The organism is Amycolatopsis sacchari (genome assembly GCF_900114035.1).
In the GTDB taxonomy this organism is placed as follows: domain Bacteria; phylum Actinomycetota; class Actinomycetes; order Mycobacteriales; family Pseudonocardiaceae; genus Amycolatopsis_E; species Amycolatopsis_E sacchari.
In genome coordinates this window covers 1-54,522 of the sequence record NZ_FORP01000032.1, presented here as the reverse complement: position 1 = coordinate 54,522, position 54,522 = coordinate 1, and the positions used below count along the sequence as shown (strand labels likewise).

Annotated in this window: 59 protein-coding genes and 1 pseudogene; 26 read left to right on the top strand and 34 right to left on the bottom strand. The window is 71.3% G+C overall.

The window, feature by feature from the left end; genetic code table 11:
• Positions 1–24: 24 nt before the first annotated feature.
• Entirely contained in the window at positions 25–411 is a 387-nt protein-coding gene (locus BMZ92_RS32925; RefSeq protein ID WP_091515773.1) for a class I SAM-dependent methyltransferase, read from the bottom strand.
• Between the two features lie 110 nt (positions 412–521).
• Between BMZ92_RS32925 and BMZ92_RS32920 the strand changes: the two genes are divergently transcribed.
• The gene (locus BMZ92_RS32920; protein WP_091515771.1) at positions 522–938 is read left to right on the top strand and encodes an MmcQ/YjbR family DNA-binding protein; all 417 of its coding nucleotides are present in this window, start codon (positions 522–524) and stop codon (positions 936–938) included.
• 26 nt (positions 939–964) lie between these two features.
• On the opposite strand, the gene BMZ92_RS32915 is transcribed toward BMZ92_RS32920, so the two are convergent.
• From BMZ92_RS32915 to BMZ92_RS32905, 4 genes are all read right to left on the bottom strand, one after another.
• Complete coding sequence (locus BMZ92_RS32915; RefSeq protein ID WP_091515769.1) at positions 965–1,546, bottom strand: DinB family protein; 582 nt, start codon at positions 1,544–1,546, stop codon at positions 965–967.
• Between the two features lie 34 nt (positions 1,547–1,580).
• The gene (locus tag BMZ92_RS37680; RefSeq protein ID WP_177228974.1) at positions 1,581–1,937 is read right to left on the bottom strand and encodes a hypothetical protein; all 357 of its coding nucleotides are present in this window, start codon (positions 1,935–1,937) and stop codon (positions 1,581–1,583) included.
• Between the two features lie 169 nt (positions 1,938–2,106).
• Positions 2,107–2,355 carry a glycosyltransferase 87 family protein gene (locus BMZ92_RS37675; protein ID WP_177228973.1) on the bottom strand — a complete coding sequence of 83 codons (249 nt, stop codon included), beginning with the start codon at positions 2,353–2,355 and terminating at the stop codon, positions 2,107–2,109.
• Positions 2,352–3,578 carry a response regulator transcription factor gene (locus BMZ92_RS32905; RefSeq protein ID WP_091515766.1) on the bottom strand — a complete coding sequence of 409 codons (1,227 nt, stop codon included), beginning with the start codon at positions 3,576–3,578 and terminating at the stop codon, positions 2,352–2,354. The genes BMZ92_RS37675 and BMZ92_RS32905 overlap by 4 nt, the downstream gene beginning before the upstream one ends.
• Before the next feature lie 252 nt (positions 3,579–3,830).
• On the opposite strand from BMZ92_RS32905, the gene BMZ92_RS32900 reads away from it, so the two are divergent.
• Genes BMZ92_RS32900 through BMZ92_RS32890 form a run of 3 tightly spaced genes read left to right on the top strand, consistent with a single transcriptional unit; the run spans position 3,831 to position 8,867 of the window.
• Positions 3,831–4,766 (top strand): ABC transporter ATP-binding protein, encoded by a 936-nt coding sequence (locus tag BMZ92_RS32900; protein ID WP_091515765.1) that lies wholly within the window; start codon positions 3,831–3,833, stop codon positions 4,764–4,766.
• Complete coding sequence (locus tag BMZ92_RS32895; RefSeq protein WP_091515762.1) at positions 4,763–6,112, top strand: ABC transporter permease; 1,350 nt, start codon at positions 4,763–4,765, stop codon at positions 6,110–6,112. The genes BMZ92_RS32900 and BMZ92_RS32895 overlap by 4 nt, the downstream gene beginning before the upstream one ends.
• Positions 6,113–6,116: 4 nt before the next feature.
• Positions 6,117–8,867, top strand: a complete 2,751-nt coding sequence (locus BMZ92_RS32890) for an alkaline phosphatase family protein (RefSeq protein ID WP_091515761.1) — start codon at positions 6,117–6,119, stop codon at positions 8,865–8,867.
• A 293-nt stretch (positions 8,868–9,160) separates the two neighbouring features.
• Here BMZ92_RS32890 and BMZ92_RS32885 read toward each other — a convergent pair whose 3' ends face one another.
• The 3 genes from BMZ92_RS32885 to BMZ92_RS32875 form a co-directional block, all read right to left on the bottom strand.
• Entirely contained in the window at positions 9,161–10,003 is an 843-nt protein-coding gene (locus BMZ92_RS32885; protein ID WP_143250001.1) for a hypothetical protein, read from the bottom strand.
• A gap of 104 nt (positions 10,004–10,107) precedes the next feature.
• Positions 10,108–10,809 carry a trimeric intracellular cation channel family protein gene (locus BMZ92_RS32880; RefSeq protein WP_091515757.1) on the bottom strand — a complete coding sequence of 234 codons (702 nt, stop codon included), beginning with the start codon at positions 10,807–10,809 and terminating at the stop codon, positions 10,108–10,110.
• Positions 10,810–10,849: 40 nt separating this feature from the next.
• Positions 10,850–11,458 carry a TetR/AcrR family transcriptional regulator gene (locus BMZ92_RS32875; protein WP_091515754.1) on the bottom strand — a complete coding sequence of 203 codons (609 nt, stop codon included), beginning with the start codon at positions 11,456–11,458 and terminating at the stop codon, positions 10,850–10,852.
• 84 nt (positions 11,459–11,542) lie between these two features.
• On the opposite strand from BMZ92_RS32875, the gene BMZ92_RS37670 reads away from it, so the two are divergent.
• Both BMZ92_RS37670 and BMZ92_RS32870 read left to right on the top strand, forming a co-directional pair.
• A complete protein-coding gene (locus BMZ92_RS37670) occupies positions 11,543–11,692 on the top strand; it encodes a hypothetical protein (RefSeq protein ID WP_177228978.1) in 150 nt (49 codons plus the stop codon).
• Positions 11,689–12,489, top strand: coding sequence for an alpha/beta fold hydrolase (locus BMZ92_RS32870; protein ID WP_218153597.1), 801 nt, complete (start codon positions 11,689–11,691; stop codon positions 12,487–12,489). The genes BMZ92_RS37670 and BMZ92_RS32870 overlap by 4 nt, the downstream gene beginning before the upstream one ends.
• Positions 12,490–12,587: 98 nt before the next feature.
• Here BMZ92_RS32870 and BMZ92_RS32865 read toward each other — a convergent pair whose 3' ends face one another.
• From BMZ92_RS32865 to BMZ92_RS32855, 3 genes are all read right to left on the bottom strand, one after another.
• Positions 12,588–13,241: a TetR/AcrR family transcriptional regulator gene (locus tag BMZ92_RS32865; protein ID WP_177228977.1), complete on the bottom strand. Its 654-nt coding sequence runs from the start codon at positions 13,239–13,241 to the stop codon at positions 12,588–12,590.
• 63 nt (positions 13,242–13,304) lie between these two features.
• Positions 13,305–14,687, bottom strand: coding sequence for an MFS transporter (locus BMZ92_RS32860; protein ID WP_091515751.1), 1,383 nt, complete (start codon positions 14,685–14,687; stop codon positions 13,305–13,307).
• A 97-nt stretch (positions 14,688–14,784) separates the two neighbouring features.
• Complete coding sequence (locus BMZ92_RS32855) at positions 14,785–15,696, bottom strand: dihydrodipicolinate synthase family protein (protein WP_091515748.1); 912 nt, start codon at positions 15,694–15,696, stop codon at positions 14,785–14,787.
• Between the two features lie 119 nt (positions 15,697–15,815).
• On the opposite strand from BMZ92_RS32855, the gene BMZ92_RS32850 reads away from it, so the two are divergent.
• Both BMZ92_RS32850 and BMZ92_RS32845 read left to right on the top strand, forming a co-directional pair.
• Complete coding sequence (locus BMZ92_RS32850; protein ID WP_091515746.1) at positions 15,816–16,796, top strand: LacI family DNA-binding transcriptional regulator; 981 nt, start codon at positions 15,816–15,818, stop codon at positions 16,794–16,796.
• An 88-nt stretch (positions 16,797–16,884) separates the two neighbouring features.
• Positions 16,885–18,111, top strand: coding sequence for an FAD-dependent oxidoreductase (locus tag BMZ92_RS32845; protein ID WP_091515743.1), 1,227 nt, complete (start codon positions 16,885–16,887; stop codon positions 18,109–18,111).
• A gap of 9 nt (positions 18,112–18,120) precedes the next feature.
• Here BMZ92_RS32845 and BMZ92_RS32840 read toward each other — a convergent pair whose 3' ends face one another.
• Complete coding sequence (locus tag BMZ92_RS32840; RefSeq protein WP_091515740.1) at positions 18,121–20,295, bottom strand: 2Fe-2S iron-sulfur cluster-binding protein; 2,175 nt, start codon at positions 20,293–20,295, stop codon at positions 18,121–18,123.
• 176 nt (positions 20,296–20,471) lie between these two features.
• On the opposite strand from BMZ92_RS32840, the gene BMZ92_RS32835 reads away from it, so the two are divergent.
• Together BMZ92_RS32835 and BMZ92_RS32830 are read left to right on the top strand one after the other, a co-directional pair.
• The gene (locus BMZ92_RS32835; RefSeq protein WP_091515738.1) at positions 20,472–21,095 is read left to right on the top strand and encodes a TetR/AcrR family transcriptional regulator; all 624 of its coding nucleotides are present in this window, start codon (positions 20,472–20,474) and stop codon (positions 21,093–21,095) included.
• Positions 21,096–21,126: 31 nt separating this feature from the next.
• Positions 21,127–21,924, top strand: a complete 798-nt coding sequence (locus BMZ92_RS32830) for an IclR family transcriptional regulator (RefSeq protein WP_091515735.1) — start codon at positions 21,127–21,129, stop codon at positions 21,922–21,924.
• Positions 21,925–21,954: 30 nt separating this feature from the next.
• Here the strand turns inward: BMZ92_RS32830 and BMZ92_RS32825 are convergent, their stop codons facing one another.
• Genes BMZ92_RS32825 through BMZ92_RS32795 form a run of 7 tightly spaced genes read right to left on the bottom strand, consistent with a single transcriptional unit; the run spans position 21,955 to position 28,296 of the window.
• A complete protein-coding gene (locus BMZ92_RS32825; RefSeq protein ID WP_091515734.1) occupies positions 21,955–22,779 on the bottom strand; it encodes a fumarylacetoacetate hydrolase family protein in 825 nt (274 codons plus the stop codon).
• A 3-nt stretch (positions 22,780–22,782) separates the two neighbouring features.
• A complete protein-coding gene (locus BMZ92_RS32820) occupies positions 22,783–23,712 on the bottom strand; it encodes a VOC family protein (RefSeq protein WP_091515731.1) in 930 nt (309 codons plus the stop codon).
• A gap of 22 nt (positions 23,713–23,734) precedes the next feature.
• Positions 23,735–25,312 carry a bifunctional 3-(3-hydroxy-phenyl)propionate/3-hydroxycinnamic acid hydroxylase gene (locus BMZ92_RS32815; protein ID WP_245783400.1) on the bottom strand — a complete coding sequence of 526 codons (1,578 nt, stop codon included), beginning with the start codon at positions 25,310–25,312 and terminating at the stop codon, positions 23,735–23,737.
• The gene (locus tag BMZ92_RS32810) at positions 25,309–25,689 is read right to left on the bottom strand and encodes an antibiotic biosynthesis monooxygenase family protein (RefSeq protein ID WP_091515729.1); all 381 of its coding nucleotides are present in this window, start codon (positions 25,687–25,689) and stop codon (positions 25,309–25,311) included. The genes BMZ92_RS32815 and BMZ92_RS32810 overlap by 4 nt, the downstream gene beginning before the upstream one ends.
• Positions 25,690–25,746: 57 nt before the next feature.
• Positions 25,747–26,925: a cytochrome P450 gene (locus BMZ92_RS32805; protein ID WP_091515727.1), complete on the bottom strand. Its 1,179-nt coding sequence runs from the start codon at positions 26,923–26,925 to the stop codon at positions 25,747–25,749.
• A gap of 10 nt (positions 26,926–26,935) precedes the next feature.
• Positions 26,936–28,075: an NAD(P)/FAD-dependent oxidoreductase gene (locus BMZ92_RS32800; RefSeq protein WP_177228976.1), complete on the bottom strand. Its 1,140-nt coding sequence runs from the start codon at positions 28,073–28,075 to the stop codon at positions 26,936–26,938.
• Complete coding sequence (locus BMZ92_RS32795; RefSeq protein WP_091515802.1) at positions 28,072–28,296, bottom strand: ferredoxin; 225 nt, start codon at positions 28,294–28,296, stop codon at positions 28,072–28,074. Before BMZ92_RS32795 ends, BMZ92_RS32800 begins: the two co-directional genes overlap by 4 nt.
• Positions 28,297–28,501: 205 nt before the next feature.
• On the opposite strand from BMZ92_RS32795, the gene BMZ92_RS32790 reads away from it, so the two are divergent.
• Entirely contained in the window at positions 28,502–29,494 is a 993-nt protein-coding gene (locus BMZ92_RS32790) for a hypothetical protein (protein ID WP_091515721.1), read from the top strand.
• Complete coding sequence (locus BMZ92_RS32785; protein ID WP_091515719.1) at positions 29,491–30,588, top strand: alcohol dehydrogenase catalytic domain-containing protein; 1,098 nt, start codon at positions 29,491–29,493, stop codon at positions 30,586–30,588. The genes BMZ92_RS32790 and BMZ92_RS32785 overlap by 4 nt, the downstream gene beginning before the upstream one ends.
• 40 nt (positions 30,589–30,628) lie before the next feature.
• Here BMZ92_RS32785 and BMZ92_RS32780 read toward each other — a convergent pair whose 3' ends face one another.
• Genes BMZ92_RS32780 through BMZ92_RS32740 form a run of 9 tightly spaced genes read right to left on the bottom strand, consistent with a single transcriptional unit; the run spans position 30,629 to position 37,451 of the window.
• Positions 30,629–31,927: an MFS transporter gene (locus tag BMZ92_RS32780; protein ID WP_091515717.1), complete on the bottom strand. Its 1,299-nt coding sequence runs from the start codon at positions 31,925–31,927 to the stop codon at positions 30,629–30,631.
• Positions 31,928–31,961: 34 nt separating this feature from the next.
• Positions 31,962–32,654: a class II aldolase/adducin family protein gene (locus BMZ92_RS32775; protein ID WP_091515715.1), complete on the bottom strand. Its 693-nt coding sequence runs from the start codon at positions 32,652–32,654 to the stop codon at positions 31,962–31,964.
• Between the two features lie 30 nt (positions 32,655–32,684).
• Positions 32,685–33,032: a ferredoxin family protein gene (locus BMZ92_RS32770; protein WP_091515713.1), complete on the bottom strand. Its 348-nt coding sequence runs from the start codon at positions 33,030–33,032 to the stop codon at positions 32,685–32,687.
• An 18-nt stretch (positions 33,033–33,050) separates the two neighbouring features.
• Complete coding sequence (locus tag BMZ92_RS32765; protein ID WP_091515710.1) at positions 33,051–34,070, bottom strand: NAD(P)/FAD-dependent oxidoreductase; 1,020 nt, start codon at positions 34,068–34,070, stop codon at positions 33,051–33,053.
• A complete protein-coding gene (locus tag BMZ92_RS32760; RefSeq protein WP_091515708.1) occupies positions 34,067–34,813 on the bottom strand; it encodes a dienelactone hydrolase family protein in 747 nt (248 codons plus the stop codon). Before BMZ92_RS32760 ends, BMZ92_RS32765 begins: the two co-directional genes overlap by 4 nt.
• 19 nt (positions 34,814–34,832) lie before the next feature.
• A complete protein-coding gene (locus tag BMZ92_RS32755) occupies positions 34,833–35,837 on the bottom strand; it encodes a TAXI family TRAP transporter solute-binding subunit (RefSeq protein ID WP_091515706.1) in 1,005 nt (334 codons plus the stop codon).
• The gene (locus BMZ92_RS32750; protein WP_091515703.1) at positions 35,834–36,112 is read right to left on the bottom strand and encodes a hypothetical protein; all 279 of its coding nucleotides are present in this window, start codon (positions 36,110–36,112) and stop codon (positions 35,834–35,836) included. Before BMZ92_RS32750 ends, BMZ92_RS32755 begins: the two co-directional genes overlap by 4 nt.
• Before the next feature lie 47 nt (positions 36,113–36,159).
• On the bottom strand, positions 36,160–36,723 hold the full coding sequence (locus BMZ92_RS32745; protein WP_091515701.1) for a cupin domain-containing protein: 564 nt from the start codon (positions 36,721–36,723) through the stop codon (positions 36,160–36,162).
• Positions 36,720–37,451, bottom strand: a complete 732-nt coding sequence (locus tag BMZ92_RS32740; protein WP_091515699.1) for a hypothetical protein — start codon at positions 37,449–37,451, stop codon at positions 36,720–36,722. The genes BMZ92_RS32745 and BMZ92_RS32740 overlap by 4 nt, the downstream gene beginning before the upstream one ends.
• 116 nt (positions 37,452–37,567) lie before the next feature.
• On the opposite strand from BMZ92_RS32740, the gene BMZ92_RS32735 reads away from it, so the two are divergent.
• Positions 37,568–38,065 carry a MarR family winged helix-turn-helix transcriptional regulator gene (locus tag BMZ92_RS32735; protein WP_218153596.1) on the top strand — a complete coding sequence of 166 codons (498 nt, stop codon included), beginning with the start codon at positions 37,568–37,570 and terminating at the stop codon, positions 38,063–38,065.
• Between the two features lie 212 nt (positions 38,066–38,277).
• On the opposite strand, the gene BMZ92_RS32730 is transcribed toward BMZ92_RS32735, so the two are convergent.
• The 5 genes from BMZ92_RS32730 to BMZ92_RS32715 are packed head-to-tail and all read right to left on the bottom strand — an operon-like array spanning position 38,278 to position 41,939.
• A complete protein-coding gene (locus tag BMZ92_RS32730) occupies positions 38,278–39,198 on the bottom strand; it encodes a VOC family protein (protein WP_091515695.1) in 921 nt (306 codons plus the stop codon).
• A gap of 1 nt (position 39,199) precedes the next feature.
• A complete protein-coding gene (locus BMZ92_RS32725) occupies positions 39,200–40,057 on the bottom strand; it encodes a fumarylacetoacetate hydrolase family protein (RefSeq protein WP_091515693.1) in 858 nt (285 codons plus the stop codon).
• Positions 40,054–40,179 (bottom strand): hypothetical protein, encoded by a 126-nt coding sequence (locus BMZ92_RS38635; protein ID WP_281245244.1) that lies wholly within the window; start codon positions 40,177–40,179, stop codon positions 40,054–40,056. Before BMZ92_RS38635 ends, BMZ92_RS32725 begins: the two co-directional genes overlap by 4 nt.
• Before the next feature lies 1 nt (position 40,180).
• Positions 40,181–41,389, bottom strand: a complete 1,209-nt coding sequence (locus BMZ92_RS32720) for an acyl-CoA dehydrogenase family protein (RefSeq protein WP_091515690.1) — start codon at positions 41,387–41,389, stop codon at positions 40,181–40,183.
• 31 nt (positions 41,390–41,420) lie between these two features.
• The gene (locus BMZ92_RS32715; RefSeq protein WP_091515687.1) at positions 41,421–41,939 is read right to left on the bottom strand and encodes a flavin reductase family protein; all 519 of its coding nucleotides are present in this window, start codon (positions 41,937–41,939) and stop codon (positions 41,421–41,423) included.
• Between the two features lie 144 nt (positions 41,940–42,083).
• On the opposite strand from BMZ92_RS32715, the gene BMZ92_RS32710 reads away from it, so the two are divergent.
• Positions 42,084–42,836, top strand: coding sequence for a FadR/GntR family transcriptional regulator (locus BMZ92_RS32710; protein WP_091515685.1), 753 nt, complete (start codon positions 42,084–42,086; stop codon positions 42,834–42,836).
• Here BMZ92_RS32710 and BMZ92_RS32705 read toward each other — a convergent pair whose 3' ends face one another.
• Positions 42,837–43,574: an IclR family transcriptional regulator gene (locus tag BMZ92_RS32705; RefSeq protein ID WP_091515683.1), complete on the bottom strand. Its 738-nt coding sequence runs from the start codon at positions 43,572–43,574 to the stop codon at positions 42,837–42,839.
• 76 nt (positions 43,575–43,650) lie between these two features.
• Between BMZ92_RS32705 and BMZ92_RS32700 the strand changes: the two genes are divergently transcribed.
• The 12 genes and pseudogenes from BMZ92_RS32700 to BMZ92_RS32650 form a co-directional block, all read left to right on the top strand.
• Positions 43,651–44,727 (top strand): cupin domain-containing protein, encoded by a 1,077-nt coding sequence (locus tag BMZ92_RS32700; RefSeq protein WP_091515679.1) that lies wholly within the window; start codon positions 43,651–43,653, stop codon positions 44,725–44,727.
• Positions 44,724–45,557, top strand: coding sequence for a fumarylacetoacetate hydrolase family protein (locus BMZ92_RS32695; protein WP_091515676.1), 834 nt, complete (start codon positions 44,724–44,726; stop codon positions 45,555–45,557). The genes BMZ92_RS32700 and BMZ92_RS32695 overlap by 4 nt, the downstream gene beginning before the upstream one ends.
• Positions 45,544–46,131, top strand: coding sequence for a maleylpyruvate isomerase family mycothiol-dependent enzyme (locus BMZ92_RS32690; RefSeq protein WP_245783399.1), 588 nt, complete (start codon positions 45,544–45,546; stop codon positions 46,129–46,131). The genes BMZ92_RS32695 and BMZ92_RS32690 overlap by 14 nt, the downstream gene beginning before the upstream one ends.
• Positions 46,132–46,142: 11 nt before the next feature.
• The gene (locus BMZ92_RS32685) at positions 46,143–47,315 is read left to right on the top strand and encodes an FAD-dependent monooxygenase (protein WP_091515673.1); all 1,173 of its coding nucleotides are present in this window, start codon (positions 46,143–46,145) and stop codon (positions 47,313–47,315) included.
• A pseudogene (locus BMZ92_RS38910) lies at positions 47,204–47,644 on the top strand (MmyB family transcriptional regulator); the annotation flags it as partial. The gene BMZ92_RS32685 and the pseudogene BMZ92_RS38910, both read left to right, overlap by 112 nt.
• 226 nt (positions 47,645–47,870) lie before the next feature.
• Positions 47,871–48,353, top strand: a complete 483-nt coding sequence (locus tag BMZ92_RS32680; protein ID WP_091515672.1) for an MFS transporter — start codon at positions 47,871–47,873, stop codon at positions 48,351–48,353.
• 90 nt (positions 48,354–48,443) lie between these two features.
• A complete protein-coding gene (locus tag BMZ92_RS32675) occupies positions 48,444–49,394 on the top strand; it encodes an NADP-dependent oxidoreductase (protein ID WP_143250000.1) in 951 nt (316 codons plus the stop codon).
• A gap of 132 nt (positions 49,395–49,526) precedes the next feature.
• Positions 49,527–51,098: a cytochrome bc1 complex cytochrome b subunit gene (gene qcrB, locus BMZ92_RS32670; RefSeq protein ID WP_091515667.1), complete on the top strand. Its 1,572-nt coding sequence runs from the start codon at positions 49,527–49,529 to the stop codon at positions 51,096–51,098.
• Positions 51,099–51,199: 101 nt separating this feature from the next.
• Complete coding sequence (locus BMZ92_RS32665) at positions 51,200–51,529, top strand: hypothetical protein (protein WP_091515664.1); 330 nt, start codon at positions 51,200–51,202, stop codon at positions 51,527–51,529.
• A gap of 56 nt (positions 51,530–51,585) precedes the next feature.
• Positions 51,586–52,065, top strand: a complete 480-nt coding sequence (locus BMZ92_RS32660; protein ID WP_091515662.1) for a hypothetical protein — start codon at positions 51,586–51,588, stop codon at positions 52,063–52,065.
• An 11-nt stretch (positions 52,066–52,076) separates the two neighbouring features.
• Complete coding sequence (locus tag BMZ92_RS32655; protein WP_091515798.1) at positions 52,077–53,423, top strand: NAD(P)/FAD-dependent oxidoreductase; 1,347 nt, start codon at positions 52,077–52,079, stop codon at positions 53,421–53,423.
• The coding region (locus BMZ92_RS32650; RefSeq protein ID WP_177228975.1) for a cbb3-type cytochrome c oxidase subunit I at positions 53,420–54,522 on the top strand (1,103 nt) is incomplete at its 3' end. The genes BMZ92_RS32655 and BMZ92_RS32650, both read left to right, overlap by 4 nt.

Sequence of the window (54,522 nt, the reverse complement as noted above, 5' to 3'; positions counted from 1 at the left end):
CCCCGGGCGCGTGTATTTCCCCCGTTATCCCGGAATGCGTTTCCCGATCGGCGAGCACGCAGAGCAAGAAAGTGCAGACCGGGCGTCGAAATAGCCGTCCGGAAAACTTTCGAGGCGCTGATCGGTCAATTCCGGGTAGCGGACGCCCGGCCGCGCGGAGTTCCGTTCGGTGAGTTCGATCATGTCGGCGGAAATGTCGCAGCCGACGACCTCGCAGGAGAAGTGGTCGGCGATGTGTGAGGCGACCAGGCCGGGGCCGCGCCCGTAGTCGAGCACCGGACTGCGTGTGCGGGCATCGAAACCCAGGTGCCGGAACAGTTCGGGGTAGGCGACGCGCCACTCCAGCGGGTTCCCCAGTGCGGCGTAAACGCTCGCTTCGCTGCGCGAATTCCACCACGACACCTTTGTCATCCAGGCCTCCCCAAGAACGTTTTCACCGGGTTTCCGGTGAACCGATCTGAAGCCATCTCGCAGATGGGCCGGTCGAGGCGCGTCGCGGGAGGGCGATCTAGACTCGCGCGATGGGGACCGGCAGGAGAGCCCGCGTGCAGGACGTGCACGACCTGGCGATGGGGATGCCGCACGTGGAGCGCGTCCCCGGCTCGCAGGGCAGGCCCGTCTACCAGGTCGGGCGCCGGTCCTTCGTGTTCTTCCGCAACCCGCGGCCGGACGCGGTGGATCCGGAGACCGGCGAGCGCTACGACGACGTGATCGTGTTCTGGGTCGGGTCCGAGGCGGACAAGGAAGCCCTGGTCGCCGACGAGCGGACCCCGTTCTTCACCACGCCCCACTTCGACGGGCACCCCTCGGTCCTGCTGCGGGAATCGCGCATCGGCGAGCTCAGCTACGACGAGCTGGCCGAGATCGTGCAGGACGCGTGGCTGGCCCGGGCGTCACCGAGGAGGGCCCAGGCCTGGCTCGAGGCACACGGCCTTTAGTCCACAAAGGACGCCCGTGTCGGCGTTCACCGCCCGGCGGCTGCTTTCGCGGCTCGCTCGACCTCCGCGCGCCGTGCTGCCCAGAAGGCCGCGTCGCGTTGCGTGTTCGGGTAGCCGGCCGCGACTCCCGTCGCGCCGTCGAGCTGTTCGCGCAGGATGTCGGCGTGCCCGGCGTGCCTGCTGGTTTCGGTGAGCATGTGGACCAGGACGTTGAACAGCAGGACGTCCGGGCGTGGCCACCAGGGCACGTGGCCCGGCGCGTCGAGGGCGAGTTCGGTGATCGTCGCGTCGGAGTGCTCCCACACGCGCCGGTAGCGCTCGGTGATCTCCTCGCGCGTCTCGTGCTCGCTCGCCCACAGGTCCCTACCGCGTGCCCCGGTGTCGTCCCACCGGGGGAGGGGTTCGGGGAAAGGACGGCCGAAGACCTCGCCGAAGTACCGGGACTCCCACACCGAAAGGTGCTTGACCAGGCCGAGGAGGTTGGTTCCCGTCGAGGTCAGCGGGCGGCGGATGTCGTACTCGCCGAGCCCGTCGAGCTTCCAGAGCATCGTCTCGCGGATCTCTCGCAGATCACCGTGCAGGTACTCTTTCGCGAAGTCGTCGATCACGGGGCACGAGCCTGGCACGCGCCGGCTGCCGGGCTCAACCCGCGCCCGGGTCCTCCGTGCTCACAGGGCTGTCGCTGCCGGACGGCGGGTTCGCCGAGGACGCTTGGGCGGCCACCAGCGCGGACACGACGGCGACGACACCGGTCAGCACGTAGGCGTTGCCGATCCAGTGCTGGTCCGGGGGCCACTCCTGCCCGGGCCGGTCGAAGGAAGGCAGGTGGCGAAAGGGCGCGAGCACGAACACCGCACCCACCGCGGCCAGCAGGGCGGGGGCGATCCACACCCAGTGGTGCGACCACGAGATGGGGGAGACCAGCACGGCGGCGGTGGCGTTGAGCAGGAGCGCCACCACCGGGTGGGCGCGGCGCACGGTGACCGCGACAGCCGCCACGACGGCGCCGGAGATCCCGAGCCAGGGCGCCGTCGTGAGGCCCGGCGCGGGCCCGAAGCGGGCCAGGGTGGCCAGGACGGTCTGGTTGGTGCGGAACGTGGAACCGCTGAGACCGGAGGCGCCCGCGAGGCCGCCGAGCCAGTAACGCCGACGCGTCCGGGGCCACGAGTCAGGAAAGCCCGGTCACTCCCGCGAACGTGGCGATCGCGGTGCCCAGCGCCCGGTGGTCGCGGCGGACCAGGAAGAACAGCAGGAACGCCAACGGGGTCAGCTTGATCGCGGCCGCCAGTCCGACTCCGGTCCCGCGCGCCCGGCGGCGCGCCAGCAGCACGTCGGCGGTGACCAGGCCCATCAGGAGCAGGTTGACCTGCCCGAAGTCGAACGTGCTGTGCACGGGTTCGAGCCACACCAGTGTCACCGCGGCAGGGCGGGATCGTCCGGCTGTCCCCGTTCGCGCTGCCCGGTGTGGTGGCCGGGGAGCGGCGGGGCATCGGAGGCGTTGTCCGGCCGCAGGGCGGTCAGGATCTCCTGGGGTGAGGTGAGCAGGTGCGGGTGGTGGTCGAGGAGGAGTTGCTGGGCGGCGGTGAGCTGGTGCACGGCGACCGTCCACTCGACCTTCACGATGAGCAGGGCGCCCACCCGGATCACCGCGTCCTTGGTCGTGTGCAGTGCGGCGAGCACCGGCCCGAGGTTCTGCATCATCGTCGCGGTGACGGTGGCGTCCTGGGCGAGCACGAGACGCGAGTCGAGCACGTGCGCGGCGGCGGCCGCGGCTTCCCGGCCGGGGCGGGAGGTGGCGGCGGCGCGTGTCCTGGCGCGCATCCGCCGGAACCACGAGCCCCGCACGGGGTCGTCCCGGTCGGCGATTTCGGCCCCGGCCAGGTCGAGCAGGTCCTCGACAGCGGCCTGGACCCGTTCGTGGCCGGATTCGTCGCCCAGGTAGATCGTGACCGGGAACGTCGTCCCAACCTCGCCCACGGTCTCCGCGGGCGGAGTGGCCTGGAGCCGGTACCCGACCCCGCGCACGCTTTCGATCCGCGCCGGCGGACCGAGCTTCGTGCGGAGCCGGGCGATCACGGCGTCCAGGGCGGGGCCGTCGAACTGGCCGTGCAGCCGTTCCTCCAGAGCGGCGCGCGGCACCACCTGGTCCTGGCTTGCCATCAGCGCTTCGAGAACGGCGAATTCGGTGGAGGTGAGGGTGAGCGGAACACCGTCGCGGTGCACCTGGTACCGGGCCAGGTCGAGTTCGAGGCTCCCGGCTCGCAGCACGTCCGGCGCGAGGAGCGCCGCGCGGCGGCTCAGGCCGTGCAGCCTCGCGACCAGCTCACCGGGGTCGAACGGTTTGACCAGGTAGTCGTACTCTTCGGGGGACCGCAGGACATCCAGGCCGACCGCCTGCCCCTCGACGAGGAACAGCACCGGCATCGGCCACCCCGCCGCCCACCGGGTCCGCACGTGGTCCAGCGCGTCACCGCCGGGCAGGAAACGCTCGACCACGACGCAGTCGTAGCTCCCGGCGGCCAGCGCCCGGTCGGCCTCCGGCAGGTCGGCGGCGGTGTCCACGTCGATTCCCCTGCGGCGCAGCGCATCCGCCAGGGTCAGGCGGAGTTCGTCATCGTCCTCGACGACCAGGACCCGCATCCGCAACACCTCACCTCACGCCGGGCGGAGTCCCATCATCCACCACGTCGGGCGCCGGTGATCACCCTGCCGCAGGCGGCGGTCGAAAATCCCTGTTGCGGCCGCTTTTTCCGGTTCTCAGCAAGTGCTTGAACGGCGTAAAGCGAGGTGACAGCCGGAAGCCGCCCGCCGTTCCGCGAACGTTCACCGACTGCCCCTCCCCGCATCACTTGCTGTGCCTAAGTTCCTGACAGCTCGAGAAGAGAGGGGCTCATGGACACGACCTCAGCGGTCCGGGCGCGCGGGATCGGCAAGTGGTTCGGGGAGGTCATCGCCCTCGACGGGGTCGACCTCGACGTGGCGCCGGGGCAGATCCACGGGCTGGTCGGCCCCAACGGCGCCGGCAAGACCACCCTGCTGGGCCTGCTGCTGGGCCTGGCCGTCCCCGACGAGGGCGGCCTCGAAGTGCTGGGCACCCCGGTCGGGCGCGCGCTCGCGGTGCCCGAGGGGGTCGCCGGTTTCGTCGACGGCCCCGGCCTCTACCCCTCCCTCACGGCGAGGCAGAACCTCGCCGCACTGGCCGCGTTGCGCGGGACCGGGACGGACGCGATCGACGACGTGCTCGAACAGGTCGGGCTCACCGACGTGGCGGCCGACCGGGTCCGCGGCTTCTCCCTCGGCATGCGCCAGCGGCTCGGGCTCGCGGCGGCGCTGCTGACCCGTCCCCGGCTGCTCGTGCTCGACGAGCCGGCCAACGGCCTGGACCCGGCGGGCAAGAAGCACGTCCACGGGGTGCTCACCCGGCTGGCCGCCGACGGCGCGACCGTCGTGCTGTCCAGCCACCGCATGGACGACCTCGAAGCGCTGTGCTCGGAGGTCACCATCCTCGCCACCGGCCGCGTCGTGTTCTCCGGTCCGCTGAGCAAGCTGTCGACCGAGAACCGCGAGCTCGACTACCGGCTGCGCACCTCCGACCCGGAGGCCGCCCGGGAGCTGGTCGCCGGAGCACCCGGCGTCCGGCTCCTCGACGAGCCCGGGGCGCGGCAGGACGGCGACGTGCTCGTGGTGCGCACGCTCGTGCCCGCGCTCGACGAGCTGGTCGCGCGGCTCGTGCGGGCCGGCATCGGGGTGCGCGAGCTCGCCCCCGTGGTGTCACCGCTCGAAGCCGCGTTCCTCGCGCTCACCGAACAGGAAGGCGCCACCCGATGACCGCGACCGTCGCCGACGCGCCCGCCCGCCCCGTTCCCGTCACCCGCGGGTACCGCTTCGAACTGGTCAAGCTGCTGGCCCAGTGGCGGATCCGGCTGCTGGTCATCGCCTGCTGGCTCGCCCCCGCCGTCTTCGTCGCGCTGGTGAGCCAGCAGAGCTCGCTGCCCACCGACACCACGTTCGGCCGCTGGATGCACGCCACCGGCTGGGCCGGACCGCTGGTGCTGCTCGGTTTCGCTGGCACCTACGCGCTCCCGCTGCTGACCTCGCTGGTCGCCGGGGACGTCTTCGCCGCCGAGGACCGGCTCGGCACCTGGCGGCACCTGCTGGTGGCCGTCCGCTCGTCCCGGCGGATCTTCGTGGCGAAGTCGCTGGCCAGCCTCACCGTCATCCTGCTGCTCGTGGTGGGGCTGGCGGTGTCCGGGATCGTCGGCGGGCTCGCGGCGGTGGGGAACCAGCCGCTGCCGGGGCTCGACGGCCACCTGCTGGCGCCGGGTGACGCGGCGGGGAAGGTCCTGCTTTCGTGGGTCTGCGTGCTCGCCCCGACGCTGGCGCTGGCGGGGATCGGGCTGCTCGGCTCTGTCGCGTTCGGACGGTCGCCGATGGGGCTGCTGCTGCCCGTGGTCGTCGCGCTCGCGATGGACCTCGCGCAGATGCTGCCGCTGCCCGTCGCGGTGCGCTTCGCCCTGCCCAGCTACGGCTTCATCGCCTGGACCGGCCTGTTCACCGATCCGCCGCCGCTCGGCCCGCTGCTCATCAGCACCGCGGTGAGCCTGGTGTGGGCGGTGGTCGCGACGGCGCTGGCGTACCTGCTGTTCCTGCGCCGCGACTTCACCAGCCACACCTACGACGGCTCGGGCCGCCGCGCGCTGACCGCCGGAGCCCTGCCGCTGGCCGGGCTCCTCGCGGCCACGGTCGGGATCATCGCGGCTTCGATCCCGTCGCTCGCTTCGGGGATCGAGCAGGACAAGGTGCAGGACTCGGTCTCCACCGCGTTCGCGCACCTCTACCGCCTCCAGACCGAGCAGCTGCACCGGCCCGACGTCACCGAGGCGCAGCTGGCGGCGACGACCGCGTGCACCAAGGGCGATGGCCTGGTCGCACCCGAGGGCCCCGGCAACGACTGGCGCTGCGTCGTCTCCTGGCACCTGCCCGGCATCACGGCCACCGGCCAGGCCATCTACCAGCTCGACGTGACCCCGGACGGGCGGTACGTCGCCGACGGCGACGGACCGAAGGAAGTGAACGGCTACTTCCAGGTGCGCACCCCCACCGGGGACGAACCGAACCCGCTCTGGCAGTTCGACGGCACCGTCGACCTGCTCCCCACCACACCGAAGGGATGACCCCATGCAGGTAACACGCCGCAGACGGCGTGCCGGGAAGGCGAAACCCCGCCTCCTCGCGCACCGCGGCGGTCGCGTGCGCCTCGCGACCGCCGGCACCACCACCCTCGCGCTCGTCGCGGTGGGTGGCGGTGTCGGCGCCGCCTCGACGCAGCAGTTCGGCGACGAGCACGTCGGCCAGCTCACCGACAAGGGCCAGGTCGTCTCCAGCGACCAGTACATCGACCCGATCGGCGATCGCCTCGTCGTGAACAACGGCAAGATCATGGCGTCGGCGGTGAGCCCGGACGGCGGTCACCTCGCCGCGCTGACGACGGACGGCGGGATCGCGCTCACCATCGTCGACCTGAAGAACTGGAAGGTGCAGCAGCTCGTCGGCAACTCCGCGACGGCGAACCTCAAGATCAGCGGGAACGACGTCGGCCAGGAAGGGCCCACGTACTCCCCGGACGGCAAGACGCTCTGGATGGCGCAGACCGACGGCTACACCAGGTTCACGGTGAACCCCGACGGCACCGTCGCCAACCCGACGTCGATCAAGATCCCGGCCGACGGTGACAAGCACGCGCTCGTGGCCCAGGCCCTGTTCTCGCCGGACGGGTCCACTGTGTACTCCGCGGTGAACGGGCAGAACCGCGTGGTCGCCCTCGACGCGGCGACCGGCGCGGTCCAGCGGAGCTGGGCCGTGGGCAACGCCCCGCGTGACCTGGCGCGCGTCGGGAACAAGCTCTACGTCAGCAACGAAGGCGGGCGCCCGGCCGGTCCCGGCGACAGCACGCTGAACTCCTACGGCACGCAGGTCCCCGCCGACCCGTTCACCGGCGCCACCACCACCGGCACGGTCAGCGTCATCGACCTGGCGAACCCCGCGGCCGCGCCGAGGAGCATCGACGTCGGCCTGCACCCGACGGCGCTCTACGCCAAGAACGGTGCGTTGTTCGTCGCCAACACCAACAGCAACACCGTGTCCGTCATCGACACCGGCCGCGACAAGGTGGTGCAGACCATCGCGACGCAGCCGTGGCCGGAGGCGACGGTCGGCTACGAGCCGGACGGCATCACCCTCACCGACGACGGGCACCTGCTGGTGACGCTCGGGCGCGCCAACGCTGTGGCGGTGTACCGCTACAGCCGCGCGCAGGAGCCGGTGAGCTACGTCGGACTCCTGCCGACGGACTACTTCCCGACGGCGATCACGACCGTCGGCAAGGACGTCGTGGTCTCCAACACCCGCGGGATCGACGCGCTGCGCCCCACGACGGCGGCCGGGCACACGACCCACGACACCACGTCGAGCGTGCAGCGGTTCCGGCTGCCGAACGACGGCGCCATCCACGGCTACACCGCCAAGGTCTTCCAGCAGAACGGGTGGACGCCCAACTCGGTGCGGGTGGCCAACGGCAAGGGCGCCAAGAAGCCGGTTCCGGTGCCGGACAAGCTCGGCGACCCCTCGACCATCAAGCACGTCTTCCTCGTGGTCAAGGAGAACCGGACGTACGACCAGCTCTTCGGCGACGACCCGCGCGGCAACGGCGACGCGGCGCTCGCGCAGTTCGGCGAGAACGTGACCCCGAACCAGCACGCGCTGGAGCGGCAGTTCGGGCTCTACGACAACACCTACGACATCGGCACGAACTCGGCCGAGGGGCACAACTGGCTGATGCAGGCCGACAACCCCGAGTACACCGAGTCCTCGGCCGGTGAGTACCTGCGCAGCTACGACACCGAGGACGACGCGCTCGGCCACCAGAGCTCCGGCTTCCTGTGGACCGGTGCGCAGGCGGCGGGCAGGACCGTGCGGGACTTCGGGGAGTTCCACCAGTTCCTGACCAAGCCCGCGGCCGCGACGTGGCAGAACCTGTACTGCGACACCAAGAACATGGCGGCGACCGGGCAGAACACCGCCTACCCGCTGGTTTCGTCGTCGCCGATCCCGTCGCTGAACTCCGTGTCGGTGCCCGGCTTCCCGAAGTTCGACACGTCGGTGCCGGACATCTACCGGTACCAGATATGGAAGCAGGACTTCGAGAAGAACGGCCCGGCCGACCTGAACATGTTCTGGCTGTCCAGCGACCACACCGGCGGGCCCGCCAACGCGGCCGCGCAGGTGGCCGACAACGACCTGGCGCTCGGCCAGATCGTCGACACCATCTCGCACAGCCAGTACTGGAAGGACTCGGCGATCTTCGTCGTCGAGGACGACTCGCAGGCCGGTCTGGACCACGTCGACGGGCACCGGGCGCCGGTGCAGATCATCAGCCCGTACGCGCAGCACGGGGTCGTGGACAGCCGGTACTACTCGCAGATCACCATGATCCGCACGATCGAGCAGATCCTCGGCATCAAGCCGATGAACCAGAAGGACAGCGCGGCCACGCCGATGAGCACGGCCTTCACGGCGAAGCCGGACTTCACCCCGTTCACGGCGGTGCCGAACCGGACTTCGCTGACGCTGGGCGTTTCGCCGCAGCCGACGTGCGGCCCGGACGTCGTCGCGCCGCAGGACGCCGCCGTCCAGCCGTCGGCCACGGTGCCGGCGGACAAGCAGCAGGTGGCGGCCCAGTGGCAGGCCTGGCAGGCGCGGCAGCGCCTGACCGGCCCGGACGCCGTGGCCGACTACGCCAACCCCGCGCAGATGGACCACTTCACGTGGTACCAGACGCACGGGTGGGCGCAGCCGTACCCGGGTGAGGACCGGATCTACGCCCCGGAGCAGGTGCCGGGCGCGTACATCCCGTCCTCGGATTCCGACTGACGTCGCTGGTGTGAGCAGGGCCCCGGCCGCCGGCCGGGGCCCTGTGCCGTGCCACCCTCGGTGTCTGCTGTCCGGGAAGTTCAGCCGCGACGAGGAACGGGTGTGGAACGTGCTGGAAGTGCTGAGGCCGACCGCCGGCGCCCACGGCTGCGGGGATCGCGCCGGCCTGGGGGCCAGGCGGCTCGCCCAGCTCCAGGACAACCTCGCCGCGGTCGACGTCGAGCTGCGGGAGGACGAGATCCGGCGACTGGACGAGGTCAGCGAGCTGCCGCCCGAGTACCCGGGCCGGATGCTCAGCACGCAGGGAGCGGACCGCTGGGGAGTGACGGATCTCTGGCGGGACCGGGTTGCGCCGGTGGCGGGATTGGACCTCGCCCCGGAGGGTGCTCGTCACCGCCGACCGGATTCGCTCCCGTGCCGGGTGATCCGGCGGCGGCAAGCCCTCGCAGGGCGCGCCGCGGATCGGTGATCGATCGGCCGCGGGCGGCGGCCGCCTCGGCGAGCAGTGCGGGCACCGTCGCCGCCGGTGGGAGGCACCGCGCCGCGGCGGCCGTCAGGTAGTCGGCGGCGATGAGGCGCGCCTCCCGGCGGGGGATGCCTTCGAGCGAGGTGAGGCGAAGGGCCAGCGTGGTCTGCCGTTCGGTGGCCTCGCGCAAGCGGTCCGGGTGCAGCCGCAGGTGGTCCAGCAGCCCGGTGAGCAGGTGCAGCGCCTCCGCCGTGTTCCGGTACGCCGTCGTCGCGTCGGTGCCGAGGTCCGCCGAGAGGCGCCGGACCCGGCCCAGCGCCGGGTAGTACCGCTTGCCGGGCAGGGCGGGGGAGGGGGCGGCGAACTCGTCCGGGAGGTCGGCGAACCCGTATCCCGCTTTGGTCCAAGCGTCGAGATCAGCCGCGAACTCGTGCACCGCCGCGACGAGGACCGACAGTTCGGCGGTGTGCGCCGCCTCCCGCGCACGTGCCTCGAGGTACTCCGTGACCGTGACTTCTTCGCCGGTTGCGGCGTAAGCGGGCAGGGGCCAGTCCGCCGAACGCGCCGCGAGGCGGCGAGCGGCAGCGGCGAGTTCGAGCAGGTGCCCGGTCACCGGCTCCGTGGCGAGCGAGAGAGCGCGTCGTCTTCGTCCCGAACTAACTTGCTGCACAGCCAGCAAGTTACCAGGGAAGCCGCCGTCCGTCCACGGCAGGCCGGCGTGGAGGAGTTCGCGTCAGGCACAGCGCCGGGCGGCGGCCATCGAATGGTCCTCGTTCACCGGCTCTCCGGCGGTGTGCGGCGGCGACGGCGGAAGGCGGCGGCGAGCCGGGAGTGGGGCTGCCAGTTGAGCCCGTTGGGCAGGTTCCAGCCGAACTTCAGCGCGGCCAGCCGGAACAGCAGCGCGCCCACGACACCGATCGCGAACCCGGCGACCGGCGCGCCGAGGTAGGTGCAGATGACCATGGTGGCGGCCACGGCCGCCGCGACCGTGCCGTAGAGCGGGGTGCCGCCGAAGACCGCCGGTACCCGCCGCAGGAGCACGTCGCGCAGTGCGCCGCCGCCGACGGCCGTCGTGGTCCCCAGCAGGACCGCGGGCAGCCAGCCCAGCCCGGCGGCGAGCGTCTTCTGCGCGCCGCTGACGGCCCACAGCCCGATGACGGCGGCGTCGAGCGCGGTGAACACGCGGTCCCAGGCCCGGGCGCCGATGGAGACGGCGAACGCGACGAACGCCCCGGCGAGCGCGGTCGGGAGGTAGGCGTAGTCGGTGAGCGCGACGGGTGTTCCGTGCTGCAGGAGCGTGTCCCGGATGACGCCTCCGCCGAGCCCGGAAATACTGCCCACCACGAGGATCCCGAACAGGTCCAGCCGTTCGCTGCGCCCGACCGCCCCGCCCAGGATCGCGGCGGCGAACACCCCGGCGAGGTCCAGGTACCGCGCCGCCTGGTTGATCGCTTCCACAGTGGTGTCACCCGCCATGGTCGAAAACCATAGGACCCGCGAAGACCTGGGGCTCGCCCTACGGCGTGGTGGCGTGGATGCCGGCCAGGACGACGTCGACGATCTTCTCCGCCACCTCACGGGTGAAGGGGCGGCGTCGCCGGTTGATGTAGAGGTACACCGGCCCTGACAGCAGTTCGGTGAGGAAATAGCTGTCCACAGGGGGGATCTCGCCCTTGGCGACGGCGCTGTCGAACCGCTTGCGGACGGTGGAGAGCCGGTGGTCGTAGGCGACCCGGACCGCCTCGTCGAGGTCCGTGTTCCCGGGAGCGGCGACGGCGGCCTGCACCAGGGCACGGTTGATCGGGCTCGACTGGCGCTCGGAGAACGCCATCAGGAAGTCGACCAGATCGCGGCGAAGGTCGCCGGAGTCGTGAAAAGGGGCCGAGTCCTCCGCGTACCGCAGCAAAGCCTCGCTGACGAGTTCGGCGCGGTCCGGCCAGTTGCGGTAGACGGTGTTCTTGTTGACACCGGCGACTTTCGCGACTTCTTCGTAGCGAAGGCCGGCCACGCCGTCCCGGGCGACGAGCTCCGTCGTCGCCGCGAGGATCCGCGACCGCACCCGGGCGTTGCGGCCGCCCGGCCGCGCCGCCGGTCGCGCGCCGGTCGTCTCCCCGTTCTCTGGCACGCCTCCGATCTTCCCATCCACCCGGCCGTGGACACCGAGGTGGAGCGGGGGCAAGTTAAAGAGGCAATTAGCCTCTTTGAGAAGGTGAGCGTTGTGGAGTCCGCCGCGCAGAACCCCGGCGACACCACCGCCACGCACTACATCAGCGAGCGCTCGCCGAGCGAGCACCGCCTGCCGGGGGAGACCAACGGCCGCGGGACGTTCGTCGGCGGGAACGCGGAGGTGCGGGCATGAGCGCCGCGCTGAAGGCGGTGAAGGCGGGCGAGATCGAGATGGCCTACGCGGAGTCCGGGGCCGGTGAACCGGTGGTCCTGCTGCACGGCGGCGAAAGCACCCACATCCAGTACGACACGTTCCGGCCCCTGCTCGGGGACGGGATCCGGGCGATCGCCTACGACCGGCGCGACAGCGGAGCGCCGGTCAACCCGCCGGAGCCCTACGGCATCCCCGACTCCGCCGAGGACTGCGCCGCGCTCATCAGGGGACTGGGCTACGAACGGGCGCACCTGTTCGGCTCCTCGTTCGGCGGCTTCATCGCCCTGCAGGTCACGGTGTCGGTGCCCCAGGTCGTGCAGTCGCTGACGGTCGGCGACACCTTCTCCGACGCCTCGGCCCTGCAGGTACCCGTGGCCTTCGAGATCGTCGGACAGTCGCCGTCGGAGCGCGATGCGCAGATGCTCGCCTTCGCCCTGTCGGAACGCGGGCAGGCGGACGGGAAGGTGGTGGCCGAACTCAAGTCGATGCTGGTCCACCGCTCCCCGGAGGCCGACGCGCGGCGGCTGGCCGCGATCCCGGGCTACGACCTCACCGGCCGCCTGCCCGGGATCACCGCGCCCACCCTGCTCATCTACGGCCAGGAGGATCCCGCGGCCACCCCCGGGACCGGGCGGAAGATCGCGAACGCGATCCCCGGGGCGAGGCTGGAGGTGATCCCGGGGGCACGGCACGGGATCACGGTGGAGTTCGCGCGGGAAACCGCCGGGTTGCTCCGCGAGTTCGTGCTCGCCCACCCGTCTCTCACCCGGCGGTGACCTACGGCGTGCGAGGTCGTCGTGTCCCAGGAGGATCGCCGCATCCTCCGCCTGGATCCCGGCGGCCTTCGGGTGCGCGATCCACGTCGCAGCCGTGGTCACCCGAGCAGGTAGCGCCGTGCCATGTCGGTCAGCATCGACAGGAAGTCCTTGTCCGCCAAGGGGTTCGTGGTGAACGCCGGTCCGTACGCGGTGCGGAGGACGAGTGTCGAGAACAGGGTGGTGAAGACCAGGCGGACCGCGCCCTCGGGATCCTCATGGCGGATTTCGCCGCGGCAGCGCAGCAGCAGGCCGGTGAAGCGGTCTCCCACGGCCCGGCTGTACTTGGCGCCGCGGCGGTAGACCTCTTCGTGCACCCCGGAGATCAGCACGACCGAGCGCAGGAACGCGGCGTGTTTCGCGAAGATGCCCGCCAGCTCCCGGACCGCCTGGTCGACGAGGCGGTCCGGGGGCACGCCGTCCCAGCGCTCGCCCTCGAAGACCGCCTCGTCCGCGCGGACCCGGGCGATCCCGTGCTCGTACACGGCGAGGAACAAGGCGTCCTTGTCGTCGACCCGGTCGTACACGGCGCGCGGGGCGACGCCGGCCTGCTCGCAGACCGCGGCGATGGTGAAGGCTTCGTAACCCCTGGTCTCCATGATCGTCACGCCGGCGTTGAGGATGCGCTCCCAGGCTTCGCGTGACCGCTTCTGCAGGGGAGGGCGGACCATCGGCAGGCTGGGCGCCTCACCGCCGGGTGCCGGTCTGCTCATGGACTTCCTCACCGCGTGGACTGAACCGTAGCGCTCGCTACAGTATCAGCGCCCGTCGTCGAGTCAGGGGGACAGCTCCTCGAGGACCCGGCCCTTGGTTTCCACCGCGTGGCGGATGGTGACCAGACCACCGACGAGCGCCACGACGGCGAACGCGGCGAAGACGTAGCGGATACCCAGGCCGGCGACGACGAAGCCGACGAGCAGCGGCCCGGCGGAGGAAGCTGCGCGCAGCCAGGCGCTGCCGAAGCCGGTGCCCACGGCGCGCAGCCGCGTGGGGTAGAGCTCGGCGGAGTAGAGGTAGAGCGAGAAGGCGATGGTCTGCAGGATCGCGTAGGCGATCGGGGCGAGGACGACCACCTGGGTGGCGGTCGTGGCGCCGAGGGCCGTGAGGATCACCAGCGGCACGGTGGCGGCCAGGAAAGCGAGGGCGTACCAGCGTTTGCGGCCGACCTTGTCGATGTACAGCGCGCAGAGGACGGAGGCGACGACGCCGACGGCCGAGGTGATCCAGCCGTAGAGCAGGCTGGTCTGCAGGGGCAGGTCGAACACCTGCCGGTAGAGCGTGGGCAGCCAGGTCACCAGCCCGTTGTTGATGACGTAGACGGTGATCCACAGCGCCCACAGCATCAGGGTGCGCTTGAGGTAGATCCCGCGGAACAGCTCGCGCCACCCGGCACCCGCGGCGGGTGCGGTGACCGGGCGCGGGACGGGATCGGGGAGCGGTTTGCCCTCCTTGACGGCCTCCCGTTCGAGCATGGTGACGACCTTGTCGGCGCGGTCGAACCTCCCCTTGGCGGCGAGCCAGCGCGGCGATTCGGGCATGAACGCCCGCAGCGGGATCATCAGCACGGCCGGGACGAGCCCGACGACGAACAGGGCGCGCCAGCCGAACTCCGGCACCAGGAAGTACCCGGCGAGCCCGGCGAAGAGCAGGCCCACCGGGAAGATGACCTCGTAGAGCAGGAAGAACCGGCCGCGTTTGCGCGCGCCGACGAACTCGTTGATGTAGGCGCTGGCCACCGGCACCTCGCCGCCGGTGCCGATGCCCTGCAGGAAGCGGAACACCAGCATCGAGGCGCCGCTCCAGGCGAACAGGCACGCGATGTCCATCGACACGAACAACACGATGGTGATGAGCAGGGTGCGCAGGCGGCCGACGCGTTCGGCGAGCCAGCCGAACAGGATCGCGCCGGCGAACTGGCCGACGTAGCCCGCGGAGAGGATCAGCCCGACCCACGCCGGGGTGAGGTGCCATTCGGTGACCAGCTTGGGCATCGCGAAGGCGATGACCAGCACGGTGTAGGCGTCGAAGAAGGTGGCGGTGCCGATGATGACGCGGATCATCAACAGCCGGCGGGTGACCGGGAGCCGCTCGAGCCGCGCCACGAGCGCGGCGTGGGCCTTGGCGGGCGCGCCGGAGCTGCCGGCGGCGAAAGTCGTCATGGTTTCGTTTCCTCGCCCTCCGCTGCGGTGCGGAGTCGTCGGGACAGCATTGTCGCCGGTCCCGGCGGCGGGGGCCGCCGCCGGGACGCGAGTGGGGTCAGACGAGTTCGGCGCTCTTGAGCGCCTGCACGATCTCCTCTTCGGCCTCGGGGGAGAGGTCGATCAGCGGGGAGCGGACGCCGGCGTGCTCGAGGATGCCGCGCGCCTTGAGGCCGAGCTTGAGGGCGACGGTGCCCTCCATGTGCGAGCCGCGGTGGTAGACGGCCTTGGTGACCGGCAGCAGGCGGTCGTGCACGGCACGGGCCGCGGGGTAGTCACGGGCCTTGCCCGCCGCGATGAGCTCGAGCAGGGGCTCGGGAGCGAGGCCGCCGTAGCCGACGAGCAGGCCGTCGACGTCGAACATGGTGTGCAGCAGGTACTCGTCGTGGCACGACAGGATCTGCAGGTCGGGGTGCTCGCGGCGGAGCACGGGGATCTCGGTGTCCCAGCGGCGCATGTTGCGCACCCCGTTCTTGGTGGCGAAAACGCCTTCCTGGGCGGCGATCTCGAGCTGGGTGTCCAGGTCGTAGGTGGCCTTGGTGTTGTCCGGGTACTGGAACAGGATGCAGGGCAGGCCGGACTCCTCGTAGATCGCCCGGTAGCGGTCCTGCGGGGCGCCCGCCTGGTAGCCGAAGCGCAGCCAGCCGTGTGAGGGGTAGATCAGTCCGGCCTTCGCGCCGGCCGCCACGGCGCGTTTCGCCTCGGCGACCGCGACCGCGGTGCCCTCGCCGGTGATGCCGGCGATCACCGGCACGTCCACGGCTTCGACCAGGTTCGCGATGGTGGCGACCTGCTCCTCCTGCGTGAGGAACGTGCCCTCGCCGGCGTGGCCGAGGATCACCAGGCTCTTCACGCCGTCGTGGCCGGCCAGCCACGTGCCGAGCTTGGCCATCGCGGCGTGGTCCACCTCGCCGTCGGGGGTGAACGGCGTGACCGGCGCCGGGTTGAGGCCGCGGAGGTCGAGTGTCATCGCGAGGTGCTCCTTCTGGTCGGGAACGGTTGCGGGAACGTTCCCATAGGATGCGGCACGTGCTTCCCGCCGTCAACAGTGAATCCGGAAAGTCCTCGCCGGCCAGTAGCCTGGCCCCCGTGGTGACCATCCTCGACGTTGCCCGGGCCGCCGGGGTCAGCAAGTCCACCGTGTCCCGTGTCCTGGACGAGCGGCTGCCGCACTCCACCAGTCCCACCGCGGAACGGGTGCGCCGGGTCGCGGCCGAGCTCGGCTACGTGCGCGACCCGCTGGCCTCCGGGCTGCGCCGGTCGGGCACCAACACGGTCGGGGTGATCGTGCCCCGGCTCACCGACACCGTGATGGCGATGCTCTACGAGGAGATCGCGGCCGCCGCGGGAGCCCGCGGGATGTTCGCCATCGTCGCGACCACCGAGGACAAGCCGGACACCGAACAGCTCGCGCTGCAGACGCTCGTGCGGCGGCGGGTCGACGGGCTGATCCTGACCACCGCCCGGCTCGGCACGCCGACCGCGCGGGACGTGCCGCACGCGCTGGCCCTGCGCACCGACGGCACGGGGCCCGCCTCGGTCGGCGACGACCGGCTCGGCGCGCACCTGGCCGTCCGGCACCTGCTCGACCTGGGCCACCGCCGGATCGGCCTGGTCGGCGGCCCGGCCTACGCCTCCAGCGCGATCGAGCGGCTCGCCGGCTACCGCGAAGCCCTCGACCAGGCCGGGATCGGCTTCGACGACCGGCTGGTCGCCGGGGACGCGTTCTCGATCGAATCCGGGGAGATCGCCGGGCGGGCCCTGCTCGACCGGGCGGACCGGCCCACCGCGATCTTCGCCGTCAACGACAACACCGCGATCGGCGTGCTGGCCGCGGCCCACGCGCTCCGGCTGCGCGTGCCCGAGGACCTGTCGATCGTCGGCTACAACGACATCCCCATCGTCAGCCGGCTGCCCGTGCCGCTGACCACCGTGCGCGTCCCGTTCGGGCAGATCGCCGCCGGGGCTCTCGAGCTGCTCAAGGAATCCGGGCGCGGCGAGCCGCCCCGCACCCTCGTCGCCGCGCCGACCCTCATCCCGCGTCGTTCCACCGCGCCCGCCGGCAGCTGACGTCGCGTTGACAAAACCGTAGCGTCCACTACGCTCTTGCCCACCTAACCGGAGTCGGCACTACGGTTTCTCAGTGAGGAGAACGACGATGACGTCACCCAGACGGGGCCGCGTCGCGGTCATCGGCGCCGGGCCGGCCGGCATGGCCACGGCGCTGTCGGTCCACCAGGCCGGTCACGAGGTGACCCTCCTGGAGCGCTACCCGCAGGCGCGGCCGGCGGGCAACATCCTCAACCTGTGGCCCCCGCCCATCAAGGCACTGGGGCTGCTGGGTGTCGACACGGCGGACCTGGGTGCCCCGTGCTACTCGGAGTTCCGCAGCGCCAGTGGGCGCACCCGTGCCCGCGTGGAGCTGCCGCGGCACGTCGTCGACGCCTACGGGGGCGGGTTCATCGGGCTGCTGCGCCCGGAGTTGTACGAGCGGTTGCTGTCGGCGCTGCCGCGCGGTGTGCTGCACGTGAACCGGCCGGTCGAGCGGTTCGAGCAGGATGAGGCGGGGGCGCGGCTGTTCCTGGCCGACGGCGAGGTCGTCGAGGCGGACGTGGTGGTCGGCGCGGACGGGATCGATTCGCTGGTGCGGCGCACGCTGTGGGGCGAGTCGCCCAAGCGGGAGCACAACCTGCACATCTTCGGGGGCTTCACCCTCGACGAGGAGGTGCGTGCCGAAGCCGGTCTGTGCATCGTTGCGCACGACCGCACGGTGCAGGGCAGCTGGACGTCGATCCGGCACAAGGGGCGCGACGGGTTCCAGTGGTGGGTGCTCGGTGCTCACGACGCGGCGACGGAGTTCACGGGGGACCTGCACGCGACGGCGACCGCGATGGGCGCCGGCTTCGCCGACCCGTTGCCGCGGCTGATCGCGGCGACGGCGCCGGAGAACGTCCAGCGCTGGGTGCTGCGTGACCGCAGACCGCTCAAGCAGTGGTCGAAGGGCCGCGCGACGCTGGTCGGCGACGCGGCGCACCCCACTTCGCCCTACGCGGCCTACGGCGCGGGAATGGCCACCGAGGACGGCTATTTCCTGGGCCGCCACCTGGCCGGGGTCGACCTGGGCGACTACGCGGCGGTGCGGCGGGCGCTGGAGGCGTTCGAGGCACCGCGCAAGCCGCACACGGCCCGCCAGTCGCAGCAGGCCTGGGTCCTCGGGCAGGTCTTCCACCACGCGCCCCGGCCGCTGCGCCCCCTGCGCGACCTGGTCCTGGACCGGACTCCACTGCTGCAGAAGGTGGTCGGCGAGTCGTCGCCGCGCGAAATCCTGGAGCAGCTCGGCGAAATCGACAAGGCGGAAGCCAGGATGCGCGCCGTCCTCGCGTGACGACGGCGGTCAGTGGTCCGCGATGTCGAGGGTGACCTCCGAGAGCGGGCACCCCACGCACGTCAGCACGTAGCCGTCGGCTTTTTGTTGTGGCGTCAGGCAGTTCGGCTCGTTCTGCGCGATTTTCCCGGCGCGGAGCCGCACCATGCATTCGCCGCAGTTGCCGACCGTGCAGGAGTAGGGCATGGGCAGTCCGGCCGCCAGTCCCGCGTCGAGGAGTGTCTGGCCGGGTTCGACCGTCACCGTGCCGACCGGCCGGCCCCCGTCCTCGACGATCATCTTCTGTGGCTCGGTCACGGTCGTCACGGGGTCCGCGCCGCTGGAGTAGCGCTCCTGGTGCACCTGGGCGTCGGGGACGCCCAGGTCGGCCAGGACGTCCCGCGCCGTGTCCATGAGCGGTTCGGGGCCGCAGAGGTAGTAGTGGGCGCCTTCTGCCGGAGCGCGTTCGGTGATCCAGTGACGGACGCGGTTGGCGTCGAGGCGCCCGTCGCGGCGGCTCAGCACGTGCGTGACCGACAGCCGGCCGGGCTGCTCGGCCTCCAGCCGGGCCAGCTCGCCGGCGAAGATGATCTCCTCCTCGTCGCGGCTGCTGTAGAGCATCGCGATCCGGTCGCCCGCCGCCCGGTCCGCGAGCCGGGTGCGGATCATGCTCATCATCGGGGTCACCCCGCTGCCCGCGGCGATCAGCACGACCTCCTCCGGAGGCTGCGGTGGCGCGTGGAAGGAGCCGGACGGGCCGCGGACCCAGAGCCGGTCCCCGGCCCGCAGGTGCTGGTGCACGTGGGTCGAGAACCCGCCGCCCTCGACCCGCTTGACGGTGACCTCGAGCCGCGCGGACCCGGGCGCGCAGGAGGCGGAGTAGGCCCGCCGGACCTGGCGGCCGCCGACGTCGGCGACCAGCGTGAAGAACTGGCCGGGCCGGAAGTCGAACGAGCGCGGCTTGCTCCCGGCGTCCTCCAGCACGAGGGTGACGGCACTCGGCGTCTCCTTGCGCACCTCGACGACGCGCACCTCCCGCAAGGGGTTCGCCGTCCCGCTGTCGTCGGGGGAGCGGCGGCGCCGGAAGCCACGACGCCGGGGGCCGCGCCCGAGGTCGTCGTAACCCTCCTTCCGCAGGCCAGAGCGGTAAGCCCGGTCCATCACGACCCGCATCACACTGTCGATTCCCGGGATCGCTCCGAGGACCTTCAGCAGGAGCGCGGGCGGGCCCCCTTCGCTTTTCGCCGAATTGGCGGCCAGGTGCTGTGCCGCCACCGCGGTGAGGCTCGGCATCGGGCCGTCGTCGAGATACGCCTCGGGCGTCCACAGCCGCGAGCGCGTCACGGCGTCGTTGGCCCGCACCTCGGCGTCTTCGACCTCGATGACGAGCGCGAGCTGCGGGGGCATGCCCCGCAGGGCCATCGTCTCCAGCAGGGCGGGATCGTCGGTGATCGTGCAGCGGCCGCGGCCGTGCAGCACGCCGCTGCGGCCCGGCACGAGCGCGGCGAAGGACAGCTGGTTGTCCTGGAGCAGGTTGTGCAGCGTGTCGGCGCGCTTGTTGCCCTTGCGGTCCGGGATGACGAGGGTGCGCCCGTCCAGGATCCGCGCGACCGCCTCCTGGTCCCCGCGCGGGCTCGTGTCGCTCCCGCCGGAACCGTCCCATGAGGACAGTGCGAGGAACGGTGCCGCGGCGACGAACTCGGCGATACCCGGGCGGCACAACGGCCCGTCCCCGCTGATCCCGGTGACGGCGGGTTCGACGCGGACGGCGGGCTGCCACAGGCGGGAGCGCATCACCGCCTGCGCGCAGTGCACGTAGGCCTGCTCGATCCTCACGGTCGTCTCCGCGCCCTTCCGCGCGGTCGCCACGCCGTTGACGCGCAGGATCTCCCCGACGCCCGGCAGGAGGAAGAAGAACGAGACCGGACCCTCCGGTGCACCACCTCCGGGCACGGCGAAGGAGATCCGCGTGGGCGAATGGACGCGCACGAAGCCCGGGCTGCCGCCGATGAAGGTCGTCCGGCTGACGCCGTCGGCGTCGCGGTAGCCGAAGGCCGCGATCGGCGACCGGGCCAGCACGGTCCGGCACCCCTCGTCGAGCGCGCTGACCTCCTTGAGCGTGATCATCGGAGCCGGGCGGCCCACCGCCGCCTCGATCTCGTCCGCCGTGGTCAGCCGGTGGACGGTAGTATTACCGCTGCTCATGGCTCAATTATGAGCAATCACTCGCATCTGTGGCTACTCGCTTTTCGGGGTCCGTCCCGTGCGCTGGGGCCCGCGGTGTCCGGCCAGGTCGCGGCCGCCGCCGCGGACGGGGCAGAATTCCGAGCAATAGCTCAGTTCGGCGGCTACTCGCTTCCACGCCCTCAGGAGGGGGAGTCGTGACCTCGGAACAACGCAGGCTCGAGCCGCGCAAACAGCCGCGGCAGGTCCGGGCCGAGCTGACCCGGCAGCGCATCCTCACCGCCGCCGGGCAGGTCTTCGCCGAGTACGGCTACGCGGCGGGCACCACGAACCGGATCGCCGAGCGGGCGCGGGTCTCGATCGGCTCGCTGTACCAGTACTACCCGAACAAGGACGCGATCCTGGCCGAGCTGCTCGTCCGCCACCTCGACGCCGACGGGGCCACCGCGGTCCTCGAACGGTTCAAGGACCGCGCCGAACCGCTCGAGGACGTCGTCCGGGTCTTCGTGCGCACCGTCATCGACAACCACCTGGACGACCCGCAGCTGCTGCGGATCATGATCGAGCAGGCACCCCGCTCGGGGGAGCTGCTGCAGCGGGTCACGCGGCAGGAGTGGGAGATGGTCGGCCACCTGAGGGAGCTGCTGGAGCGGCACCCCGAAGTCGGGGTGCGGGACAAGGAAACCGCCGCCCGGCTCGTGACGTCCACTGTGGAGCTGACCGTGCACCAGCTCGTGGCCGCGCCCGGTTCGATCGACACGGACCGCCTGGAGCGCGAGCTGGTGGCCATGGTCACCGGTTATCTCCGCGCCGGTGCCTGAAGCCGCCTGTTTTTCAGGTAGCATGTCCTGCATGTCAGGAAAAGATGCCGGGCGGACTTCGGGTTACCGCGAGCGGAACTCCACCGCGGACCGCGCGCTGGACATCCTCGGCATCTTCACCGACGACCGCGCGGTGGTGTCGGGGACGGAGGTCGCCGAGCACCTGGGGACGTCCCGGTCGACGGCCTACCGCTACCTGCAGAGCCTGGTGACCAACCGGTTCCTCGAAGAGGCGCCCGGTGGCGGGTTCCGGCTCGGGCTGCGCGTGCTCGAACTGGCCAGGGTGGCGCGGCGCGCCTACGGGCTGTCCGACATCGCCCTCCCCGTCATGCGGCGCCTCGCCGCCCAGACGCGGGAATCGGTGCTGCTGACCCGGCGGTCGGGGGACCGGGTGGTGTGCCTGGACCGCGCCGAGTCGGTGGCCCACCCGGTGCGGATCTCCTACGAGCGGGGCAGCGCGCTCCCGCTCAACGCGGGCGCGTCGGCGCTGGTGCTGCTGGCCTGGGCGGACCCGGTCGAGATCCGGGCCCTGCTCGAGCACGCCCACCTGAGCTCGTTCACCGGTGCCACCCTGACCGACGTGGACGAGCTGATGACCCGGCTCGAGCGGATCCGCCGGGCCGGCCATTCCGTCACCCGCGGCGAACTGGACAGTGACGTTCTCGGCATCGCGGCGCCGATCCGCGACGAGTCGGGTGCCGTCGTCGCGGCGGTCAGTGTCGCGGCGGTGGCCTCGCGGGTGCCGCCCGCCCGGCAGCCGGAGGTCGTCGCCGCGGTGCGCGCGGCCGCCGGGGAGATCAGTGAGCGCTTGACGACGGTGGCCGGCTGAGGCGTCGTTCGCCTCCGCCGGCCACGCTGATCAGGCTTCCCGCCGCACCTTGTTGGTGAGTGAGCCGATTCCGTCGACTTCGACGGTGATCTCGTCACCGTCGTGGAGGAACACCTGCGGGTCCCGGCGGTAGCCGACGCCGCCGGGGGTGCCGGTGAGGATGACGTCGCCGGGCAGCACGGTGGTGAACTCCGAGACGGTGGCGATGAGCGTCGGGAGGTCGAAGATCAGCCGGGACGTATCGGAGTCCTGCAGTTTGCGTCCGTTGAGGATGGTGCGGATTCCGGCGGCGGAGACGTCGGCCTCCTCCGGCGTGACGAGGTAGGGGCCGAGTGGTGTGGAGTGGTCCCAGGTCTTGCCCTGCAGCCACTGGTGGGTCTTGTACTGGTAGTCCCGCATCGTCACGTCGTTGGCCACGGTGTAGCCGAGGATGTGCTCGGCGGCCTGTTCGCGGGGGATGCGCCGGCCGGCGCGGCCGATCACGACGGCGAGTTCGGCTTCGTAGTCCACTTGGGACGATTCAGCCGGGAGCAGGATGTCGTCGCGGGGACCGATGAGGCTGGAGGCGAACTTGGTGAACATGACGGGGTAGTCGGGCAGGTCGCGGCCCGTCTCGCCGACGTGGGTGAGGTAGTTCAGGCCGACACAGATGATCTTGTCCGGCCGCGGGACGACCGGGCAGAGGTACACGTCGTCCACGGACACCGCTTGGCCGGGCAGTTCCGTCGCGGCCGCGAGGGCCTCGGTTGGGGTGTCGCGGCCGAGTTCGGTCAGGCCGTCGAGCGGGATCAACTGGTCGCCGGATACGCGGCCGACGTGGCGGCGGCCCTGGTGTTCGTAGGTGGCGTAAGGCACGGGTCAGTTCCCTTCCGAGGTGCGGCGCCATTTCGCGAGCTGCCCGCCCCAGAGGTTCACGCTGGCGGGGACGGGTTCCCAGCGGCGGGGGACGTAGGTGACGCGGTCGTCGTGGAACTTCTCCATTTCGGCGGAGAGTTCGACGTGGTTGCCTGCGGGGTCGTCGAAGAAGATGAAGAGGTTGTTGCCGGGGCCGTGGCGTCCGGGGCCCCAGACGACGTCGACCTCCTGTTCGGTGAGCCGGTCGCACCAGGCCTTGAAGTCCTCCCACTCGGCCAGGTCGTAGGAGTAGTGGTCCAATCCGGACTGTCCGGTGTGGACGACGGCGAGGGTGTGGTGGTCGCGGTCGGAGCGCAGCCAGGCGAAGCGGCCGTCGGCGAGCTGGTCGGAGATGCGGAACCCGGCGACGCCGGTGTAGAAGGCGACCATGGCGGGCAGGTCCGCGGTGGCGAGGGTGACGTGCTGGTACTTGATGGGGCGGCGTCCGGTGTCGGCGGCGTGCTCGCCGGCGCGGCGGACCGGGGTGTGGAAGTGCACGGTGTTGCCGTCGGGGTCGGTGCACACCAGGCCCCGGGGTTCGGTGCCGGTGGCGTCGTCGAGGTAGGACGGGTCGAGCTCGGTAACGGTGTGCCCCGCCTCGCGCAGTCGCTTCTCCAGCGCGGCGAGGCCGTCGGCGTCGCGGACCTCGAACCCGATGTGGTCCAGACCCGGTTCCCCGGGCAGCAGGTCGACGACGTGGTGGCCCAGCCCCCAGCCGAGGCGCCGCCCGCCGCCGGGCAGGTCACCGTGCGGGGCGAGGCCGAGGATGCGGGCGTAGAACTCCGCCGCGGCGGCGACATCGGGGACCCGGAGGCCGATGTGGGAGGTCGCGGTGCGGCGCAGGGTGCCGGCGGCGGCGGGTTCGTCGAGCACGACGCGGTTGGGGCGGGACATGGGTTCCTCCTTGGTCTGGGGGTCAGGCATGGGCAGGGGTGGCGAGGTGCAGTGCCCCCGCGAGCGCGGGCAGGTGGCCGGGCGGCCAGGACGCGGCGATGAAGTGGTCCGGCCGCAGCAGCACGATCCGGCCGCGGTGAGGCGTGAATTCCTGGTCCAGGCGGCCGTCGACGTCCACCAGGAGGCGCCCGCCACCGGCGGGAAGACGGTTGTCGACGGCGATCCGCGCGGTCGAAGGCGCCAGGTGCCCGAGCGCCTTCGCGGCGTCGTCGAGGTCGGCCGCGGACGTGCCCACCGCGAGCAGGGCCCAGCCGGTGCCGAGCGCGTCGTCGAGCAGGCGGATCGAGGACGTGGCGGTGTCGAAGACACGGGGCTGGCCGATCATCGTGCCCGCGGGGGGAACCAGCAGTCCCGTCCGGTAGGTGTGCGGTGGGCGGTACCGCATTTCCTCGAAGAAGGCGCGTTTGGCCGGATCGCGGAGGATCGTGGTGAAGTAGGCGTCACGGCGGGCGGCCCACCGGGCGTCGGTGCTCATCACGATCCGGCCCAGCCGTTCCGACAGCCGGACGGTGGCCTCGGCGTGCGGCCGCCGTTCCAGTTCGTAGGTGTCCAAAGCGGACTCGGTGAGCCTGCCCGCCAGGACGTCGGCGATCTTCCAGCACAGGTTGGCGGCGTCGCGGACGCCGGAGTTCAGGCCCTGTCCGGCGAACGGCGGCATCATGTGCGCCGCGTCGCCCAGCAGGAACACCCGGCCCGCCCGCCACCGGTCGGCGACGAGCCCGTGGAAGCGGTAGATCACGGCCCGCTCGACCTGCCCCGGGGTGATCGGGCGGAACGGCGCGAGCAGCCGCCGCACCAGCGCGAAATCGGGATGGTCGTCGGGGCCGCCTTCGCCCTCGTGCAGCAGGAACTCGTAGCGGCACCGGCCGTCGCGGCCGGGCACGATGACGTGCGGTCGGCGGGGGTCACCGTGGTGCATCCCGTAACGCTCGTCGTGGTGGTCACCGAGCACGTCGGCGACCAGCCACGACTCGGGGTGGCTGCGCCCGGTCATCCCCACGCCCAGCAGGCCGCGGATCGTCGAGCGGCCACCGTCGCACCCGAGGACGTACGCCGCGTGCACGACGCCCGCCGTCCCGTCCGCCCTCCGGTACCGCACTTCGGCGCCGTCGCCGTCCTGGTCGAGCGCGGTGACCTCCGCGCCCATCCGCACCGTGACGCCGCGGTGCGCCACCAGCGAGGCGTGCAGTTCGCGTTCCAGGTCCGGCTGGGCGAACGGGTTCTTGAACGGGTAACCGAACCGGCCCGGCTGCGGCGCGCGAGCCTGCAGCACCGGCCGGCCCAGCGCGTCGTAGTACCGCGTGCCGATGCCGGGCACGATGACCTTGAGGATCCGCTCGGCCAGCCCTGCCGACTGGTACACGCGCAAAGCCTCGTCATCCAGGCTGATCGCCTTGGGTGCGTCACTGGTCGTCGCGTTCCGTTCCAGCACGACGACCCGCACCCCTCGCGCGGCCAGCAGCGCCGCCGCCGTCATCCCCACCGGTCCTGCGCCCACGACGGCCACCTCGGCGCGGAGCGACTCCATGTCCACCCTCATGCGCCGACGCTGTCTCCCACGCACACGCCGGGCACGGCGATCCGCGTGAAGAGGTGCGGTGAGATCGTGCAGGTGTCGGGGTAGCGGGCGAGCAGGCCCTGGAACTCCTCGGAAGCGAAGGCCCGCGCGAGGGCCTGGGCGTTCTCCCAGAGCGCGATGTTGACGAAGCTGGTGCTGCCCTCGGTTCCCTTGTGCATCTGCGCCGACAGGCATCCGTGCGAGAGCATGTACGCCGCGTCCTCCTGCCAGAGGCTCAGGAACTCCGCCTCGAATTCCGGCGGGACGGTGAAGCGGTTGATCAGGACCACCGGGCCGGTCCCGCTGCCGGCCAGCTGCTGCTGGAAGGTGGTCGCGGGATCGAGCTGGACTATTTTCATCGGGGTCTCCTCCTTGCTGGGGACGGGTTTTCCCGTCCGGGTGGCGGTAGCCGGACGTCAGGCGTGCACGGTGACGGGCAACGATTCGAGGCCACGAAGCACGTTGTTGAAGTGGCGGACCGGTTCGCCGGCCTCGATCCGGGAAACCCGGCTCAGGAGTGCCCGCAGGAGCGCCTCCCCTTCCAGGCGGGCAAGCGCCTGCCCGGCACAGCCGTGCAGGCCGTAGCCGAAGGCGAGGTGGTCGGCGTTGTTCCGCGTGATGTCGAACCGGTCGGCGTCCGGCCATTTGCGCTCGTCGCGGTTGGCGGATCCGTACAGGACAGCCAGCCGGGCGCCTTCCGGGACGGTGATGCCGTCGACCGTCCACGCGGTTCGCGCGGTGCGGCCGAAGACCTGGACCGGCGATTCGTAGCGCACGATTTCGCGGAACGCCTGCGGGACCAGGGACGGGTCGGCGCGCAACGCGTCCCACTGGCCGGGGTGCCGGGCCAGGAGCCAGATCGTGTGCCCGATGGAGTGCACCGTGGTGTCCATGCCCGCGACGACGTAGGTCATCAGCAGCCACGGGGCGGCCTCCGCCGGGAGCTGTCCCGCGTCGACCGCGTCGAACACGGCCCTGCCCATGCTGTCTTCGGTGAGTTGGTCGCGGGCCGCGTGGGTGACCACCCACTCGGCCAGCGTCGGCAGCCGCGGCACGGATGCCCGGGTGCGTTCGTTGTCCGGGCCGAAGCAGTTGAAGTTCGCGTCGATGAGGGGGAGGAGCTCCTCCCGGCCCTCCTGGGGGAGGCCGATCAGGTCGCCGACCACCTCGACCGGGAACCGCCGCGCGAGGTCGCCGACCGCGTCGAAGGAACCCCGTGCGACGAGCGCGTCGACCGTCTCCTCGGCGCGGCGGTCGATCTCCGGTTGGAGTGCCCGCAGCGCGGGACGCGCCAGGCGCCCGGCCAGGACGTTCCGCTGCGCCTCGTGGAGCGGGGGATCGGAGCGGATGATGCCGTCGCCGATGTAGTGGTTGAACTGCGTGTTGAGCGCGATGTCGGCCGAGGAGAACGATTCCCAGTCGCCGAGGACGTGGCGTGCTTCCGCGTACCGGGGGACGGCGAACACGTCGAAGCGGTCGAGGTGGACGACCGGTCCCGCGTCACGGAGCTCGCGGAAGACGGGGTAGGGGTCGGCCATGACGTCCTCGCAGAACAGATCGACGTCCGACCGCGGTGCGGTGGCGATCGCGTGCATCGCGTTCCCTTCAGTGGGTGGGCAGTTGCTGGGCGAGCTTGGTGAGTTTCGGTGCCGGGGCGGGGAAGTTGACCGCGGCCGCGGTGCCGGGCCAGACGAGCAGGGCGCGCCGGCCGGCGAGGGAACCTTCGAGCACGGTGGGCTCACCGGCGGGTGGCAGGTGCCCGGCCAGGCGGATCTTCAGGCCGAAGGCCTCGGTCCAGAAGAACGGCACGTGCCCGCGCGCGGGACGCTCCGGCTCGCGGCCGAGCAGTGCGGCGGCCGCGATCTTGGCCTGGGACAAGGCGTTCGACCAGTGGGGCGTCCGCACGTGCCCGCCGTCGCGGCGGACGGAGGTCACGTCGCCGGCGGCGACGATGCCGGGAGCGACGCGGCACGCCTCGTCCGTCACGACCCCGTTTTCGAGTGGGAGGCCGGTGTCGTGCAGCCATTCCGTGTTGGGCACGTCGCCGACCGCCGTTACCGCCAGATCGGCATCGACGGAGAACGCGCCGTCGGCGGACGTCAGCCTGCTGGGCCGGCCGTCGGTGAAGCCGACCTGGAGGCCTGTGCCGGTGACGCGGACCCGGACGCCGTGGTCCGCCGCGGCCTCCAGGCACAGGGCGGACAGTGCCGGGCCGAGCCGGGAAAGCAGCGGCGTGACCACGTCGACGACCGTGACGGACTTCCCGAGCGCCGCGGCCGATGACGCCAGTTCCATCCCGAGGAAACCGCCGCCGGCCACCACGACGTCGCGTGCGCCGGCAAGGCTCTTCCGCAGGGCCACCGCGTCGTCGAGGCCGCGCAGGGTGATCTCGCCCTGCCCGGGGTCACCCAGCAGGCGCGCCCGGGCACCACTGGCGATGACCAGGCCGTCGTAGCGGAGCTTGTCCCCGGTGGTGAGTTCGACGAGGTTCTTATCGCGGTCGAGTCCGACGGCCCCGATCCCCGTGAGCACCTCGGCGTCGCCGGGAACCGGCAGGAACACGCTGTCGTCCGGCTCCGAGCCGACCAACACGCCTTTCGACAGCGGGGGCCGTGTGTAGGGCGGGTGCGGCTCCGCGCCCACCATCGTGATGTCACCGTCGAAACCCAGCCCCCGCAAGGCATTCGTGCACGCACAGCCCGCCTGGGAAGCGCCCACGACGACCACGTGGCGCCGAGTGGTCACGACCGCACCGGCGAGGCGGAGATCCTCAGTGCCGCGACCGGACAGGCGTGCACCGCGGCCTCGGCGAGCGGCTTCTGCCCGGGCGCGACCTCGGCCACGTCGATGACCAGCTCGTCGTTCTCGTCGAGGTGCACCAGGCCCGGCGCGGCCTGTTCGCACATGCCGTAGCCCTCGCACCGGCTCCTGTCGACCGTGAGCCGAGCGGATTCCCCTTGCTCCATCGCAACTCCTGAACAGCCTCGGGCCGGGCGGCGAACGCTGCGGCTCCGGCGGGTGATCTCACGCTAAGAGCGGATAGACCTGATTGTCAAACCATGTGTCCCGAATATCAGGACAGGTTGAGTGTCCTATCTATCAGGATCGCGATTTTGATGCATAGGACTTTGCGCTAGTGTGGTTCTGGCACGCCACGACAAGGAGGTCGCCATGCCGGTCATCGAGGACGTCATGGTGCTGGGAGCCGACGCTCCACTGAGGAGCGTCACCCGCGACGAGAACCTGTTGCTGTCGCCGCCGCACCCGCCGAAGGTGCCGCTCAAGTTGTGGCGTGACCATCCGCTGCTGAGCGTCGTGCACTTCCCGCAGGAGTACCGCGCGCAGCCGTTCGCGCCGCCGCGCGGGGTGTACGAGAACGACGAGATCCGCGTCGAGTGGCAGACGATGGACAACCGGCAGCCGTTCTACCACCGCAACTGCGACGTGGACGAGATCTCCTACCAGATCGCCGGTGAGCGCACGCTGATGACCGAACTCGGCGTCATCGAACACCGGCCGGGCGAGTTCTCCCGCATTCCGCGTGGGGTGGCCCACGACAACTACGGGCGGGCGGAGAGCCATCTGTTGTTCTACCTCCCCGCGCCGGTCGCCGAACTGGCACCGCCCGACCGAAAGTCCGGGCCGGTGTTCCCGCCGTTCCCCGGCTGGCAGCCGGGTGCGGTGAACGAGGCGGTCACGCAGTGCATGGGCACGCCCGGGCACGACATCACCGTGTTCGGTGCCGACGAACAGCGGCTCCTCGAACAGGTGCACGCCGAGGACGACCGGATGACGGTGCTGCGCGCCGCCCCCGAGCCCGGCACCACGTGGCTGTACGGCACCGATCGCGTCCGGCTCGGCGTCGTCACCACGGCTCCCGGAGGGCGCCGCCGGTACCGCCGCACGCTGGACGCGGACGAGATCCAGTACCAGGCACGCGGAGCCCGGACGTTGATCACCCAGCGCGGGGTCGTCGAACTCGGGCCCGGCGACTTCGTCCGCATCCCGCTGGGGATCTCCCACGCGAGCGTGGCTAGCGAGCCCGGCGAGTACCTCAGTCTGCTTTCACACCGCGAGCTGCCGCAGATCGGCGAAACCTCGCGCACCGCGGAGCCCTGCTCGGCCGCACTGCTCGACAGCCTGGACACGGAGGTCCGCGCATGACCACCATGCTCGCCGTGCGCGCCCACCGCGGCGCCGACGCCCTCGTGCTGGAAGACGTGCCGGTGCCGGTGCCGGGTCCCCGGGACGCGCTCGTCAAGGTCGCCGCCGCGGGGCTGGCGCCGGGCATGGTGCGGCTGCTGGCACAAGGGGCGTTCAAGCACCTGCCCACGACCCTCGGCCACGAAGCGGCCGGTACCGTCGCGGCCGTCGGGAGCGAGGTGGGCGGGGTCGCGGTCGGCGACCGGGTTCGGGTGCACCCGAACCTGAACTGCCGCGAGTGCGGGTACTGCCGGTCCGACCGCGACATGATGTGCCCGCAGCAGGCCATGCTCGGCCATGCCGCGTGGTCCGATGTCCCGATGCCGCTGTACGAGGAGTACCACGACGGCGGGCTCGCGGAGTACGTCCGCGTCCCGCACTGGCTGATCGACCCCCTGCCGGATTCCGTCGGCTTCGACGTCGCGGCCAAGGTGCACGACCTCGCGAACGCCGTCCGCGCGCTGAAGTGCGCCGGCCTCCCGTTCGGCTCGACCGTGGTGGTCACGGCGGCGACCGGGACCATGGGAACCGCGACCGTCAAACTGGCCGAGCACTTCGGCATCGCCCGGCTCGTCCTCGTCGGCCGGGACAGCGCACGGCTCGAATCCGTGGGTCGGCTCAGCGGCGTGCCCGCGGACTTCGTCGCGCTGAACGACCTTCCCGGGGACTGGGCGACCAGTGGCGGGCTCACCCGCCGTCTGCGCGAGCTGGTGCCACACGGGGCGGACGCCGTCGTGGATTTCCTCCCCGGCGGGCCGGGCGCAGTCCAGGCGATGGCGGCACTGGCCACCGGCGGCACGCTGGTCCACATGGGAGCGAACACGGATCCGCTGCAGCTGCCCCCGATCGCGCTCATGGTCAACTGCTGGCGCTTCGTCGGCACCCGTGCCTGCACCCGCGCCGACGCCCAGGAAGTCCTGCGGCTCCTGGAAACCGGTGCCCTCCAAGCCGATGACCTGATCACCCACCGCTTCCCGCTCACCGACGCGATCAAGGCCGTCGAAGCGATGCAGCGCCGGGACGAACCCATGTGGATGACCGTCGTGAGCCCCTGAGCCGGCCGTGGGAAAAGGAGTGTCCATTCCGCACTGACCTCTAGGACGACAGGGTGACGTTCTTGGTCTCCTTGGTGCACACCGCGATCACCAGGCCGCTGCCGAGGCACAGGCCGACCAGGTACACCATCAAGGCCGTGGTGGACCCGTGCGTGTTCGCCGCGAGCGCGGCGACGACCAGCGGGGTGAAACCCGCGCCCACCACGCTCGCCGTCTGGTACCCGAGCGACACACCCGTGTACCGCACGTGTGTCGGGAACTGCTCGCTGATGAAGGCCGCCACCGGGCCGAACGCCACACCCTGGCACAAGGCCAGTGCCAGGACCAGAGCTGTCAGCACGAGTGCGAAGCGCCCGGAGCCGAGCATGAGGAACACGGGGTAGGTCAGCACGACCATGCCGGCGAGACCGGCGAGCATGATCGGCCGCCTGCCGTACCGGTCCGACAACCACGCCGCCCCGAGCGTGCCGGGGATCGCGAGCGCCTGTGAGATCGCGAACGCGAGCAGCGCCGCCGATCTCGTCAGCCCGTGGCCCGCCGAGTACGTGACCCCGTAGGTCGCGAACATCGCCTGGATGGCGAAACCGGCCAGGCAGGACAGGAACACCACGATCACGGCGCGCGGCCTGCGCAGAACCTCGATGAACGGCGGGCGCCGCCTTTCCGCCTGGGGCGCGGCCGCGCGGAACACCGGGCTCTCCGCCACCTTCGTCCGGACGAACAGCCCGACGACGAGCAGGACCGCGGAGAACAGGAAGGGAATCCGCCAGCCCCACGACAGGAACTGGTCGGCGGGCAGCAGCCCGGCCAGCGCCAGCGCGACGGCACCCAGGACCGTGCCCGTCGGCGCCCCTGCCGTGGTGAAGGAAGCGGCCAGACCACGCCGGTGCTCCGGCGCGTGCTCGGCGGAGAGCAGAGCGGCGCCGCCCCATTCGCCGCCGATCGCCACACCCTGCACGACCCGCAGCAGCACGAGCAGGGTCGCGCCCCACGTCGGCACCGCGGGGATCACGCCGATCAGCGCGGAGGCCGCTCCCATCGCGGTCATCGACACGACGAGCATCCGCTTCCGGCCCAGCCGATCACCGAAATGCCCGAACACCAGCCCGCCGACGGGCCGGGCGACGAACCCCGCGGCCAACGTCGCGTAGGACGCCACCGTCGCGACGAGCGGGCTCAGGGACGCGAAGAACACCGGGCCGAACACCAGGGACGAAGCCGTGGCGTAGAGCGCGAAGTCGTAGTACTCGATCGTGCTGCCGAGGAAACTCGAGAGGACGGCGCGGCGCGCGCCGGTTCCTCGCCGGGTCTGTTCCGCTGTCGTGTTCGCAAGCGCCATTGCCGCGATTCCTTTCAGGGACCGGCCCGCGTGGTCAACTGCCCGGGAGGTTGCGCACCAGGTAGTCCCACACCTGCCGGATCGCACCGGGGGAGTAGATGTGCTCTCGTTTGGACAGTGCCTCGGACTCGCCGGACCAGGTAGGCCATCCGCCGTAGCCGTGGGTGAGAAGTTGTTGCTGTGCGGCCCTTTCCAGGAGGATCGCGGCGACGGTGGCCTCTTCGAGGTCCTTGCCGACGGTGACGATTCCGTGGTTGACCAGGAACACCGCACGGGCGGAACCGAGCCGCTGGGCGAGCCGCTCGCCCAGCAGCGGGGTCAGGATCAGGTCCGCTGTCTCGGTGAACCGCGGGACTTCCGGGGGTACGAAGAAGTTGGCGGCGTGGCTGACCGGCCGCAGTGGCTGTCCCGTGGCGGCGAGCGCCAGCGCGTAGGGGGAGTGGGTGTGGACCACGCCGCCCACGTCCGGCCGTGCCGCCATGATCTCGGTGTGGATGGGGTACTCGCTGTGCCGGGGGCCGCTCCCGGCGACGACCTCGCCGCCCGCGTCGACGAGGTGGACCTGGCCGGGCCCGACTTCTTCCAGGCCGAGCCCGGCTTCCTTGATCCACACGCCGCGTCCTTCCGGGTCACGCGCGGAGGCGTGGCCCCAGACGAGGTCACCGTGACCGGCGACGCCCAGGACGCGGGAGGCGGTCGCGACGAGTTCGCGAACGTGGTCCGGCATCGGGGAACGCTCCTGTCTCTCGGGCCGGTTTCAGCCGGCGTCGGGCCGCCGTGCCGGGATGGTGGCGGTGAGCTCGGTGTCGACGCCGAGCGGCTCGATCAGCGAGGCCCCGCCGGGCGACTCGAGTGGCTCGTCCCGTCCGGGCAGCGGCTCGTCGAAGAAGCGCTTGTTGTCCTCGGCCCACTCGGGAGCCGCGTCGGGAGGTCCGGCGGTGATCGCGTCGACCGGGCAGGCCGGCAGGCAGTTGCCGCACTCGATGCACTCGTAGGGGTTGATGTAGCGCTTGCGCGCCCCTTCGTAGATGCAGTCCACGGGGCAAGCGTCCACGCAGGATCCGTCGAGCTCGTCGACGCACTGGGCGCCGATCACGTAGGGCATGGGAAGTCTCCTTCGCCGTCAGGTGGCGGCAGTGGTCATCAGTTCGGTCGAATGACCGGGGAACACGGCCTCACCGGGGCGCAGTCCGGCGGCCAGGTTGTTGATCGCGGTCGCTGCTTCCCCGAAACCGACGGCCATGATCCGGACCTTGCCGGGGTGCGTGGTGACGTCGCCGACGGCGAAGACGCCGGGAAGACCGGTGGCCATCCGCTCGTCGACGACGATCTGCCGGGCCTCCAGCTGGAAACCCCATCCCGCCAAGGGGCCGAGGTTGGCGGTGTGGCCCAGTGCCGCGATCAGCGCGTCGGCGGGAAGGTGCTCCTCGCCGCCGTCGCGGCGGCGGACGGTGACGCCCTCCAACCGGCTCGCCCCGTGGGTGGCGACCACCTCCGCGTCGAGGACGAAGCGGGCATTCGTCTCCCGCAGCGTGCTGACGGCGCGCGCGTGGGCGAGCATGGTCCGGCGCCGGTGCACCACGGTGAGCGAGCGGGTGACCGGTGCGAGCATGAGTGACCAGTCGACGGCGCTGTCCCCGCCGCCGACGACCACCACGTGCCGATCGTGGTAGTCCTCGAGATCGCTCAGGGTGTAGCTGACTCCGCGGCCGAGGTGGGCCTCGGCGGCCGGGAGCCGCCGGGGCTGGAAGCTCCCGATACCGGCCGCGACGACCACACCGTCCGCGTGGACCCGGCGCCCCCGGTCGGTGGTGACGGTGAGGCGGCGGGAACTGCCCGGCGAGTTGTGCGTGAGCGTGGTGGCCTGCTCGCCGAGCACCCACGCCGGGTTGGCGAACTCGGCCTGCTTGACCAGGGCGCCGGTCAGCTCGGCGCCGGTGACCTCGGGCAGCCCCGCGACGTCGTAGATCGGTTTCCCCGGGTAGAGCGCCATGAGCTGCCCACCGGGCGCGGGCTGGGAGTCCATCAGCACCACCGACAACTCCCGCATCCCGGCGTAGTAGGACGCGAACAAGCCGCTCGGGCCCGCACCGATGATCAGCACGTCGGTGTCGAGGTCGGCTTCCCGGTCCTGGCCGGTCATGGCCGCCCCTTCCCGATGGTCTCGGCGAGGAACGACGTCGTCAGCTGCCACGCTTCCCGCGCCGCCTCCTCGTGGTACATCGCGGGACGCGCGTCGCAGTGGAAGGCGTGGCCCGCCCCGGGGAAGACCCTGATGCGCAGGTCGACACCGGCCTCGTCGGCGGCGGCGCGGAGCGCGTCCCGGTGCTCGGCCGGGATGGTCGGGTCCTGGTCGCCGACGAGCACCAGGACGGGCCCGGAGATGTTCTCGACGCGGTCGAGGACGGCGTGCGGCCCGGCGACGACCCCGGGTCCGTAGAACGCGACGGTCGCCCCCAGCCCGAGGGTGCTGGTCGCGGCGGTGATCGCGGCCCGGCCACCGAAGCAGAAACCGACTACGGCGCAACGCTGGACCGGGATGTTCTCGGCGTCGAGGACGTGTTCCAGCAGCGCGACGACGTCGGTGTCGATCTGGTCGGGGGAGATGGCGTCGATCAGCCCCATCGCGGTGTCCCGGTCGGCGTAGTCCACCGTCCCGCCGCCCGTGCGGTGGAACAGTTCCGGGGCCAGCGCGAGATAGCCCTCGGCGGCGACCCGGCGGGTGACGTCCTGGACGTGTTCGTTGACGCCGAAGGCTTCCTGCAGCACCAGGACGGCCGCCGGCGGGCTGACCGGGTCGGCGGGGCGCACGCGGTACACGCGCATCGGACCGTCGCTTGTGGACACTTCCAGCCAGTCGCCCGCCGGTTCGGGAGCGGCGTTCATCGTGGTCGTACTCCTTCTCTCAGGCCCACATCAGGGCGCCGGACGCGTCCGCGCCGTCACCCAGCGCCGAGTAGGTCTCCTCCGCGGCGGGGTGCAGCGGGATCGGGGCGGTGGCGATCGCCCGCGGGTCGAGCGGGTACGTGACCGGGCTGCGGTCGGCGGGCAGGTGGCGGTACTGCACCTCGAGCGCTTGCCGGGTGCACACCAGGCACCAGGCGATCAGGGCCGCGATGTCGTCGGGCAGGTCCTCGCGGCACACGAGCAGGAAATCGGAGAACTCCAGCGCGGTGAGGTCGTGGGCGAGACCGGGCAGGTAGCCGGCCGGCACCGTCGCGGTGGGCCAGTGCCACCGCGCGAACGCCTCGGTCACCGCGGGATCCACGTCGAGGTAGGTGACCTCCTTCCGCTCGGTCACCCGCTGCCAGGCCGGGGTCATGATCGCTTCGTGGATCAGCACGTTGGCCGTCCCGTCGCGGAACGCGGCGATGGCCGGGAAGGGGCGTTCCGAGTAGACGAACCCGCCGCCCGCCTCGTCCAGGCGGGCGGCGGACACGCCGATCGCCTCCAGCTGGCGGTGCGCGGCCGCGCCGATCAGGTTGACGCCGTCGTCGGGGCTGGTCGCGATGCGCAGCGCCGGCAGCAGCTCCGCCAGCTCGCTCATCCGCGACACGCCCAGGGCCGCGTCGACACACGTGACCAGGCGGTCGCGCTGGGGAAGGGTGCCGAGGGCCCGCAGCCGTCCGGCGCCCGCGACGGCCAGCGGCCCGGTGCCGGCGGGCAGGCCCGCGGCCGCGGCGACCGGGGTCAGCAGCGCGGCGTCGACGTCGTGCGCGAGCACGGCGTGGACCGCGTCGGCACCACCGCGTCCCGACCAGATCCCGAAGCGGGAGCCTGGTGCGCAACGGTCCCCGAGCTCCTGGGCCAGCCAGCCGCAGATGCGGTGGAGGTTGGCCTGGCCCCAGTCTCCCTGGAAGATCAGCGAAATCTCCCTGTCGATGACGGGGGCGTCCTGGTTCGTGGTCACGAGGCGGCTCCGGCGACCATCGCGGCCAGCCGGCCGGCATCGAGGACGAAGTCGATTTCGTGGATTTCTTCGAACGGGAACCCGATCCGCTCGAACTCCTCCTCGAGCGCGTTCTGGTCGTCGGCTTCGTACACCGTGACGATGAACCCGGAGACGGTGTTGACGTAGAGGTTGCCGAACCGGGCGTGCACGCCTTCGGCGACGTCGGGTGCGTAGCCCGCGATCTCCTCGGGGGAGAGCCCGGGCGCGCGGTGGAGGGTCAGGAAAGTGGCCATGGTCGTCTCTCTCGTCGTTGAGCGTGGCTCTCGCCGGTGGATCCGGCTCAGGTGGTGGTCAGCTCGGCCTCGAGCGACCGCGCGATGTCCGGCCAGGCGGAGAACGGGGTCAGGTCGACCGGGTCGTGTGTGGTGCCGCACCCCTCGCAGTGGCGCAGCGTGTCCTTGTCGTTGAACTCGGCGCAGGCGTCGTAGTAGGCCTGCTGCGAGATCGTGTCGGCGGTGTCCCACTCGACGCGGTGCAGCTCCCGGTCGCAGCCCGGGCAGTACCAGGCCACCCCCTCCAGCCCGGGAACCCGGGCCTTGTAACGAAGTTGCACGCCCTCCTCGGTGGGCACGATGCGGTGCGGTGTGCCGGCGGGGATGTAGACGTGGTCGCCGATCTCCATCGAGAACCGGAGGACCGAGGTGTCCTTGAGGTGCACGACCGCGGTGCCCGACAGCTGGGCCAGGACGTTGTCCTTGCCGCAGATCAGCCAGAACGGCTGCGCCACCGCGTTGCGTGACAGGTGCGCCTGCGGGTCGACGTTGGCCGGCAGCACCGGCACGTCGGCGTAGTCGCCGAGGTCCTGCGCCGCCTTGAGCCCGTTCAGCATGCGCCGCCGCTTCATGCCCGCACCGCCTTCTTCGCGTCGCCGAGGGCTTCGATCGCCGCGCGGAGCGCGGCCTTGGACCGGTTCGCCGTGCGGGTCTGGTCCACCCAGCGTTGCCAGCCCCACTTGGGTTCCGGGAACTCGTCGTTCACCTGACCGCAGTTGCCGCACGTGCGCACGGATTCGTCGTTCAGCCGGGCCGCGGCCTCGGCGCTGCCCCAGATCGTGCTGAACACCGGGTACTCGTCGTCGGCGCTGCCGCCCCACTGCGCGGGGTCGTGCCCCTCGACACCCCGGGGTGTCGACTCGTAGTCGAACCGCACGAGCTCTTCGTGGCACTTCTTGCAGCGGAAGATGATCGCTTCGTGCTGCCGCTCGTCGTCGGACTGGCGCTGGGTGATCGTCATGACCGCGTAGGAGCCGGGGTCCTTCGGGTCGCGGAGGAAGGAGTTCACCCCGTGCAACGACTGGTTGGCGAAGATCTGTCCGGTTTGGAGCATGGCGCCGCTGGCGCCGTAGACCACGGTGAGCTCTTCGACCGTGTTCCAGTGGAAGAAGTGCCCGAACTCGCCGTCGTCGGGCTCGCCGGTGAAGATCGCGCCGCAGGGCACCACGGCGCCGGCGTCGTGGTACGGGAACAAGGCGAGCAGCTGGCACGAGGCGTCGGCCATGCGCTGGAACACGTTCGCCTTGAGCGGTTCACGGCGGCCGTCAGGTGGGGGGATCCGGTGCGCTGTCTCGGACATCGTTGTCTCCTGGAATTGCCGGTGGCCGGTGCTGGGAACCATTGTTGTCAGGCAGCTGACAATAAGTCAAGGACCTGACGACATGCCTCCGGATGACGCTGTGTGAACATGCTCCGGTGACTGATGAGGGATCGGCGCGCATCGGCGACGCCGTCACGCGGCTCGTGCTCACGACGTTCCGGGCCAACGGGGTCTTCCTGGCGGCCGGGGACCGGCTGGTGGCCGACCAGGAGCTGACCTCCGCGAGGTGGCAGGTGCTGGGGGCGATCACGCTGGCCGAGCGCCCCTTGACGGTGGCGCAGATCGCCCGGCGGATGGGGTTGTCGCGGCAGAGCGTGCACGCGACCGTCCGGCGTCTCGCCGAGCGCGGCCTGGTGACGTTCGCGGCGAACGAGGACCACCGCCGCTCGCCGCTGGTGCGGATCACCGACGCGGGTGCCGCGGCTTACGCGGAGGCGGGGCGCAAGCAGGAGGACTGGGCGAGGGGGCTCGGCGCCGGGATTCCGGTGGCGGACCTCGAAGCGGCCGAACGGGTCATCGGTGAGCTGTGCCGGCGCCTGGAAGACGGAGGTCCGGGAGTGGACGGCATCGATCCGTCGCGGGAGGAGGCCTGACGTGCAGATCACGGCTCATGGCTGCCTCCCTGGGTGCTACCGGGCTCTTTTGCACGATAGCCGGGTTCCACAAGCGGCGGCCCGGAATTCTGCCGTGCGGAACAAGCCGTAGCGTCTACTGTGGACAGACCGGCGGCTGCCGTCCGGCGACGACCTCGTGCAGTGCTTCCAGCAGCTCGCCGGGAACCTCGCACAGGTCGTCGCCGGTGCCGTCAGCGGGGGGCATGCTGTCCCGTCATCAACTCGGCCAGGTCCTCCGGCTGCAGGAACGACGGAGGCGGCGGCGGGCCCCAGTTGAACAGGCCCTTGGCCCCTTCCCACACCTCGGGTTTCCAGATGTCGTCCTCGGGGATGCAGTCCATGTCGGAGTAGTACTCGGAGAAGTTGCCCGCGGGATCCTTGAGGTACCAGAAGAAGTTCGATCCCGCGTGGTGGCGGCCCAGCCCCCACACGTGCCGCTCGGGGTGGCCTTCGAGCATGGCGCAGGCACCGCGGCCGACGTCGTCGACGTCGTCGACCTGCCAGCTGGTGTGGTGCAGGAAGTTCACCGGCGCCGCCATGGCCAGCACGTTGTGGTGGTCGACCGAGCAGCGCATGAACGCGCCCTTGTCGCCGATGTAGTCGCTGACCTTGAACCCGATGCCCTCGGTGAAAAAGCCCATCGTCGCCTGGAGGTTGGTCGTGCCGAGCACCGTGTGGCCGAGTTTCTTCGGCTGCACACGGGTCGTCCGGACCACGCCGGGAGCGCGGCCGCGGCGTTCGGTGCGGCCGGGACCGTTGTACGGCGTGGCCGGAACCGGCGCCTGTGCGATCCGCGGCGCGACCTCGACCCGGACGACCGCACCGGTGACGGGTTCGGTGGCGCGCAGCACGTTGCTGTCGAAGTCCCTGGGCACCCCGAGCCGCTCCAGCTGGACCGCGATCCGGGCGATGTCGTCGGTGTCGTCGACCCCGACGCCGAGCTCCACGAGCCGCCGGACCGGGGTGCGCACCAGGCGCAGCTGCTCGCCGCCGTCCTGCGTGGCGAACACCCCCTGGCCGCGGTGGTCGAGCCCGAACTCAGTGTAGTACGCGATCGTGGCCTCGAGGTCGGGTACCCCGATGGTGACGCTGGTGAGTCTGTGCAGGCTCATGTCATCCCTCCCGCGCGTCGGTGAAAGTCTGGTTGAGCTCGCCGATGCCCTCGATCCAGCTGTGCAGCTTCTCGCCGGGCCGGATGAACCGCTGGGGCTGCCTGCCCTGGCCGACTCCGGCGGGGGTGCCCGTGAAGACGAGGTCGCCGGGGTGGAGCACGATCGTCTGCGAGAGCTTCGACAGCAGCTCGGCGACCGGGAAGATCAGGTCCTTCGTGCGGCCCTGCTGCACGACCTCGCCGTCGAGCGAGCAGCCGAGTTCGAGATCGTCCTTGTCCGGCACCGAATCGGGGGTCACCAGCCACGGGCCGACCGGGGCGAAACCGGGGTAGGACTTGCCGAGGCTGAACTGCGGCGCGGGCCCCGCCAGCTGGGAGACGCGCTCGGACAGGTCCTGTCCGACGGTGAGTCCCGCGACGTGGTCCCAAGCCTCCTCGACGCGGACTTTCGCCATGCGCTCCCCGATGACGACCACGAGCTCGACCTCCCAGTCGGTGTGCCCGCCGGGCGGGAGCACCACCTCGGTGTCGGGCCCGCTGAGGCTGCTGTCGAACTTGGTGAACACCGGCGGCAGCCGGTCCGGCACGGCGAACCCGGACTCGGCCGCGTGCTCGCGGTAGTTCAGCCCGACCGCCACGATCTGCCGCGGTTCCGGTGAGGGCGACCCCAGCCGCGCGCGGGTGAAGGGCGCGGCCCCCGAGGTGTCGGCCGACTCGGCCCACGCGCGGAACCCCTTCCAGTCCTCGTAGATCCCGGGCAGGCCGGGGCCGAACTTGCCCCCGCTGGCGGACTCCACGTCCACCCCGCGGTCGTCGGCGGTGAGCAGGACGGCACGACCGTCCACATTGGCCAATCTCATGGGTTCTCCTGGTTCGGGCCGGTGGTCACGTCGGCGAACTGGACGCCGTGTCGTTCGGCGACCATGGACGTGACGTGCCGGGCGATGATGTCCTTGTGCTCCGGGTGGTACAAGGTGATCACCTCACACCAGGGGGGTGATGGTCTCGTCGACGCCGAGCAGCGCCTTGCCGTACACCTCGTAGCTCACCGCGGGGCTCACGACGGCGTGGCGTGCCGCGGTCGCGGAATCGCGCCAGATGCGTTGCAGCGGGTTCACCTCGGCGAACGAGCCGGCGCCGTGCGCGTACAGCAGGATTTCGATGGCGCGGGTGACGCATTCCGCCACGTAGCCGGTGTCCGACCGCACGCGGGCGCGGGTGAGGAGGTCGGGGTAGACGCCGCGCGCGGCGGCCTCGTCGATGTCGTCGGCGGCCCGGTAGGCGTGCAGGTGCGCGGTGTCGATCAGTCGCGCCGCTTCGGCGATCTGCAGCTGGAACGCCGTCGAATCCCGCTGCGCGGCGAAGAACGTGTACGAGATCGGCTTCTTCGCCGCCTTGTCCACCACCAGCTCCAGCGCGGCCCGGCCCATGCCCAGCTGCGGCCCGACGAGCACCAGCGCGAGCACGGGGACGAACGCGGACCGGTAGAACGCCTCGGTGTCCTTGTGCTCGGTCGGGTACTCGCCGACGAGGGCCGCCGGCACCCGCATCACGCGGTGCTCGGGCACGAAGACGTTCTCGGCGACGAGGCAGTTGCTGCCGCTGGACCGCATGCCCGCGACGAACCAGGTGTCCTCGAGCTCCAGGTCCGCCCGGGGGATCAGCACCAGGGCCTGGTCGACCACTTCGCCCGTCTCGTCGGTGAGGGGGACGCCCAGCGCCGCCCAGGTGGCGTGCCAGGACCCGGAGTTGTAGTACCACTTCCCGGTCACCCGCCAGCCGCCGTCGACCTTGACGGTCTCCGCGGTCGGGGTGAGCACGCCGGACACCTTGGCCTCCGGGTCGGCGCCGAACACGTCGTCCTGGGCCCGCGCCGGGAACAGGCCCGTCAGCCAGGCGCACACGTTCGTCAGCGTCAGCACCCACGAGGTGCCCCCGTCGGCTTCCGCGACCGCCGCCGACACGTCGAGCATCGTGCGCATGGACGTCTCGTATCCGCCGTAGCGCCTGGGCACGGCCAACTTGAACAACCCGGCGTCGGTCATCGCCTGGATGCTCTCCTCGACGACCCTGCGGTCGGTCTCACCGGCGGCGGCGTTCTTGCTCAGCAGCGGTTTGAGGTCACGGGCGCGCGCGACGAGCTCGGACGTGCTGGGGACGGCCGGGGCGGGGGAGGTGGTCTGTGCTGTCATCGGTTCTCCTGGGGTCCTTCCGGTGGCTGTCTCAACAGGACAGTGCGGCGATGTGGTCGGCGATCGGCCGTCGTGGCCGGCTGCTGAACCGCGAGTGGGTGCCGAAGGTGCGGTAGCCGTAGACGAGCGGCGCGAGCTGGACGGACGCCGCGTGGGTCACGCGGCCGACGAGGATGAGGTGGTCACCGGCCTCGACGGTCTGCCAGAGATCGCACGCGGCCCAGCCGGCGGTGCCGTCCAGGCGCGGCAGCCCGTGGGAGGGGGACCAGCCGGTGACCGCGAACCGGTCCACGTCCCTGCGGGCGAACGCCGTCGCGACGTCCTCCTGGCCCGCGTTGAGCACGTTGATCCCGAAGCGCCCGCTCCCGGTGATCCTCGACAGCAGGCCGGACCGCCGGTCCAGCGCGATCGACAGGAGCGCCGGCCGCAGCGAGACCGAGGCCAGCGAGCTGACCGTGGCGCCGTGCGGGCCGTCCTCGTCGGAGGTGGTGACCACGGTGACCGGAGCGCAGACCCCTGCCATGAGATCGCGGAAGTGCTGGTCGAGCATGTTTGCCTCCATTGGCAAGCACGGCCAAATCCACCATGCTGAATTCTGTCCGCAAGTCTGGGAGGGGGACTGTTCACCTGTCAACAGGTCTGGCAAAATTCGTCATGCTGGATTTCGTCCGACGGGTGAAGGGTGCTACCTGCGATGACTGCCGACATCCCCGCGCTGCGCAGGGAGGACTGGGAGCCGCGGCGCTGGCGCACCCTCACGGCGCCGGAACGCGCCGCGGAGGAGATCGCGGCGCTGGCCGCGAACCTGGAACCGGGGGACCGGCTGGGCACGAAGGACGACATCCGCGCCCACTGCGGGGTGTCGGTCGGCACCTTCAACGAGGCCCTGCGGATGGCGCAGCAGCGGGGCATCGTCCGGGTGAAGTCGGGTCCCGGTGGCGGGCTGTTCGTCGACCAGCAGTCACCACTGGTGCGGCTGGGCAACTCGATGCTGGCGGTCGACCAGGACGCCGCTTCGGTGGCCGACGCCATCCGCCTCCGCGACGCGCTCGACCCGCTCCTCGTCGAGGACGCGCTGAAGCACGCCTCGGCCAAGGACATCGCGGCGATGCGGGCCGAACTCCGGAAGATGAAGGAGGCGGCGCAGGACTGCGACGGGACGGCGTTCATCCGGGCGAACTGGGCACTGCACGCGCGGATCGCCGAGGTCAGCCCCAGCCCGATCCTGCGTCCGCTCTACCTCAACCTGCTCGAGATGGTCGAGGCGCACCTGCTGTCGGTGCAGCCGGGTGAGGGGCAGCCGCTGCCGGAGTTCATCGAGGACCGCTACCGGCTGCACGCGGCACTGGTCGACGCGATCGCCGACGGGGACGTCAGGGCCCTCGACATCATCGCCGAGCACAACACGACCCAGCGGTTGTCGAACCACGTTCCCGGCCCCGCCTGATCACGCCGAGAGTTCGCCGGCGACCGCGGTCGCCGTGGCGGACAGCGCGGCGACCCAGGCCGGGAGCAGGTCGTGGTCGAAGCGGGCCGAGGGTAGCGCCAGGGACAGCGCAGCGGCGGGGGGCTGGCCCGCCGGCCAGGGGATCGCGACCCCGACGGCGGTGAGGCCGAGCTCGGTCAGCTGGTCGTTGATCGCGAAGCCGCGCTTGCGCACCAGCCCCAGCTCGCGCCGCAGCCGGGTGAGGTTGACGTCGGTGCCGGTGTACCGGTGGGTCAGCTCGGCGGGCGGCAGCGCGGCCAGCACGGCCTTGCCGCCGGAGGTCAGGTGCGCGGGCAGCACCCGCCCGGCCCGGTCACCGACCCGCAGGACCTGGTCGCACTCCACGGTCGCCAGGAACCGCACCTCGGTACCGGCGAGGACCTGGAGGTTGACGGTTTCCCGCAGGCGCGCCACCAGTGCCCGCAGGTGCGGCATCGCGGCCTGCCGCAGCACCGCGACCGGCGCGGCGACGGGGTCCGCGGGCCGGAGCACGGGACCGGCCTGGTACCGGCGGTCCGGCCCCTGCTCGGCGAAGTCCCGGTACACCAGCATCGCCAGCAGCCGGTGTGCCGTGGAGCGGGAGACACCCAGCCGCTCCGCCGCTTCCGACACCCCCATCGGCCCCTCCTGCTGCAGCAGGGTGGCGAGGTGGAGCGCGTGGTCGACCGAGTCGATCGCGTAAGGAGGCTTGTTCTTCACAGCAGAATCCTAGATCCCTTGGCCCAGAACGTGCCTTAAGTTTCCCTCCGGTACGCCAGGAAGGAGCCGCCACGTCATGGCCAGCAACCAGCCGGACCCGTCCCCGGAGCTCGACGAGCTGTACCGGGGCTTCGAGAAGGAACTGCTCGTTCCACTGTGGACGGAGATCGGGGATCTGATGCCGGCCTCCCCGTCGCCGGCGATGCGCCCGCACGTGTGGCGGTGGCAGACCCTGCTCCCGCTGGCGGAGAAGGCGGGTGAGCTGGTGCCGGTCGGGCGTGGCGGTGAGCGCCGTGCCATCGCACTGGCCAACCCGGGCCTCGGGGGCGCGCCGTACGCGACCCCGACGCTGTGGGCGGCGATCCAGTACCTCGGCCCGGGCGAGAACGCCCCGGAGCACCGGCACACGCAGAACGCCTTCCGGTTCGTCGTCGAGGGCGAGGGCGTGTGGACCGTGGTCGACGGCGATCCGGTGGCCATGCGGCGCGGGGATTTCCTGCTGACCCCGGGCTGGCACTTCCACGGCCACCACAACACCTCCCGTGAGCCGATGGCCTGGATCGACGGCTTGGACATCCCGTTCGTGCACTACACCGGCTCGGCGTTCTTCGAGTTCGGCCCGGACCAGGTGTCCAGCACCGAAACCCCGGACCGCTCGCGGGCGGAGCGGCTGTGGGGCCACCCCGGCCTGCGCCCGGTGTCGCAGCCCGCGCCCGCGGTGAGCTCGCCGCTCGCCGCCTACCGGTGGGAGCACACGGATGCGGCGCTGAGCGACCAGCTGGCACTGGAGGACGAGCACCACCCCGGGGTCGTGGAACCCGGTCACGCCGCGGTCCGCTTCACCAACCCCGCCACCGGGGGCGACGTCATGCCCACGATCCGCGCGGAGTTCCACCGGCTGCGTGCCGGGGTCGAGACAGCCCCGCGGCGTGAGGTCGGCTCGTCGGTGTGGCAGGTGTTCGAGGGGGCGGGCACCGTCCGCGTCGGTGACGCGGAATGGGCCGTCGACCACGGCGACCTGTTCGCCGTGCCGTCCTGGGCCGAGCTGACACTGGCCGCCGGCACCCAGCTGGACCTGTTCCGGTTCAGCGACACCCCGGTCTTCGAGCGGCTGCACGCCGACCGGGTGCAGGTGGGAGGACAGCAGCGGTGAAACTCGCGACCCTGCGCACCGCCGAGGGCACGCGCGCCGTCCGCGTCGAGGGCGACCGCTACGCCGAACTCGGTGCGCCCCACGTGGGAGCCTGGCTGAGCCAGGAGGACTGGCGCGCCCGGGCCGAGGCGATCACCCCCGAACGGCCGCTGGCCGGTGCGGACCTGGCCCCGGTCGTGCCGCGGCCGGGCAAGATCCTGTGCGTCGGCCTGAACTACCGCACCCACATCCTCGAGATGGGCCGCGAACTGCCGCGCCATCCGACCCTGTTCGCCAAGTTCCCCGAGGCGCTGGTCGGCCCCGCGGACCCGATCGCCCTGCCGCCGGAGTCGGAGGCGGTGGACTGGGAGGCCGAACTGGCCGTCGTCCTCGGTGCCACGGTGCGGCGCGCGAGCGAGGCGGAAGCCGCCGCGGCGATCGCCGGGTTCAGCGTCCTCAACGACATCACGGCCCGGGACTGGCAGTACCGGTCGCCGGAGTGGTTGCAGGGCAAGACGTTCGAGGGCACCACGCCCTTCGGCCCGTACCTGGTGACGCCGGACGAGCTGCCCGGCGGTACCCGGCCCGCACTGGACCTCAGCTGCTCGGTGGACGGCGAGCAGGTGCAGAAGGCCGGCACCGACGACCTCGTGTTCGACCCCGTCGAGCTGGTCCGGTACGCGTCCACCATCGTCACGCTGCGGCCCGGCGACGTCATCGCCACGGGCACTCCCGGCGGTGTCGGGCACGCCCGCAAACCGCCGCGCTACCTGTCCGACGGCGTGCGGGTGGTGACCGAGATCAGCGGCCTGGGCCGCCTGGAGAACGTGGCCCGCGATGAGCGGGCGTGAGTGGCTGGACGAGGCCACCCGGCTGGTGCTGACGACGATCGACGGACTCGCCGACGAGGAGTTCGACGCCCCGGTCCCGTTGCCGGGGTGGACCCGCCGCCACCTCGTCGCGCACCTGCACTACAACGCCGAAGCGTTGCGGCGCCTGGTCAGCTGGGCCCGTACCGGCGTCGAATCCCGCATGTACGCCGGCGCTGAACAACGCGGCGCCGAAATCGAGGCGGGCGCCAGGCTGCCCGTCGCCGAACTGCGTCAGATGGTGCACGAATCGGCGGACGCACTGGCCGCGGATCTGGACGCGCTGCCCGAGGCTGCGTGGGCGAACCAGGTGGTCACCGCGCAGGGCCGGACGGTCCCGGCGACGGAGATCGTCTGGATGCGCACTCGCGAGGTCGCCGTGCACGCGGTCGACCTCGACCGTGGGGTGGGGTTCGAGGACCTGCCCGGACACCTGGTCGAGGCCCTGATCGGCGACACGCTCAAGCGCCGCATCGCGCAGGGACACGGGCCCGCCCTCGCGCGCTGGCTCACCGGGCGCACCAGCCGGCCGCCCGAGCTCGGCCCCTGGCTGTAGGAGGAGAGGACATGACCGAGACCGATGTCGTGGTGGTGGGTGGCGGGATCGGCGGGCTGGCCAACGCGCTCGCGCTGGCCTCCACCGGCCACCGCGTCCGCGTGCTGGAACAGGCGCCCGCGTTCGCCGAGGTGGGCGCCGGGCTGCAGCTGGCGCCCAACGCCACCCGGATCCTGCGCGAGTGGGGACTGCTCGACGAGGTCGTCGCCCGCGGTGTGCTGCCGCGGCGGCTCGTCCTGAAGGACGCGCTGGACGGCGCTGAGCTGACCTCGCTCGACCTGGGCCGGGACTTCGTGGACCGGTACGGCGCGCCGTACGTGGTGATCCACCGCAGTGACCTGCTGACGATCCTCCACGACGCCTGTCATGGCGCCGGGGTCGAGCTGCTTGCCGACCACAAGGTCGACGACGTCGAGGTGCTGCCCGGGGAGGTTCGTGTCCGGTCAGGGGAGCGGGAGTTCGCGGCGGATGTGGTCCTCGCCGCGGACGGGCTGTGGTCGTCGCTGCGACGGCGGGTCTCCGGCGACGAGCCGGTGTGCTCGGGTTACGTCGCCTACCGGGGCACGCGGCCGGTGTCCGAGGTGACGGGGCTGGATTCCGACGTCCTCACCGACGTGGTCGTCCACTTCGGACCGAAGTGTCATCTGGTGCAGTACCCCTTGCGTGGCGGCGAGCTGCTCAACACCGTCGCCGTGTTCGCCTCACCTGCCTACGACCGCGGCGAAGCCGAGTGGGGCGGCCCGGAGGAACTGGACGCGGCGTTCCAAGGCACGTGCGATGCGGTGCGTCGAGGCTTGGCGTGGCTGTGGCGCGACCGGCGGTGGCCGATGTACGACCGGCTGCCGGTGGACACGTGGGTGGACGGGCGACTGGCCCTCACCGGCGACGCGGCGCACCCGATGCTGCAGTACCTCGCCCAGGGCGCCTGCCAGGCACTGGAGGACGCGCACACCCTCGCCGGCGAGGTCGGCAAGCAGCAAGCACAATCCACATTGGACTGGCCCGCCGCGCTCGCGGCCTACCAGCACGCGCGCACCTCCCGCACCGCCCGGGTGCAGTCCAGTGCCCGCGTGTGGGGCGAACTGTGGCACTGCGACGGTCTCGCCCGCCTGCTGCGCAACACCTACCTCACCGAACGCCGGGTGGACGACTACCGCTGGACCGACTGGCTCTACCAGCCCTGACGGAGGGGGTGCCCTGCCCGAGGCCGAACGGAACTCGGCGTGGCTGCTGTTCCTGGACGAAGAGATCGCGGCCCGGCACCGCGACTGGGAGGCGTCGGCAACGCGGCACCGTCGGCATCCTGAGAAAGACCGCCGGCGAAGATCCCGGCAACCCCCGGCTGGCCGCGCTGGTCGGCGAGCTGGCCGTCCGGAGCGAGACGTTCCGACGGCTCTGGGCCGAGCACCACGTCTTCGAGAAGACCACCGGGATCAACCTCGTGCGCCATCCCGACGTCGGTGACGTCGACCTTTCCTATGTCGCTTGGACGACGCCGGGGGCGCCGGACCAGATGCTGGTCACCTACATGGCAGAGCCGGGCTCGAAATCCGCGGAAGTCCTGCGGATCCTCGGGTCGATGCCCGCTCCTACCACGGCAGCGGCGACCTTCGTACCCAACGACGCGCGGCCGGGAAACGAAACACGCGATCAGCGGCCCGCTCAAGACGAGGGCGTGTTGCCCTGCCGGATCTGCCGGAGGGCGATTCCTCTGCCGCGTCCGGCTGGTCTCCACTCACATGACAGAAACGACCAACACAGCGCCGACGGCTCGGGGCGCCGCGGCCGGCGGGGTGGCGGGTGCCCACCGGTGGACCCTGGTGCTCGCCGGCCTCGGCGCTTTCCTGGCCTCGCTCGATGTCGTGGTGGTGGCGACGGCGTTGCCGACGCTGCAGTCCCGGCTCGGCGCGAGCCTGTCCGATCTCGAATGGACCATCAACGGCTACAACCTCGCCTTCGCCTGCCTGATCCTCACCGGGTCGGCGCTGGGCGACCGGTTCGGCCGGCGCCGGATGTACGTCCTCGGCGTCGGGGTGTTCAGCCTCGCTTCGGCGGCGTGCGCGTTGTCGTCGAGTGCCGCGGTGCTCATCGCGGCGCGTGTGGTGGAAGGCGCCGGGGCGGCTGTGGTGCTGCCGCTGAGCCTGACCCTGATCAGTGACGCGTTCCCGGCCGAGCGCCGCGGGGTGGCGATCGGAGTGTGGGGCGGGATCACCGGGCTCTAAGACGACGCGTGCGTAGTACGCAGAAACACTGTCCCGTCCGGGACGGCCACCGACGTCGGTGGCTCGCTGCGCGAGGTGAAACGGAGAATCGTGGTGCTTGCCGCTGGCATGCGGGAATTCGGTGGCCCGGTCGAGCTGCTCGACCTGCCGGAGCCAGCCGGCCCCGGTTCAGCCGAAGTGGTGATCGACGTCTCGGCGGCCGGTGTCGGCAACTGGGACGACATCGTCCGTTCGGGCGGTTGGGACGTCGGGCTGACACCGCCGATGGCGCTCGGCGTGGAGGTGGCCGGGACGGTGGTCGCGGTCGGCTCGAACGTCACCGGCTTCCGGCCGGGTGACGAAGTCCTCGGCCATCCGCTCCCGTTGCGGCACCAGGGCTGCTGGGCCGAACGGGTGGTGGTCGACGCCGGACTGGTCGTGCCGAAACCCCCTGGCGTGCCGTGGGAGACGGCGGCGGCGTTCCCCGTGCCCGCCCTGACCGCCGAGCAAGCGCTTTCCGAATCCCTCCGAGTCGCCGGGAACGAGACGCTGCTCGTCCACGGCGCGGGAGGCGCGACCGGCGGACTCGCCGTGCGGCTCGCAGCCCTGCGTGGCGCCCGGGTGATCGCCACCGCCGGGTCGGCGAGCGCGGATCGAGTGGGACGGGCCGGCGCGGTCGAGGTCCTCGACTACCGCGACCGGACCTGGCCGGAGCGGATCCGCGAATGGACCGGCGGCGCCGGAGTCGACAGCGCCCTCAACGCGGTACCCGGCGGCAGTGCCGACACGGTCCGGGCGGTGCGCGAAGGCGGCCGGCTGGCGACGATCACGGGCGACCGGCGGCCGGCCGGGTCGGGCGTCAGCTTCGCGGACGTCTACGTCCGCCCGGACTCCGCGCAGCTCACGAAGCTGAGCGCACTGCTCGGCGAGGGCAAGCTCTCCCTCCCGGTGGGCGTCACCCTGCCGCTCGCCGAGGCGGCAGCCGCGCTCGAGCGCGCGGTCCGGGGCGCCAACGGCGGTCCGGTCGTCCTGCTCACGGGCCGGCGGCCGTCGAACCCCTGAGTCAGCCGACGGGAAGCTGACGCAGTCGGCTGTCTACCAGACCGGCGGTCACGTGTGCCGGTCGTCTTCGGCCGCGACGGCCGGGTCCTGCTCGCGGAGTAAGACCGGCTCCGGCCGCGACACCAATGCAGCATGAGCTCACCGACCACGCCGACCAGGGGCACCGGCGCGCTCGGCCGGCGCCTCGGGGAGGCCGCAGGCCACGCGGACCGGCGGTACCACCTGGCCAAGGGCCTGCGGCACCAGCTGAACAAGGTGTTCCCGACCCACTGGTCCTTCCTGATCGGCGAGGTGGCGCTCTACAGCTTCCTCCTCGTCATCGCGACCGGCGTGTACCTCACGCTCTTCTTCGACCCCTCCAGGCAAGAAGTCGTCTACCACGGCAGCTTCACCGACATGCGGGGCCTGGCGATGTCCCAGGCCTTCCGCACGACGCTGGACCTCTCCTTCGACGTCCGCGGCGGGCTCTTCGTGCGGCAGCTGCACCACTGGGGTGCGCTGATCTTCATCGCGGCCTCGCTCCTGCACACCTTCCGGATCTTCTTCACCGGTGCCTTCCGGCGCCCGCGGGAGGCCAACTGGGTGCTCGGGGTGCTGCTGCTCCTGATCAGCATGTTCGAGGGCTTCTTCGGCTACTCGCTCCCGGACGACCTGCTGTCCGGCACCGGCATCCGCGCGACCCTCTCGGGCATTGTGCTGTCGGTGCCCGTGATCGGCACCTGGCTCCACTGGGCCCTGTTCGGCGGCGAGTTCCCCGGCGACCAGATCATCCCGCGGCTCTACACCCTGCACATCCTCGTGCTGCCGGGCATCCTCCTCGCCCTCACCGGTGTGCACCTGGCGCTGGTGTGGTTCCAGAAGCACACGCAGTTCCCCGGCGTGCGGGCGAACGAGACCAACGTCGTCGGCATCCGGATCATGCCCGAGTTCGGCCTCCACGGTGGCGCGCTCGCCGTGCTCGTCACGGGTGTGATCGCCCTGATGGCGGGGTTGTTCCAGATCAACCCGGTGTGGAACTTCGGCCCCTACAACCCGGCGCAGGTGTCCGCGGGTTCGCAACCGGACTGGTACATGGCCTGGGCCGACGGCATGCTCCGGATCTGGCCGGCCTGGGAGGTCTACCTCGGGGACCACACGATCCCGGCGGCGTTCTTCCCCGGCGTGGTCGGCATCCCGCTGCTCTTCGGCATCCTGACCCTCTACCCGTGGATCGAGCGGAAGCTCGCGAAGGACACCGGCCACCACAACCTGCTCCAGCGGCCGCGCGACGCCCCGGTCCGCACCTCGCTGGGCGTGATGGCGCTCGGGTTCCTCCTCGTCATCGAGCTGTCGGGCTTCAACGACATCATCGCCGACCAGTTCCACATCTCGCTCAACGCCACCACGTGGGCGGGCCGCATCGGCGTGCTGCTCGTGCCGCCGATCGCCTACCACGTGACCTACCGGATCTGCCTCGGCCTGCAGCGGGCCGACCGCGAGGTGCTCGAACACGGCATCGAGACCGGCATCATCGAGCGCCTGCCGCAGGGCGCGTTCATCGAGATCCACCAGCCACTGGCCGCCACCCCGCTCGACTACCGGGGCGCGCCGGTGCCGAAGAAGATGAACAAGCTGGGGTTCGGCGGCCGGCCCGTGCCCGGTTCACTGTGGACACCGGACCCGCCGGAGGAGACCGCGGCGCTGGAACAGGGACGGTCCAAGTGACCGAAGACAAGCCCGATCGCACGGCGAGCAGGTCGGGGTCGCCGACGTCGACGAACTCGAGCAGGCCAGGGAGAACGGCATCCGGTCCTGGAAGGAGTCCCGTGCCCCGAGCGCTGGAGTCGCTCAGCCCCGCTGATGGCGAGCGAGTGGCCGCGGAGAACCTCGTCGCAGCGCTGACGGCCGGCCGGATCGTCTACGACGACGGCGCCGAACAAGTCTTCGACGCCGACGGCGTCACCACCTACGTCGAGCGGGGCCACCCGACGCGCGGTGAGTGGTACGTCGACAGCCACGGTCGCTTCGCCTCGTTCTGGCCACCCAGCTACCGCGCGTCGTACGACTTGCGATGGCTGGTCGAGGACGGTTCGATCGTCGGCCTGCGCTTCACCCACACCGAAGGCGGTTCGGAGTTCTCCGGCCGCTACGCCTGAGCGCGGGCGGTACGAACCGGCGGTAAGAAGTCCGGCCGACCCGGCGCCAAGCAACCATGACGAACGCGGTGAACGGCAAAGCGGTGCTCCGCCTGCCCCGGTTGGCCGGGAAGGTGGACCGGGTGCTGGCGGCCGTGGTCACGGTGCAGGCCGTGCTCGTGCTGGCCGGTTTCTTGTTGCTGGGGCTGCTCGCCGGGGGTGTCGCCCTGCTGGAAGGGGCGTGTCTCACCGTGTCCGGTGTCGTCGGTCCCGCGATCGGCATCACGCGCCACTTCCGGGTCGCGGCCCGGCACGGAGTGGCTCTCGTCCTCGCTTCGGCGTCCGGCTCGCTGGTCCTGGGCGTGCTGTTCCACTTCGTCCTCGCTGGCTCCGCCCGCCTCCGTGTCGTCGTGGGTTCCGGAGGCGGCGCACTGGCCCGGGTTCCCGAAGTCTGCGCGACGCTCCAGGTGGCCGCGAGCGCGGCGGCGGTGCTGGTCGCCGTGCTCGTCTTGGGCCGTCGGACGTCGATCTTGTCCCTCGGCCGGCTTCCCCGGTGAGGCGGGACGCCGTGCGCAAGATCTTGATCGTCGGCGGCGGCTACGCGGGCTTCTACGCCGCCTGGAAGCTCGAAAAGAAGCTGCGGCGGGGACAGGCCGAAGTCACCGTGGTCGACCCGCGGCCGTACCTGACCTATCAGCCGTTCCTGCCCGAGGTGGTGGCCGGCTCGATCGAGGCACGCCACGCCGCGGTTTCGCTGCGCCGCCACCTGCACCGCACGCGCGTCGTCACCGGGATGGTCACCGCGCTCGACCACGAGCACCGGGTGGTCACGGTCCGGCCAGCCGACGGCGACGCGTTCGAGCTGAGCTACGACCTCGTGGTGGTCACCGCGGGTGCGGTCACCCGGACGTTCCCGATCCCCGGCATCGCGGAGCAGGCGATCGGGCTCAAGCACGTCGAGGAGGCGGTCGCGATCCGCGACCGGCTGCTGACGTCCTTCGACCGGGCGGCCACGCTCCCGCCGGGGCCGTCGCGGCGGAAGCTGCTCATGGTGACCTTCGTCGGCGGCGGCTTCTCCGGCGTCGAAGGCTTCGCCGAGCTGCTGTCGCTGGCGACGTCGCTGCTGCGGCGCTATCCCGAACTGGACCGCGACGAGCTGCGGTTCCACCTGGTCGAGGCGTCCGGCCGGATCCTGCCCGAGGTGACCGGCGCACCCGGCCGCTGGGTGGTGGGCTTCCTGCGGGGGCGGGGCGGGCGGGTGCACCTCAACACCCAGGTCGAGTCGGCGACCGGCGGGCGGGTGGTGCTGTCCACCGGTGAGACGTTCGACTCGGGGCTGATCGTGTGGACGGCGGGCAACGCGGCGAACCCGGTGGTGGGCAGGCACACCGACCTGCCGGTGGACGAGCGCGGGTTCCTCGTCGTCCGACCCGACCTCCGGGTCGGGACCGACCTCGAGCCGGTCCCCGGTGCGTGGGCCGCCGGGGACGACGCGGGGATCGAGGACCTGACCGCGCCGGTCCCGGGCACTCGCACGGTGCCCAACGCCCAGCACGCCGTCCGCCAGGGCAAGCTGCTCGCCCGGAACATCGCCGCGACCCTGCGCGGTGGCAAGCCGAAGAACTACCGGCACCGCAGCCTCGGCGCGGTCGCGACGCTCGGCATCGGGCACGGCATCTTCCAGTACCGGCGGCTGGTGCTGAAAGGACCGCTCGCCTGGCTGCTCCACCGTGGTTACCACGTGCTGGCGGTTCCCAGCTGGGAACGCAAGGTCCGGGTGCTGGCGATCTGGCTGACCGCCGGGGTGTTCGGCCGCGACATCGTCTCGCTGGCGTCGGTACAGCAGCCGCGCACCGCGTTCGTGAACGGCGGGGAACCGCCCGGAAACTCGTTGTCCAGTGGGAGAAAACCATGAAGACCACCGCCCCCCGCCCCCTCGCCACGCGGCCCCACCCGGTGCGCCGTCCCGTGCAGGGCTCGGCGTTGCTGCGGCTGGTGCGCACCACGGATCACAAGCAGATCAGCGTGATGTACCTCGTCACGGCCTTCGCCTTCTTCATGGTCGGCGGGGCGATGGCCATGCTGGTCCGCTCCGAACTCGCGCGGCCCGGCCTTCAGTTCCTCTCGCAGGAGCAGTACAACCAGCTGTTCACCATGCACGGCACGATCATGCTGCTGATGTACGCGACCCCGATCCTCTTCGGGTTCGCGAATTTCGTCCTGCCGCTGCAGATCGGTTCGCCCGACGTCGCTTTTCCGCGGCTGAACGCGTTTTCGTACTGGCTCTACCTCTTCGGTAGCCTGATCGTCGTCTCGGGCTTCCTCACCCCCGGCGGCGCGGCGGAGTTCGGGTGGACCGGCTACACGCCGTTGTCCGAAGCCACGCACACCCCCGGCCCCGGCACCGACCTGTGGATCATGGGCCTGATCGTCAGCGGCCTCGGCACGATCCTCGGCGCGGTCAACATGATCACCACCGTGATCTCGCTGCGCGCGCCTGGCATGACGATGTACCGGATGCCGGTCTTCACCTGGAACATCCTGGTCACGTCGATCCTGATCCTCGTCGCGTTCCCCATCCTCACTGCGGCGTTCTTCGGACTGGAGGCCGACCGCCGGCTGGGCGCGCACGTGTTCGACCCCGCCAACGGCGGCGTGATCCTGTGGCAGCACCTGTTCTGGTTCTTCGGCCACCCCGAGGTCTACATCATCGCGCTGCCGTTCTTCGGCATCGTGTCGGAGATCTTCCCGGTGTTCAGCCGTAAACCGCTCTTCGGCTACAAAGGACTGATCTTCGCGACGCTGGCGATCGCCGCGCTTTCGTTCTCCGTCTGGGCGCACCACCTCTACGCCACCGGTGCGGTGCTGCTGCCCTTCTTCTCCTTCATGACCTTCCTGATCGCGGTGCCGACCGGCGTCAAGTTCTTCAACTGGATCGGCACGATGTGGAAGGGGCACCTGACCTTCGAGACGCCGATGATCTTCTCGATCGGCTTCCTGGTCACGTTCCTCTT

Excerpts from the sequence above, each read along its gene's own strand:
- BMZ92_RS32925 (WP_091515773.1), bottom strand. The coding sequence starts at position 411 with ATGACAAAGGTGTCGTGGTGGAATTCGCGCAGCGAAGCGAGCGTTTAC.
- BMZ92_RS32920 (WP_091515771.1), top strand. The coding sequence starts at position 522 with ATGGGGACCGGCAGGAGAGCCCGCGTGCAGGACGTGCACGACCTGGCG.
- BMZ92_RS32905 (WP_091515766.1), bottom strand. The coding sequence starts at position 3,578 with ATGCGGGTCCTGGTCGTCGAGGACGATGACGAACTCCGCCTGACCCTG.
- BMZ92_RS32900 (WP_091515765.1), top strand. The coding sequence starts at position 3,831 with ATGGACACGACCTCAGCGGTCCGGGCGCGCGGGATCGGCAAGTGGTTC.
- BMZ92_RS32895 (WP_091515762.1), top strand. The coding sequence starts at position 4,763 with ATGACCGCGACCGTCGCCGACGCGCCCGCCCGCCCCGTTCCCGTCACC.
- BMZ92_RS32890 (WP_091515761.1), top strand. The coding sequence starts at position 6,117 with ATGCAGGTAACACGCCGCAGACGGCGTGCCGGGAAGGCGAAACCCCGC.
- BMZ92_RS32880 (WP_091515757.1), bottom strand. The coding sequence starts at position 10,809 with ATGGCGGGTGACACCACTGTGGAAGCGATCAACCAGGCGGCGCGGTAC.
- BMZ92_RS32870 (WP_218153597.1), top strand. The coding sequence starts at position 11,689 with ATGAGCGCCGCGCTGAAGGCGGTGAAGGCGGGCGAGATCGAGATGGCC.
- BMZ92_RS32865 (WP_177228977.1), bottom strand. The coding sequence starts at position 13,241 with ATGAGCAGACCGGCACCCGGCGGTGAGGCGCCCAGCCTGCCGATGGTC.
- BMZ92_RS32860 (WP_091515751.1), bottom strand. The coding sequence starts at position 14,687 with ATGACGACTTTCGCCGCCGGCAGCTCCGGCGCGCCCGCCAAGGCCCAC.
- BMZ92_RS32855 (WP_091515748.1), bottom strand. The coding sequence starts at position 15,696 with ATGACACTCGACCTCCGCGGCCTCAACCCGGCGCCGGTCACGCCGTTC.
- BMZ92_RS32845 (WP_091515743.1), top strand. The coding sequence starts at position 16,885 with ATGACGTCACCCAGACGGGGCCGCGTCGCGGTCATCGGCGCCGGGCCG.
- BMZ92_RS32840 (WP_091515740.1), bottom strand. The coding sequence starts at position 20,295 with ATGAGCAGCGGTAATACTACCGTCCACCGGCTGACCACGGCGGACGAG.
- BMZ92_RS32830 (WP_091515735.1), top strand. The coding sequence starts at position 21,127 with ATGTCAGGAAAAGATGCCGGGCGGACTTCGGGTTACCGCGAGCGGAAC.
- BMZ92_RS32820 (WP_091515731.1), bottom strand. The coding sequence starts at position 23,712 with ATGTCCCGCCCCAACCGCGTCGTGCTCGACGAACCCGCCGCCGCCGGC.
- BMZ92_RS32815 (WP_245783400.1), bottom strand. The coding sequence starts at position 25,312 with ATGAGGGTGGACATGGAGTCGCTCCGCGCCGAGGTGGCCGTCGTGGGC.
- BMZ92_RS32810 (WP_091515729.1), bottom strand. The coding sequence starts at position 25,689 with ATGAAAATAGTCCAGCTCGATCCCGCGACCACCTTCCAGCAGCAGCTG.
- BMZ92_RS32805 (WP_091515727.1), bottom strand. The coding sequence starts at position 26,925 with ATGCACGCGATCGCCACCGCACCGCGGTCGGACGTCGATCTGTTCTGC.
- BMZ92_RS32795 (WP_091515802.1), bottom strand. The coding sequence starts at position 28,296 with ATGGAGCAAGGGGAATCCGCTCGGCTCACGGTCGACAGGAGCCGGTGC.
- BMZ92_RS32790 (WP_091515721.1), top strand. The coding sequence starts at position 28,502 with ATGCCGGTCATCGAGGACGTCATGGTGCTGGGAGCCGACGCTCCACTG.
- BMZ92_RS32785 (WP_091515719.1), top strand. The coding sequence starts at position 29,491 with ATGACCACCATGCTCGCCGTGCGCGCCCACCGCGGCGCCGACGCCCTC.
- BMZ92_RS32780 (WP_091515717.1), bottom strand. The coding sequence starts at position 31,927 with ATGGCGCTTGCGAACACGACAGCGGAACAGACCCGGCGAGGAACCGGC.
- BMZ92_RS32775 (WP_091515715.1), bottom strand. The coding sequence starts at position 32,654 with ATGCCGGACCACGTTCGCGAACTCGTCGCGACCGCCTCCCGCGTCCTG.
- BMZ92_RS32770 (WP_091515713.1), bottom strand. The coding sequence starts at position 33,032 with ATGCCCTACGTGATCGGCGCCCAGTGCGTCGACGAGCTCGACGGATCC.
- BMZ92_RS32765 (WP_091515710.1), bottom strand. The coding sequence starts at position 34,070 with ATGACCGGCCAGGACCGGGAAGCCGACCTCGACACCGACGTGCTGATC.
- BMZ92_RS32760 (WP_091515708.1), bottom strand. The coding sequence starts at position 34,813 with ATGAACGCCGCTCCCGAACCGGCGGGCGACTGGCTGGAAGTGTCCACA.
- BMZ92_RS32750 (WP_091515703.1), bottom strand. The coding sequence starts at position 36,112 with ATGGCCACTTTCCTGACCCTCCACCGCGCGCCCGGGCTCTCCCCCGAG.
- BMZ92_RS32745 (WP_091515701.1), bottom strand. The coding sequence starts at position 36,723 with ATGAAGCGGCGGCGCATGCTGAACGGGCTCAAGGCGGCGCAGGACCTC.
- BMZ92_RS32740 (WP_091515699.1), bottom strand. The coding sequence starts at position 37,451 with ATGTCCGAGACAGCGCACCGGATCCCCCCACCTGACGGCCGCCGTGAA.
- BMZ92_RS32730 (WP_091515695.1), bottom strand. The coding sequence starts at position 39,198 with ATGAGCCTGCACAGACTCACCAGCGTCACCATCGGGGTACCCGACCTC.
- BMZ92_RS32725 (WP_091515693.1), bottom strand. The coding sequence starts at position 40,057 with ATGAGATTGGCCAATGTGGACGGTCGTGCCGTCCTGCTCACCGCCGAC.
- BMZ92_RS32720 (WP_091515690.1), bottom strand. The coding sequence starts at position 41,389 with ATGACAGCACAGACCACCTCCCCCGCCCCGGCCGTCCCCAGCACGTCC.
- BMZ92_RS32715 (WP_091515687.1), bottom strand. The coding sequence starts at position 41,939 with ATGCTCGACCAGCACTTCCGCGATCTCATGGCAGGGGTCTGCGCTCCG.
- BMZ92_RS32710 (WP_091515685.1), top strand. The coding sequence starts at position 42,084 with ATGACTGCCGACATCCCCGCGCTGCGCAGGGAGGACTGGGAGCCGCGG.
- BMZ92_RS32700 (WP_091515679.1), top strand. The coding sequence starts at position 43,651 with ATGGCCAGCAACCAGCCGGACCCGTCCCCGGAGCTCGACGAGCTGTAC.
- BMZ92_RS32690 (WP_245783399.1), top strand. The coding sequence starts at position 45,544 with ATGAGCGGGCGTGAGTGGCTGGACGAGGCCACCCGGCTGGTGCTGACG.
- BMZ92_RS32685 (WP_091515673.1), top strand. The coding sequence starts at position 46,143 with ATGACCGAGACCGATGTCGTGGTGGTGGGTGGCGGGATCGGCGGGCTG.
- BMZ92_RS32680 (WP_091515672.1), top strand. The coding sequence starts at position 47,871 with ATGACAGAAACGACCAACACAGCGCCGACGGCTCGGGGCGCCGCGGCC.
- qcrB (WP_091515667.1), top strand. The coding sequence starts at position 49,527 with ATGAGCTCACCGACCACGCCGACCAGGGGCACCGGCGCGCTCGGCCGG.
- BMZ92_RS32660 (WP_091515662.1), top strand. The coding sequence starts at position 51,586 with ATGACGAACGCGGTGAACGGCAAAGCGGTGCTCCGCCTGCCCCGGTTG.